Source organism: Sulfurirhabdus autotrophica (assembly GCF_004346685.1).
Lineage (GTDB): Bacteria > Pseudomonadota > Gammaproteobacteria > Burkholderiales > SMCO01 > Sulfurirhabdus > Sulfurirhabdus autotrophica.
In genome coordinates this window covers 57,078-114,748 of sequence record NZ_SMCO01000011.1, presented here as the reverse complement: position 1 = coordinate 114,748, position 57,671 = coordinate 57,078, and the positions used below count along the sequence as shown (strand labels likewise).

Below are 57,671 nucleotides of genomic sequence, written 5' to 3'. Positions count from 1 at the left end.
GAACTCAGGTAACTATGTATCAAAAGCATTTCGGCATACATGAATTACCTTTTTCGATTACACCGGATACAGCGTTTTTTTTCGCTGGCTCCCATTGCCAGGAAGCGCTTAATACCCTCTTAGTTGCCACAAAGAATGGTGAAGGGTTTATCAAGATTACCGGGGAAGTGGGCACTGGTAAAACCATGTTGTGTCGCAAATTTCTGGCAACACTGGATAAAAGCTTTGTCACAGCCTATATTCCCAATCCCTATCTCGAACCGCGCACGTTGATGTTTGCGCTGGCGGACGAACTGGAAATAACGCTCGAAAAAGACGTTGATCAACACCATCTTCTGAAATCAATTAATCTTCGGTTATTAGCACTTGCCCGGGAAGGGAAGCGCGTAGTGTTATGCCTGGACGAAGCGCAAGCAATGCCTTTGGAAAGCCTGGAAGCATTGCGTTTATTAAGCAATCTGGAAACCGAGAAGCGCAAGTTGTTGCAGATAGTATTGTTCGGGCAGCCTGAACTGGATGAAAAGCTACAGCTGGATTCGCTTCGACAGTTAGCGCAACGTATTACATTTCATTATAAACTCAGACAGTTATCAAAAGCCGAACTGGAGTTTTATATTGCACACAGATTGAGTGTGGCTGGATTTGCAGGTAGCAGGCTTTTTAGCCACGGGGCTTTACAGAAACTATTTGCAGCGAGTAATGGCGTACCCAGGCTGGTAAATATATTGGCGCATAAGTCACTCATGCTGACATATGGAGAAGGAAAGTATCAGGTATTAAAACGGCATGTAAAGATAGCCGCGCAAGATACGATAGCGGCTAAAAAGGATTTTAGAGATTATTGGTGGTTATTGTTGTTGGGGTCTTTAGCAAGTGTCGCTGGCATTGGATGGGTGTATTTAAAATGAGTTTAATCAACCAAATGCTGCAAGATCTGGATAAACGTCACTCTGCTGATAGTGAAAATGATCCGTTGTCTTCCCAGATCAAGGCTGTACCTTCAAGCGGCAGGCGGCAAGGAATTGTGCTGTTGGGTTTGGGGCTGCTGATAGTTACGGTTGCTGTATTGGTTTGGGTGTTTTTTCTCAAGCAACAGCCAACTGCAATGCCTAAAGTGGAACAAAACCCATTAGTTGTAACGAATACCCAAAATCAGCCATCAGAAACGATGGGGAATTTGAAGCAATCGCAGAGCTTGCACTTAGACCGTATTTCCACTCAAAGCGAAGTGCCTGTGGTTCAACCAGTTGTACCCAAAGCCCAGTCAGAAAAAGTGATTCCTTTGCAGCCCCCGGTAAAGAAAGTGGTTGAGTTTCATGCCCCTGCATCTAAAGAATCGGTAAAAGTACCTGTGCCAGAAGAGCCCATCAAGCCGCCAGTATTATTAAGCGAAAATGAAATTCCTGTGCAAGCAGAAGCGCAGGTTGCTCAGCCAACGGAAATCAAGCCTAAAGCTCTGCCCGCTCCTCAGCGTGGGCCAGTTGTCGTTAATAAACAAGTAAAGGAATTAACCCCGCAGCAACGCGCAGAGAGCGAATACCGTAAGGCGATAGCCTTGATTCAGCAGGGCAGGGTCATAGAAGCAATGAGTGCTTTGGATCAAACGCTGCTGGATAATCCAAACCATGCTTCAGCACGACAAACGCTGGTAGGCTTGTTGCTTGAAAAGAAACGGCAACCGGATGCTGAACACAGCTTACAGGATGGGTTGAATAAAGATCCGGGCCAATCTGGCTTTGCAATGCTGCTGGCACGGTTGCAGGTGGAAAGAGGCGATGTGCATGGTGGCGCGGTCACATTGCTGAATTATTTACCTCAAGCAGCCGGCAGGGCGGACTATGTGGCTTTTCTTGCGGCTCTGCTGCAACGGGAAGGACGTAATAAAGAAGCTATTGATCATTATATGCAAGCGGTTCGCCTTTCTCCTCAATCTGGTGTCTGGTGGATGGGCCTGGGCATTTCGCTTCAAGCTGAAAACCGCACGGCCGAGGCGCAGGATGCATTTAGTCGGGCAAAAGCATCGGGCAGTCTTTCGCCGGAATTATTATCGTTTGTAGAGCAGAAACTGAAGCAGTTACAGCGTTAATCACTTATAAAATTCATAAAGCCCTGGCAACAATCCACGCCGAGACTTCGGCAGCACCTTGGTCGCGCAGAATGCGGCTAAGTTCATTGATGGTAGTGCCAGTAGTCATTACGTCATCAACAATAGCAATATGGCTTCCTTGTATTTGCTCTCCTGTGCAATCAAACGCACCTTTGACGTTGCCGTGTCTTTGTTTGATCGTTAGGGAAGCTTGAGGAGCCGTTTCACGAATACGCGTGCAGAGGTTAATCGCGAGGGGTATATGCAGTTTTTTGGAAATGATACGTGCTATTTCCAATGATTGATTAAAGCCACGCTCTCTTTGACGTGCAGGATGCAGAGGCATAGGAATAATGAGATCCGGTTTGGGCTGAGAGCTAGTCGCGGTAATGAGATAATCAGCAAGTAACTCAGATAAAGCAAGATTGCCCCCGTACTTAAATGCATGAATCAGGCTGTCCACAGGGAACTGGTATGTAAATGCGGCATGCGTATTATTGAAAGCAGGCGCTTTTTTCAGGCAACGTCCACAGATATCGCTGTTAAAAGTAGGGAGGGCGCAAATAGGGCAACATGCCGTCGAATGATGCGGTAAATGAGTATGGCAGGCCGTGCAAAGTCCACTATTTTGCGTGCCGGCACCACACAAAATGCAATTTTGTGGCATGATGTGCTGTACAAATTTTGCACAGTTGTTTAAAATTTTCAACGTAAAATTTGACAATGTGGTTGAGTAGTTTATGATTTCGGCCATTCTAGCGTGATATGCCTCATTTTTGAAAGTGTCCAGCATATTGTTCCATTCGGTTTTCTTGTAGAGATAAAACGGTGAAAGCAAGTAAATTAATCACTGCTGGCAATTCGCGCTCATCTGCTCAGATGTTCACAATCGCCAGTCTGGTGGCAACCATCATTCCTCCGTTGTTGATGATCTGGATTGCTGCGTCGATATTTGTCTATGCATCGATTGCCCATCATCCTAATCCAAAGGTCGCGTATTACAACAGAATTGCGGGATATCGGTTTTATAGTGTTGCGGGTGCAATGGTTGTTTTTGGTCAGCCAATTTACATGATATTTAACAATTGGCATGGATTGCTGGCAGTGTGGGCCGTAATGGCAATAGTGATTATTCCGTGGGGAATCTGGGACCTGATTAAGGCCCAGAAAGATGAATGGCAAGATATGGTAATTGAGGTTCCAGTAAATGAATGACATGGTTATGCAAGAGACAATTCCTTCGGCACAAGATGCTAAGTCAGGTTCATGGACGGTTGACCGGGTAGCAGCATTGTTTGAGTTGCCCTTTAGTGATCTGTTGTATCAGGCGCAGACAGTTCACCGGCAGAATTTTGATCCCAATGCCGTTCAGTTAAGCACGCTGCTATCTATTAAAACGGGAGGCTGTTCTGAAGATTGCAGTTATTGTCCCCAGTCGGCGCGTCATGAAGGTAGCGTTGAAAGTGAAGACTTGCTTAAACTGGAAGAGGTTGTGACAGCAGCCAAAGCCGCTAAGGATAATGGTGCAAGCCGATTTTGTATGGGTGCAGCCTGGCGCGGCCCTAAACAGCGTGATTTGGACCCGGTGATTGAAATGGTGAAAGCCGTGAAAGCGCTGGGGCTGGAAACTTGCGCCACGTTGGGCATGCTGCGTGATGGGCAGGCGGAGCAATTGGCTGAAGCCGGTTTGGACTACTATAACCATAATCTGGATACGGCTCCGGAATTCTATGGTGAAATTATTACCACCCGTACTTACCAAGACCGTTTGGATACCTTGGGTAAGGTTCGCCAGGCAGGGATACATGTATGCTGTGGTGGTATTGTCGGTTTGGGCGAAAGCCGTGGGCAGCGCGCAGGGTTGATTGCGCAATTAGCTAATCTGGACCCGGCTCCTGAATCAGTGCCGATCAATATGCTGGTGCAAGTGGAAGGCACTCCGGCACACGGTAATGAAGCATTGGATCAGCTGGAGTTTGTTCGCACCATTGCAATAGCACGTATCACCATGCCAAAAAGTTTTGTACGGCTTTCTGCGGGCCGGGAAGAAATGTCAGAAGCCATTCAGACCTTGTGTTTTCTGGGTGGAGCTAACTCCATTTTCTATGGCGAAAAATTGCTGACTACCAGCAACCCCGGAGAAGACAAAGACAGAGCGCTCATGGATAAGCTGGGCATGCACCCGCTGTAGCCAAAAGCGCTACCTGAGAATGCCGTTTTCTTATTTAAATGATGATCTGCTGACTCTGGAAGAGCAGGGTCTGTTTCGTCGTCGTCGTATCGTTGAGAGTGCTCAGGGTGCGGTCATACGTGTTGATGGCAGGGATTACCTGTCATTTTGCAGTAACGATTATCTCGGACTCGCAAACCATCCTGCACTGATTGATGCCGCGTGCAGGGGGGCAGCGCAATATGGTGTAGGTTCAGGCGCGTCTCACCTGATTACAGGTCACAGTGAAGCCCATCACAAGCTGGAGCTGGCACTGGCTGAATTGGTTGGGTTTCCTGATGCGTTACTGTTCTCCACAGGCTATATGGCGAATATGGGGGTTGTTTCGGCTCTGTTAAGCAGAAACGACGTGGTATTTGCCGACAAGCTCAATCATGCCTCCCTGAATGATGCCGTGCTGGTTTCCCGCGCAACTATGCAGCGTTATTCCCACCTTGATCTGGTGCAACTGGAAAAGCAGTTGATTGCTTCAAAGCACCGTCGCAAATTGGTGGTAACGGATGCTGTGTTCAGTATGGATGGCGATATCGCACCCGTGCCTGAATTGTTGAAGTTGTGCGAGCGTTATGATGCCTGGCTGTTGTTGGATGATGCCCATGGGTTTGGTGTATTGGGCAGAGAAGGTAAAGGGGTGCTGGAATATTTTGCAACACAATCTCCTCGCATCATCTACATGGCAACATTGGGCAAGGCTGCAGGCGTGTTTGGCGCCTATGTGGCGGGATCACCGGAATTGATCCAGATGCTGATCCAGCGTGCGCGTACTTATATATATACGACAGCATTTCCGCCCATGCTGGCGAATGCATTGTTAGCCAGTGTGCATCTGATTCAGGAAGAGGGCTGGCGCAGGCAAAGACTGCAGGATTTGGCGGGTTATCTGAAAGATCATCTCAAACTGGCGCGCTGGAAGCTCATGCCTTCTATAACGCCAATCCAGCCGATTGTGATTGGTTCAAATAAAGAAACGCTGGCAGTCAGCGCTGCGCTGATGGAAAAGGGGATATTGGTACCTGCAATTCGGCCCCCTACTGTCCCGAAAGGGGAAGCGCGTTTACGGATTTCTTTTTCAGCGGCACACAGTTTAGAAGATGCACGCAAGCTAGTGGAAGCGCTGAATGAGTTGGAAAAAGTGATTTAACTTCATGACGCAAAAAAGAAGGTTTTATGTGGCTGGTTTTCACGCTGTACTGATTGTACCAGCATGAAATTGCACATAGAAACGCACGGTGCCGGCAAAGAACTGGTGCTGTTACACGGTTGGGGGATGCACGGTGGTATCTGGGAAGGTGTGCAGGAGCAGCTGGCACAGCACTTCCGGTTACACGTTGTGGATTTGCCTGGTTATGGTGCCAGTTCAGCCTGTGAGCCCTATACGTTAACCCGGCTTGCAGAGATACTCGCGGGTAGTTTTCCTGGCAGGGTCAATGTGTGTGGCTGGTCGTTGGGAGGGCAAGTTGCACTGACATGGGCGCAACAATCACCAGCGCAAGTAGAACGCCTGGTACTGGTTGGCGCGACCCCCTGTTTTACCAAACGTGTATGTTGGGAAAACGGGATTGACCCTGAAGTGTTCGATATTTTTGCACGCAATTTGCAACAGGCTTACGAAGCAACCCTGAAACGATTTTTATCGCTGCAGGCGCGCGCAGGTGAAGACGCAAGGCAAGTGATGGCGCAATTGCGTGCAAACCTGTTTACCAGGGGGCGGCCATCAATAGAAGTGCTGCGCGCAGGGTTGCGAATTTTGCAGGAAAGCGATCTGAGGGATGAGATTGGCTTGATTACACAACCTGTGCTCTTGATTCATGGTGAGTACGATACGCTTGCCCCTGTTGCAGTCGCGTACTGGTTAAAAGATCACCTGCTGAAGGCGAGACTGGAAGTAGTGCCGGGAAGTGCGCATGCGCCTTTTCTGTCACATCGACAGGATTTTATAAAATTACTGGTGGGTTTTCTGCGTGGCTGAAAATTTTCAGGTGGATAAAAAAGGCGTCAGGCAGGCTTTTGATCGTGCGGCTAAATCCTATGACGCAGCTGCAGCATTACAGCGCGAAATAAACAACCGCATGATGGAGCGTTTGCAGTATATCAAGCATGACCCCAAAACGATTCTGGATTTAGGTTCGGGGACAGGGTACGGTACGCGTGCGTTACGAACGGAATATTCCAAGGCGCATATTGTCGCGCTGGACTTGGCATTGGGTATGTTGATGTCGGCCAGAGTGCAGACGCCCTGGTGGAAGCGTAACTTGCCATTGCTGCAATCCCGACTGGACAACTATGTATGTGGCGATGCGGATCGTTTGCCACTCAAAACCTCCAGTGTGGATATGATCTGGTCTAACGTAACGTTGCAGTGGTGTAATGATCTTAACGTGACGTTTGCAGAGCTGCATCGTGTTTTGGCCCCGGAAGGGCTATTAATGTTCAGCACTTTTGGACCTGATACCCTTAAAGAACTGCGCCAGGCATTCAGTGGGCTGGATGGACATACTCATGTCAATCGCTTTACAGATATGCACGATATAGGCGACGTAATGATGCATGCAGGTTTTTCGGCGCCAGTCATGGATATGGAATATATCACCTTGACGTATTTGGATTTGATGAGCTTGCTGAAGGAAATCAAGGCGATGGGTGCGCACAATGTCACGATGGGCAGACGTCATGGCATGATGGGTAAATCTGAGTGGGCGAAGTTGCAAAGCATCTATGAACAGTTTCGCCGAGAAGGTCGATTACCAGCAACGTTTGAGGTGGTATATGGCCACGCCTGGGTCAATCAAAAAAATCTGAAAACGTCAGATGGCAGCCAGATTATACAGATGCATATCCAGCGAAAAAAAGGCGCGCTGTAATCCGGATGAAAAAAAACTATTTTGTTACCGGTACGGATACCGGTGTTGGGAAAACGTTGATCACTAGCGCGCTACTCCATGCATTGGCCCATCAGGGAAAAAAAGTGGTGGGGATGAAACCGATTGCAGCAGGTTGTGAACCAGCGCTGGCAGGCATGACTTGTGGTGATGTGGAAATGCTTCAGGCTCATAGTAATGTAGCTGCACCATTGAATCTGGTTAATCCCTATTCGTTTCTTCCCCCCGTTGCCCCCCACATTGCGGCTGCCCAGGCAAATGTAGAAATTGATCTTGCCGTGATTGTCTCACGCTATCAGGCGCTGCAAGAAATGGCGGAAGTGGTCATGGTGGAAGGTGTAGGAGGATTTGTTGTGCCGTTAACTGCCAGCAAAACAACTGCCGATCTTGCCGTAATGCTTAACTTGCCTGTGATTTTGGTGGTTGGTATGCGGCTGGGTTGTATAAATCATGCATTGTTGACTGTACAGGCAATTCGTCAGGCGGGGCTGGAACTGGTGGCATGGGTGGCCAATCAGGTAGGACCGGAAATGCAATTTGTTGATGAAAATATACGTGCTTTAGAAAACAGAATCGATGCGCCCTTAATGGGTATATGTCCATATCAAGATCAAGCGACTCCTATCGCCGCAAGTAAATATTTAGATATAAAGAGCTTTATATAGTTATATTCCGTATAAATCTTCATATATTTCAAGTTTTATTTACTATCTAACTAAAATCACAACAGAAATATTGTTAATGGGGATAAGATTCATTAAATGGTAATATAATTATCAGTTAATAGAATGCTATTATAAAACAATATGTTGTGTTTATATTTTGCTTGTCATGCGGCTGTCGTATGTGTTAACTTTGCATTCAATTGTATGAGTGAGCAAAGTGACATATTTAAAATAAAAATATGCGCTTCTTTTACCCCGTTAGTGATTGCATAGATAGTTTTTAATCTGACTGCCGGGGACAAAATGTTAGCTGGTTATTTGCCAGCTTCAAATCGGGGACTGGTAACGGCATGGAATGCAGCAGCATCACCTTGTTGGCTGAACACAGTTTAACTATAAGACTGAATTTCTTTATTAATTCGGCTTTCCGAATTGTATCCATTCTTTTTTTCATCACTCCCCATACTTTAATCGCTCAATTATCTAATTCGTTTCGGTGGTTGCGCACGCGGCCAGATGGAAATGGCGTATATCTCAGCCATTATTTTCTTCATTCATTTTACGGAACCCGGTTTAAGGGAGACAGCACTTATCGCTTTGATTGAATCGCCCTATGGCGACTAAATTGGAAGGGGTCGGCAGTAGGTGTTGTATCTTGAAATTGTAAGGCTAATATGAAAAAAGTAATAACAGAAGTGCAGTAACAGTTCAGATTCAAGCAAGACCTCAGTTGGGAAATAGTATGTTTTAAAACATCAAAGTTAATCTAAAGAGGGGGAATATGGAATGATGGCTAAGCTGATAAGAAATACAGGGGGGGGCGCCGCACTATTTTTGTATTCTATGCTGGCGCGTGCAGAATACGCTATCAACCTCCAGCAGCCAGAATCACCCATCGCTTATCAGATATTCCATCTACATACGCTGATTCTCTGGGTGTGTGTGGGGATTTTTGTCGTAGTGTTTGGTGCCATGTTTTACTCTATTTTTAAGCATCGAAAGTCAGTTGGTCATAAAGCAGCACACTTCCACGAAAACACCACAGTTGAAATTATCTGGACAATTGTCCCATTTTTTATCCTGATGGGCATGGCCTTCCCGGCAACACAAACCGTATTGGCCATGCGCGATACTTCTGTCCCGGATATGACGGTAAAGGTCACAGGCTACCAATGGAAGTGGGAATATGACTACCAGAAAGAAGGCATAAAGTTCATCAGTAGTCTGGCTACACCAAAAGATCAAATTGATAACAAGGCCGAAAAGGGCGAGCATTATCTGTTGGAGGTTGATAATCCAATGGTCGTTCCTACTGGCAAGAAGATTCGCGTATTGCTGGCGGCTAACGACGTGATTCATGCATGGTGGGTTCCTGCGTTTGGTGTAAAGCAGGATGCCATCCCCGGATTTATTAAAGACACCTGGTTTAAAGTGGATAAGCCTGGAACCTACCGGGGGCAGTGCGCAGAGTTGTGCGGTAAGGATCATGGTTTTATGCCTATTGTTGTAGAGGCAAAAGAACCAGCCGAATACGCTAAATGGGTAGCTGATCAACAGGCAAAAGTCGCAGCAGCTGCACAAAACGCCGATAAGGTATTTACCCTTGCTGAACTGAAAGCGATGGGTGAAAAAGTGTATGCGACCAATTGCGTGGCATGTCACCAAGCGAACGGCGCAGGTATTCCAAATGTATTCAAGGCCCTGGATGGCTCTGCTACTGTGAAGGGTCCAAAACAAGGGCATGCAGAGGTTGTTCTGAATGGACGTACAGGTACAGCCATGCAGGCATTTGGAAAACAGCTTTCTGATACAGACATCGCTGCGGTTGTCACCTATGAGCGCAACTCATGGAGCAACAATACAGGTGATGCTATTCAACCAAGCGAAGTTAAAGCTTTAAGAAAATAACAGGAGGAGGGGATATGGAAGCAGCACACGAGCATGGTCATGATCACCATCCTAGCGGCATCATGCGCTGGGTAACCACCACCAATCATAAAGATATCGGCACGCTTTATTTATGGTTCAGCTTCTTCATGTTTCTTTTTGCCGGCTCGCTGGCCATGATGATCCGTGCTGAATTATTCCAGCCAGGGCTACAGTTATTTCAGCCGCAAGTCTTTAACCAGCTAACTACTATGCATGGCTTGATCATGGTGTTTGGCGCGATCATGCCAGCCTTTGTCGGTTTTGCAAACTGGCAGGTGCCGCTGATGATCGGCGCGCCAGACATGGCTTTCCCCCGTATGAATAACTGGAGTTTCTGGTTATTGCCTGTAGCAGGTATTTTACTGCTTTCGTCATTTTTTATGCCTGGTGGAGCGGTAGCAGGGGGATGGACCATGTATCCACCCTTGTTCATTCAAGGTGGCATCTCTTATGATATGACGATCCTGGCTGTGCACATTCTGGGTATATCTTCCATCATGGGCTCAATCAATATCATTACCACGATTTTGAACATGCGCGCACCCGGCATGACCATGATGAAAATGCCGTTGTTTGTCTGGACCTGGTTTATCACTGCTTACCTGTTAATTGCGGTTATGCCAGTTCTGGCGGGAGCGGTAACCATGTTGCTAACCGATCGTCACTTTGACACCCATTTCTTCAGTGCAGCAGGTGGTGGTGATCCAGTCATGTTCCAGCATGTTTTCTGGTTCTTTGGTCATCCCGAAGTGTATATCATGATATTGCCGGCATTTGGTATCATCTCGCAGATCATTCCAACTTTCGCTCGCAAGCCATTGTTTGGTTATGCCTCCATGGTTTATGCGACTGCTTCCATCGCAATACTGTCTTTCGTTGTATGGGCGCACCACATGTATTCCGTAGGTTTGCCAACGCCAGCACAGTTATTCTTCATGTACTCTACGATGCTGATTTCAGTTCCGACCGGAGTAAAGGTGTTTAACTGGATAGCCACCATGTGGCGGGGTTCCATGACCTTTGAAACCCCGATGCTGTTCGCTATCGGATTTGTTTGCCTGTTCACCCTGGGGGGGTTCAGCGGATTGGTATTGGCTATTACGCCGGTGGATATCCAGTTGCAGGATACTTATTATGTGGTGGCGCATTTCCACTACGTTCTGGTATCCGGATCATTGTTCTCGATTTTTGCCGGAGTGTATTACTGGTTGCCTAAGTGGACAGGACACATGTATGACGAAACCCTGGGTAAATGGCATTTCTGGTTGTCAGTCATTGGTTTTAACATCACATTCTTCCCGCAACATTTCCTGGGCTTAGCTGGAATGCCACGCAGAATTCCAGACTATGCGCTACAGTTTGCCAACTTCAACATGATTTCAAGTATTGGTGGTTTCATGTTTGGAGCAACACAACTGCTGTTCCTGTATATAGTGATCAAATGTATTCGGGGTGGCGTTAAAGCTGCAGATAAACCATGGGAAGGTGCGGACTCTCTGGAGTGGACAGTCCCTTCTCCAGCGCCTTATCACACTTTTGAAACAGCGCCCGTCGTTAAGTAATTTCCATCATTAAGACAGGGGTTATATCCTCTGTCTTACAAAGGAAAATAAAATATGGATGAGGAATCAGGTAAACAGTCCAAAAAATATGTAACCGCTTTCATTTTGGCGGGCATAGCAGTATTCCTTTTTGCCTGGACTTTTATCAGTCAGTGGAAATAGCATGAGTCTTGAGTCCACAAATAAGGCTGTTTTAAAAAAGCTGATGGTTGTTACTCTGAGTATGTTTGGGTTCGCCTATGCTTTGGTACCCATGTACAACATTGCGTGCAATCAGGGTTGGTTTATACAAGAGCGTATAGATGCATCGGAATTCAACACGCAGGTAGATACTACTCGCTGGATTACGGTGGAGTTTTTAGCCAACGTAAATGAAAAAATGCCCTGGAAATTCGAGCCGCAACAAAAGAGCATCAGAATTCATCCGGGCGCTTTAACTCACATAGTGTATGACGTCGCCAATACGACAGACCGTCAGATAGTGGGGCAGGCGGTACCAAGTTACGGGCCAGCACTTGCAGGAAAATATTTTAAAAAAATTCAGTGTTTTTGTTTTTCACAGCAAACGATGAAACCGGGAGAGTTCAGAGCGATGCCGGTAGTTTTTGTGGTAGAACCTACGCTGCCTAAAGATGTAAACACAATCACACTTTCCTATACCTTTTTTGAGTTGGAAAAAGAAGCTAAGTCGGCAGGAAAAGATGTGTAAGGCTTACTGAGGGAAGTGATGGGGAATGAAACAAAAAAGTCTGAAGAACTTTCAGCCATGCGGGCAATGAAAGCCGTATTCTGGAGTTTTTTTGGGGTGCGACGAGGTAAGGATTATCAAGCGGATGTCACGCATCTTACACCGACTCAATTGATCATTGCCGGCATTGTAAGTGCTATTTTGTTTGTTGCCGCCATAGTGGTACTGGTTTATTTTGTCACTCGATAACAAGAATTTAAATATTAAGTTTGTCAGAGAATTATCTAAAGCAATCAACATCCTAAATGGAGGTGAAACATGAGTGAAAGTCACGATAGGTATTATTTGGCACCACCCTCATACTGGCCAATTGTTGGCTCGGCTGCTCTATTTTTGATGGCGGTTGGTTTTGTGATGACCTTAAATCACCGAGGTGGTGGGGGCGCAATTCTGTCGGCCGGATTTGTGGTTTTTGCGATTATGTTGTTTGGCTGGTTTGGTACAGTCATACGGGAAAGTGAAGGTGGCTTATTTAACAAGCAAGTAGATAAATCTTTCCGCATGGGAATGAGCTGGTTTATTTTTTCCGAAGTCATGTTTTTTGCAGCCTTTTTCGGTGCCCTCTTCTACGCGCGGGTATTATCTGTGCCATGGCTGGGAACAGGCGATACCATGCGTGAGCTATGGCCTGCATTCCAGGCGACATGGCCAACCAGTGGGCCAGGAGGCAAACCATTCACTCCGATGGGTGCCTGGGGAATTCCAGCAATTAATACATTGTTGTTACTCACCTCCGGCGCTACCGTCACATGGGCACACTGGGGACTGCTTAAAAACAAGCGTTCTCAACTGATTCTTGGATTGTTTCTCACAGTTGCCTTGGGTGCAACGTTTATAACCTTGCAAGCGGTTGAATACCATCATGCCTATACCGAACTTGGTTTGACTATGGGTGCGGGTGTGTATGGCGCGACATTCTTTATATTGACAGGTTTTCACGGCTTCCATGTCACCATGGGAACCATCATGTTAATCGTGATTATGTTACGTTCAATGAAAGGTCATTTTAAGCCAGACCACCATTTCGGATTTGAAGCTGTAGCCTGGTACTGGCACTTTGTGGATGTGGTCTGGTTACTCTTGTTTGTATTTGTTTACTGGCTATAACGCTTTAGCAGTAAAGCAAATTTCGAGGGGGCATGTAAGCGACTTTATATGCCTTTCTCAGGAATAAGACCAAAATAGTAACCAAGCATTAACAAAATAAATAATAAAAGGGACAGGGAAATACGGAATGTGAGTGCTTTGGCAGTTCGCTCACCTTTTCCCTGGTCTTTATAAAGAAAAGTTAAGGCACTAAACAGGCTGCCGATGATCAAGATGAGCATCAAGATGATCACAGTTTTGATAAGCATAGGAATCCTCCAGTTTTGTTACGTGGAATTATGCGACCAGGTGCTGAATTATGCAAATAAGTGACTATCGTTTTCGTCCGAAATTAATCCCGACGATTGCGACCCTGATAGTACTTCCGATCTTGATTAATCTGGGAATGTGGCAAGCAGGGAAGGCAGAAAAAAAACAAGCATTGCAAACAATGTATGACCAGCGTGGAAAAGGCCCGGTTATTCAAATAGGCTCGCAACCTTTGGATCCTGACACGATACGCTTCAGCAAGGTTATAGCTCGGGGAAATTACGAACCAGCTTATCAGATCTTACTGGATAACCAGATTTATCAGGGTAGAGCAGGGTATCAAGTGATAACGCCATTGCGTATCGAAGGCAGTGGCATGCATGTTCTGGTGTATCGGGGTTGGGTGCCAACAGGGAATGACAGGCGAGATCTGCCCCAGATCAAAACGCCGCAGGGTATTGTTGAAGTTACAGGCTATGCGCATATCCCTTCCAATAAGTTTTTTGAATTGGAGCAACCAGAAAATTCGATCACTGGATGGCAAAATGTTTGGCAAAATCTGGATATGGGGCGATACGAAAAAGCGGTATCGTTTGCTGTGCAACCAATAGCAATTTTGATGGAAACATCCAAACCTGAAAGTAGCTATGTGCAAGACTGGCCAAGACCAGATGCTCGTATAGGTGTGAATCGTGGCTATGCTATACAGTGGTATGCCATGTCAGTCGCATTGGTTGTTATTTATCTGGTGACGAATATCAAAAAATTGTCACAAGAGGAAAAAAATGAATCAGCAAACTAACAGTGTTAATGTGAAATCAAACAGACGTACCCTGATATTCGTGATGGCAATATTTGCCTTGCCGGTAATGGCATCCATGTTGCTTTACCTGACGGGGTGGAAGCCTTCTGCCACAGTCAATTATGGGCAGTTGATTCAGCCGGCACGCCAGATTGGAAATGAAACACTGACAACTCTGGATGGAGAATCTGTTCAGTTAAAAGCATTACATGGAAAATGGACGATGATGTATTTTGGCTCCTCGTCGTGCTCTGAAGCATGCATGAAAAATTTGTATTACATGCGCCAGGTGCATGCAGCACAAGGCAAAGAAGTGGACCGGTTACAACGCGTGTTCATTGTTACAGATACCCAGGCGGCAACAACGCTAAAAGGCAAGCTGGTTGAATACCCGGACATGTTGGTATGGAAAGCAGAAAATACCGTTATGGCAGACCTGGCAAAGCGATTTGGCGTCAAATATGAGCAATTAGCAGAGAATCATGGTATCTATTTAGTGGATCCTCAAGGCAATCTGATGATGCACTACGCACCTGGTTCTGACCCTGCAGGCATGCGCAAGGATATGGTGCGTTTGTTGAAATACTCATAGCACTGCGGGTTTAATTGATTTATCGAAACGGTAAAATTTTAATACGGTAATATAAGGGGAAGAACATGAATATGAGCGCTACATTGGTTCTGCAACAAACTGCTTGCAGCTGCCGAAGCTTTTATTTGCTGTGCAAGCCCAGAGTCACTTCCCTGATTGTTTTTACAGCTGTGATAGGCATGTTTCTGGCGTCGCCTGGCATGGTGTCGTTACCTTTATTGCTGGCGGCAACGCTGGGTATTGCCATGGTGTCCGGTGCAGCTGCAGCATTTAATTGTCTGATTGAGCAAAAGATTGATGCGCGAATGGCGCGTACCCGTGCCCGCCCATTACCAACCGGTCAAGTGACATCCTCTCAGACCGTATTATTTGCTTCCATTCTGGGGCTAATGGGGTTGAGCATGCTGTACCTGTTCGTCAATCCCTTGACCATGTGGTTAACACTGGCGACTTTTTTCGGCTATGCAGTGATTTATACAATCTTTTTGAAGCCTTCAACACCACTGAATATTGTAATTGGGGGCGCGTCGGGCGCTATGCCCCCGATATTGGGGTGGGCTGCCGTCACAAACGCCGTTCCTGCTGAATCACTTCTGCTCTTCCTGATCATCTTCGCCTGGACTCCTCCGCATTTTTGGGCACTGGCTCTGTATCGCAGAAAAGAGTACGCAAAATCTGGCCTGCCTATGCTGCCTGTAACGCATGGAGAGGAATTTACTCGGCTACATATCCTGCTTTACACCATTATTCTAGTGGCAGTGACGTTGATGCCGTTCAGTGTAGGTATGAGCGGTACGCTCTATCTGATTGGAGCCGCAGCGCTGGATGCAGGGTTTCTTTATTATGCAGTCAAACTTTATCGCGAATACAGCGATCAACTGGCGCAAAAAACATTTCGATTCTCGATCATTTATCTGACGGCTTTGTTTGCAGTGCTGCTGGCAGATCATTTTCTTCAGATGACATAATCTTGACCATGTATAAAAAGTTGGTATTTTTTACAGCTTTGCTTGCGCTTTGTGTTGTGGTGCTGGGTGCTTACGTCAGGCTGTCGGATGCAGGATTAGGCTGTCCGGACTGGCCTGGTTGCTATGGCAAGATTTCACCCCATCATGCAGCAGAAGACATCGCGCAAGCACAAGAAATTCAACCAGGTGGTCCGGTTTCCACGCATAAAGCCTGGAAAGAAATGGTACATCGATACTTTGCGGGTACGTTAGGATTGCTGATTGGCTTAATTGCATTGCTGGCCTGGCTGAAACGCAAAGAACTGGATCAGTCTCCAATTCTGCCTACACTGTTGGTGGGATTGGTCGTGTTTCAGGCGCTACTGGGAATGTGGACTGTAACGGAAAGGCTCAAACCTTTTATTGTAACCAGCCACCTCCTGGGTGGGTTGGCTACGTTAGCATTGCTAGTATGGCTGGCACTGAAGCAGCAGGGAGTTAACCGTTATGCAAAGCAGAATAAAGTATACAAGCTGAAAATTTGGGGGTTGATTGGTCTTTTGCTGGTATCTTTGCAAATTATTTTGGGTGGGTGGGTAAGCACCAATTATGCAGCTCTAGCCTGTTCAGGATTTCCTCAATGCAATGGACTTTGGTGGCCGAACATGGATTATTCCCATGCATTCCGGGTTGTCAGGGAACTCGGGATGACAGTAGACGGAGACTTTCTTTCGCGTGAAGGTCTGGTAGCGATTCACTGGACTCACCGGCTGGGTGCGTATGTTGTATTTTTATATCTGGTCTGGCTTGGATTGAAGTTGTTAAAAATGCCTTCTATGCGGGGTATCGCACAGGTAATGCTGCTGCTATTGTTTGTACAGGTTGGCTTGGGAATTTCCAATGTATTAATGAGCTTACCCTTGCCGGTCGCAGTAAGTCATAATTTGGGCGCGGCACTATTGTTGATAGTCATGGTTAATTTGAATTTTCGCTTAAATAAAGCAACTTAATCTGATTTTAATAATAAGAACTTCCTTTCAAACGCCAATTTTATTCTCAGAAAACCAGGCTATATAGAAACTTTAATTACGATATTCAGACCAAAAAGTTATATAATCGGGTAAAAATCAAATTCAATATTTGGGGTTTTTACCATGATTCTGTCACGCACAAGCCAGTACGCCGTTCAGGCGTTGATCTATATCGCAACCCAACCAAAGAACGAACCAGTCCTGAACCGTGATATCGCGGATCATCTTCATGTCCCTCCCGCTTACCTTGCAAAAATCATGCAAAGTCTTTGTAAAGGCAATCTGTTGTATTCGTTCCGTGGGCGATTAGGTGGGTTTTGCTTGAGAGAAGAAATGGAAAAAACCGATCTCATGCATATATTAACCTTGACTGAAGGAATCGGATTTACTCAGGATTGCTTATTAGGACTGAAGGTTTGCAAAGATGAAACAGCATGTCCCATGCACTTCAAATGGAAACCGATCAAGGAAAAAATAGTTGCCCTGTTAAAAGAGCAAACCCTGGAAAAACTTGCTAAAGCGGTACTGACTGGCAAATACAGGTTAGCAGATTTACCCGGCGCTGCAATCAGCCAGGAATGATCTATTATGAAAGTTTAAACTGCTGTGTTTAAAAAGGAGAAATGCTTGACGCGGAGCAACATCCCATTGCGTAACTGGTTGATCGGGTTGTTAACAGTCGTTCTGTTAACGGCATGTGGAGGAAAGCAGACTGCGGAATTCAAATCTACGGATATCACAGGAGCCGATTTTGGTCAGGATTTTCATCTAACCGATCATAACGGCAAACCACGAAAGCTCGCTGATTTTCGCGGCAAAGTTGTGATGATGTTTTTTGGCTATACTCACTGCCCGGATGTTTGTCCTACAACGTTGACAGAAATGGCTTTGCTGATTAAACAACTTGGAAAGGCTGGCGAGAAGGTGCAAGTGCTTTTTGTGACAGTAGACCCAGCGCGTGATACCCCGGAATTGCTGGCGCAGTATATGCCCGCATTTAATCCCGGATTTTTAGGTTTGTACGGTGATGAAGCGGCTACTGCAAAAGTAGCCAAAGATTTTCATATTTTTTATCAAAAGCAGCCGAGTGCTGATGGTAAACGATACACGATAGACCATTCTGCGGGCACGTATGTTTTTGATAAAAACGGACGCTTACGTCTTTTTATGCGCTATGGACAAAATTTGGATGATATAGAACATGATGTAAAAATTCTTTTATCTTCTTGAATTATAAATGATATTGGCTATTAGAATATTCTGATAGTTGAAAAAACAGATTGCGGGAGACCCTGCACTCAGTATATTATCCCGGGTTGACTGAATCTGTAACGTCAGTAGGGTAGAGTTTTGGAACTTAGGAGAAAATCATGTCGGCGGTAGGGATGACCAACACCGAGCAATATAACTATGATATTGTGAAGAAATTTGCAATCATGACCCTGGTTTGGGGTGTGATTGGGATGAGTGTGGGTGTGTATATAGCTTCAGAACTGGCGTTTCCATTTCTGAACTTTGATAGCGCATACTTCAGTTTTGGCCGGTTCCGTCCGGTGCATACCAGTGCTGTGATTTTTGGTTTTGGCGGTAGCGCGTTGTTTGCTACTTCCTACTACGTCGTTCAGCGCACCTGTCAGACTCGCTTATTCAGCGATGGCTTGGCAAGTTTCACTTTCTGGGGTTGGCAGGCAATTATTGCCTTGGCTGGTATCAGTTATGTGATGGGTTACTCTCAAGGGCGTGAATACGCTGAGATGGAGTGGCCAATTGATTTGCTGATCGAAGTGGTTTGGGTAGCGTATCTGGTTCTGTTTGTTGGTACCATCATGCGCCGCAAGCAACCACATATCTATGTAGCCAACTGGTTCTACCTTGCCTTTATTCTGGCAACCGCGCTGCTGCATACATTTAACAACCTTGCCGTGCCAGTTGGACTTTTCAGCATGAAGTCCTATAGCCTGTTCTCAGGCGTGCAGGATGCCATGACCCAATGGTGGTATGGACATAATGCAGTAGGTTTCTTTCTGACTGCAGCGTTCCTGGGAATGATGTACTACTTTGTGCCAAAGCAGGCTGGACGTCCGATATATTCCTATCGTCTGTCGATTGTTCACTTTTGGGCTCTAGGCTTTCTTTATATGTGGGTTGGTGCTCATCACTTGCACTGGACTGCATTGCCTGACTGGACCTCAACGCTGGCTGCAACATTCTCAGTGATGCTGCTGTTGCCTTCATGGGGCGGCATGATCAACGGTATCATGACATTATCTGGTGCCTGGGATAAGCTGCGTACCGATCCAATCATGCGCTTCCTGATCGTGGCATTGTCCTTCTACGGTATGTCCACTTTCGAAGGCCCGATGATGGCACTGAAAGATGTAAATGCACTGTCACACTACACTGACTGGACTGTTGGTCACGTTCATTCTGGTGCGCTGGGCTGGGTTGCCATGATTACATTCGGCTCCATGTATCACATGATCCCTAAATTGTGGGATACCAAGATGTATAGCATCAAGTTGATTTCCATCCATTTCTGGCTGGCTACAATCGGCGTGTTGCTTTATATCACCGCAATGTGGATTTCCGGGATCATGCAGGGTTTGATGTGGCGCGCGTTCGACGACTTTGGCAATCTGCAATATTCTTTTGCTGAGTCCGTTGCCGCAATGCACCCATTCTATGCAATGCGTGCTCTAGGTGGTGCGTTCTTCCTGACAGGTATGGTATTAATGGCATTTAATTGCTACATGACCATACGCCAAGGAAAGCGTGAAACCGAAGCACTTGAGGCAAAGCTGGCTGCTAAAATGGCAAAAGCTGGCGCTTAAGTAATTATCAAGTTACCCAGCCGATAGGGTTGGGTAACTGTTTGAAGGTTAGTGCAGAACGTAACGGATGATTGAAACGAAATAATTCAATGTTTCGTATTCAAGCTTCTGACAAGTGATGTGAGAGGACATATGTTTAACTTTAAACACGAATGGATTGAAACAAATATTGGACTGATGCTGGTGTTAACCATGCTTGCAATCAGTATTGGTGGTTTAGTGGAAATAGCGCCGCTATTCTTTATTAAAAGCACTGTTGAAAAAGTGGAAGGCGTACGGCCCTACACCGCTTTGGAAAGTCGCGGTCGTGACATTTTTGTACGTGAAGGGTGTTACCTTTGCCATTCGCAAATGATTCGTCCATTCCGTGACGAGGCATTGCGCTATGGTCATTACTCTTTGGCGGCTGAGTCAAAATATGACCATCCTTTCCAATGGGGTTCCAAGCGTACAGGTCCTGATCTGGCTCGTGTAGGTAAAAAATACTCTAATGAATGGCATGTGGCGCATTTGCTTGATCCAAAATCAATGGTACCTGAATCAGTGATGCCGCGTTACCCATGGCTACTTGCAACACCACTGGATACTTCAGACGTGTCCGAGCGTTTGATGGCTTTACGTGCAGTAGGTGTACCGTATTCCGCTAATCAAGCAGAAATGGATAACAACGTGAAGGAATTCGGCCCTGAAGTTGCCAAGCAGTTGCATATCCCTGATGCTCAGAAGAATCTGATTGCTCAGGCTCAGGAAGGTAACTATGACGGTGATCGCAGTAATGTGACCGAAATGGATGCTTTGGTTGCGTATTTGCAGGTATTGGGAACGATGGTTGATTTCAGCAAGTACGATAACGATCACTTCGTACAATATCGTTAAGGACGACAGTACTATGGGATGGATCGAATGGTTTGCGCACCCGGAAAACACCAAACCGGTTGCGTTATTAATATTATTTACCACGTTTGTATTGATCGTATTCTACGTATACGGGAGCAAATCGCGGGGGAATCGTCTGGAATCCTATAAAAATATGCCATTCCAAGATGAAGAAGAATCAGAAGTTAAGGAAGCCAAAAAATGAGTCAGGAAAAGTTGCAATCACAAACTGTGCAAACAACCGGCCACGCATGGGACGGTGACCTGCAGGAATATAATAACCCATTGCCAAACTGGTGGGTTTGGACGTTCTATGCAACCATTTTAGTATCAATTATTTACTGGTTGACCTACCCTGCTTGGCCTGTTGGAAAGGGATTCACAACCGGATTTGGCACAATCAGCTACGTCAATGACAAAGGGGTTGAGAAAACCACCCATTGGAATACACGTGCCTTGTTGCTGAAAGAAATGAACGAAGCGGAACTGAAGCAAAAGCCATTTGTTGATAAGATTATGGCTGCACCTTTCGATAAAATTGCAAAGGACCCCGAGCTGAACAACTTTGTGGTTTCCTCAGGTAAAGTGCTTTTTGCAGACAACTGTGCTGCTTGCCATCAAAGCGGTGGACAAGGGAAAGTGGGCTTCTTTCCCAATCTGGCTGATGATGATTGGCTGTATGGTGGGACTTTTGACAAAATTCAGGAAACCATTACGAATGGTCGTCACGGTTACATGCCCGCATTTAACGAAGTGCTGAACGGTGAGCAGATTGATAACCTGGCTAATTACGTATTGAGTCTCTCCGGTGAGAAAACAGATGCTGCTAAAGTGAAGGCAGGGGATACCCTGTTTCATAGCCAAACAGCTGCATGTTTCTACTGTCATGGTGATGATGCAAAAGGTCGTCAGATAATCGGTTCAGCCAATCTGACAGATAAAATCTGGCTGTGGGCGAATGTGCCAGCAGCAGAGACTGCTGAACTTAAATTAGATGCCGTTAAAAAAGTAATTGGTGAAGGTCTGAATAAAGGTGTGATGCCAGTATGGAAAGAACGCCTCAAGCCGGAACAAATCAAGATTTTAACCGTCTATGTACATGAGTTGGGCGGCGGTAAATAATGATACGTTCTCTCCACAATATGTGTGAGAGAGCTGGATAAAAGGTGAATACGTTTATCCAATAAATCATCTAAGACCTCGCCTGAAAGGGCGAGGTCTTTTGCTTCTGAGGTGTTTAAACTCGAAGCGGCAAGTTTTCTGGAGTACATGGTGCAAGCAGGTAGTGAAGAACAACGGTCGTTGTATCAAAAGCATATCCCAATCATTCCCCGATCAGTCAAAGGTAAATTCAGGAGTTTTAAATGGGGGGTGCTGGCATTTGCCTATGCCATCTATTTTGGCTTGCCTTGGTTGCCGTGGGCCAGACACGATGGTCCAAGTCAGGCGGTATTATTTGATATGGTCGGGCGCCGTTTCTTCTTATTCGATCTGGTGGTTTATCCACAAGACGTTTTCTGGCTGGCCTTGTTGCTGTTTTTAGCTGCAGTGCTACTGTTTTTTGTAACAGGATTGGTTGGCCGGGCTTTTTGTGGTTACTTCTGCTTTCAAACATTGTGGACAGAAGCTTTCATATTGGTTGAGCGCCTTGTGCAAGGTGAAAGGCCCGCGCGAATTCGGTTGTACAAACAGCCCTGGAATGCAGAAAAAGTCGGTAAATTTGCGCTAACGCATAGCGTATGGTTGCTGTTGTCTTTCTGGACGGCACTCACTTTCATACTGTATTACGGCTATGCACCTGCTTTGACTGTTGATTTTTTTACGGGAAATGCAGCGCAAGTAGCCTATTTTACCGTCATGATTTTAACTGCAACTACTTACGTCGCGGCCGGGTTGGCGCGTGAGCAAGTTTGCATGTATATGTGTCCTTATGCGCGCTTCCAGAGTGTCATGTATGACCCTGAAACGCTGGCGGTAGCTTATGACAAAAAACGAGGTGAAGGCACACTGGGCCGCATCATAGCCAGAAGTAGCATGAAATCTCGTGAAGATCGTCTGGCAAAAGGATACGGCGATTGCATTGATTGTGGTTTATGTGTGCAAGTTTGCCCAGTTGGAATTGATATCCGGGAAGGGATGCAATTTCCCTGTATTTCATGCGGGCTTTGCATTGATGCTTGCAACGGCATAATGGACTCTATGGGATACCCTAGAGGTCTGATTCGCTATGATTCAGAAGCTAATATGGAATCTCCCGCACCAGTTAAACCTAAATTACACTGGAAGCGGCTAAAAATCATCGGTAATGGGGCAGCCGTGTTGTTAATGGCAACTTATTTGTTGTATAGCATAGGTCATCGAACAAACTACGAAGAAACGGTTCAGCAAATTCGTCAGCCATTATTTGTCGTATTGTCAGACGGCCAGATTCGTAATCGTTACCAAATCAGAGTTACCAATAAATCCAGTACCGACGAGATATACCATATCGGTGTAAGTGGTATACCTGAAACTGCGCTCGATCTGGGTGAGATTGGCGAATTGAATGTACATGCGGGTAAAAGCTTGATGGTGCAAGCAAGCGTGAAACTTGAACCTGCCATGGCAAACAAGGTCCAACATTTTGCTTTTATCATTACACCAAAAAGTAAACCCGAAACCGCAACTAAGCGCATGACGCAATTTTATTCAAAGCATACTGAACAATGACATTACTTGAAACGCTATTTGGCGGGCTGATTTTAGTAGCCTTGCTGTATTTTGCACTGAAATTATTTGGTGTCTCCAATTACTGGCGAGGGGTCGTGAGTGGCGTCTTCCCGATAATGGCTTATATCGGATATAGCATGGTGCAGTGGCCCGGTGGAGAAGTTGTATCTATGCATGTTGCGGTTTATACAGCAACGGCAACTGTCCTGACTTTATTGGGCAGCAGAAAATCCAAGGATAATCAGCCTCTGCACTGGATACCCAAACTGATCACGGCTTTCTTTGTTATTTTGTTTATCATCATGGCAAATCTGATGTATATCGCCAGCAGAGGCGTGTCGCCCAGCATCGCAAAATGGCTGTTGCCTCCTGCAAAACATGCTGGAGCAGGATCAAATACCGCTTTTCCTGGCGTAGTAGCGCATGAAGGCGACGCCGCAGCTGCTGTAAACCAGCATTTGAAACAGTTGGAACGGCAACGCAAATTGGGCTGGCAGGTGGAATTGGTCGGGCTTGAGCAACTCAAACAGAACCAGGACCATACAATCGTTGTGCGATTAAAAGATAAGCAGCAGGCGCCGGTAGAAGCTGCAACGGTCAGTTTAAGCCTGTTGCGTCCCGCTACTGCGCTAGAAGACCAAAAGAGTATTGCCATGCCTGCAATCGGTGGCGGTGTGTATCAGGCTGTCGTGAAGTTGCAGAACTTTGGCCGGTGGGTGGCGGTGGTGGATGTGAGTAAAGGTGACGATCAATTTCAGGTACAAAAAAACGTCATTGTTTTGAAGTCTGAATGAAATTCACTTGCTACCATTGTGGGCAGCCAGTTCCTGATGATTTGGACCTGACAGTCAAAATAAGTGGCGAGTCACGCAGTATGTGTTGCCACGGATGTCAGGCTGTAGCAAAGACCATTGTTGATAATGGTCTGCAAGACTATTATCTGCACCGGACTTCAATGCCGGTAAGCGGTCAGGATGTTGTGCCTGATGAGCTTAAAAAGCTTTCCTTGTATGATCATCCGGATATCCAGAAAAGCTTTGTCATTGAAAATGATGCCCATATGAAGGAAGCCGTATTAATCCTTGAAGGCATTACGTGTGCAGCTTGTATATGGCTCAATGAACGGCATCTCAAGCAGCTGTCAGGGGTAAAGTCAGCCCAAGTCAATTATGCGACCCATCGAGCACGTATCAGCTGGGACGAAAACGTCATCAAGTTATCCACCATTCTGGCTGAAATACAGTTATTAGGCTACAACGCACATCCCTATAATGCGCAAACTTCAGATGCGCTACGTCAAAAGAAACGCAAGCTGGATTTAAGGCGTATTGCTATTGCCGGATTATCCGCAGCACAAGTCATGATGCTTGCGGTGGCATTGTATGCTGGCGCTGCATTCGGAATGGAAACCAGTACAGTACAACTTATGCGTTATGTCAGCCTGGGGCTTACCCTTCCTGTGGTGTTCTATGCGGCGTTACCCTTTTACCGTAGTGCCTGGTACGCATTGCGATCGCGTAAACTTTCAATGGATGTCCCCGTCAGTATCGCCATAATCAGTGCTTTTATAGGCAGTACCTGGATCACCTTTCATGGGAAAGGTGTGGTGTATTTTGATGCAATAACCATGTTTGCCTTGTTTTTGCTTGCCGCCCGATTTCTGGAGCAAGGTGCCAAAGAAAAATCTGTTGAGGCTGCTGAAAATCTTTTAAAGCTTGCACCGGCCATGACGATCAGAATTAGGGATGGAAAGCAGGAGGTCGTGCCAGTATTGGATCTGGAAATGGGCGATATGATTCTGGCTAAGCCAGGAGAGGCCATTGCTGCAGATGCAGTGGTGGTGGAAGGGGAAAGTAGTGCAGATGAAGCACTGCTGACGGGAGAAAGTCGGTCTGTTCCCAAAAAACCAGGTGATTCTGTCATCGCGGGTAGCATTAATCTAGATGGACCTTTATTTCTGCAAGTGAGTGGTGTGGGGGAGAATACCGTGCTTGCAGGTATCGTCAGAATGCTTGATCGCGCGCAAGCTGAAAAACCGCGAATTGCACAAATGGCAGACAGAGTAGCGGGTTACTTTACTGGAGTTCTGCTGGTATTGACACTGATTGCAGGCGGTATTTGGTTATGGATAGACCCAAGTAAAACATTTGAGGTGGTGCTTGCTGTGCTGGTTGTGACGTGCCCTTGCGCGTTGTCTATTGCTGCACCAGCTGCTATGGCTGCAGCGGGGTCGCATTTGTTGCAAAGAGGAACCCTGCTAACACGGGGGCATGCATTGGAAACGCTCGCACAAGTGAATCATGTGGTTTTCGATAAAACCGGCACACTTACTTATGGTAAGCCAGTCCTGCAAAAGTCCATAGCGCTTGGTAAAGTTGATGCAGAGCTTTGTCTGCGATTAGCTGCCAGTCTGGAGCAGGCATCAGAACATCCACTTGCTGCGAGTTTTTTGAATGCAGTAGATCAAAGTACATTATTTCTCGTTGAAAAAGCACAGAATATTCCTGGAAAAGGCGTGTCGGGCATGATTGATGGCGTAGCTTATACGCTGGGAAATATAACCGTAGTTGAAAACAGATCAATAACTGAGTTGGGACTCCCTGAAGAAGTTCAGGCGGGGGCTACGGTGGTGTGGTTAGCCAGTGAAAATGAAACTTTGGGCGCATTTGTTTTGTCTGATGAGTTAAGGGCTGATGCTATTGAGCTGGTATCGCAGCTAAAGCAGGCGGGAATCCGCGTGTCAATCTTGAGCGGTGATTCTGAGGGTGCCGTAAAATATTTTGCAGATAAATTGGATATCGACACATATAGTTCGAGTATGCGTCCTGAAGATAAACTTGCTGCGCTTCAAGTGATGCAAAAAGCAGGTGATGTAGTCGCCATGATAGGAGATGGCGTGAATGATGCGCCAGTTCTGGCGGGTGCGCAGGTTTCATTTGCAATGGGTGGCGGTACGCAAGTTGCGCATGCAAGTAGCGATATTGTATTGTTATCAGAAAAGCTGGTTGAAATTTGGCACGCCATTGAACTTGGGCGAGAGTCAATAAAAGTTATCCGACAGAATTTCGTCTGGGCAATTGGTTATAACTTTCTTGCACTGCCTTTTGCAGCTGTTGGGTTTGTTCCGCCTTGGCTGGCTTCGTTAGGTATGTCGACCAGTTCTCTTATTGTGGTGTTAAATGCACTTCGATTAAAGTAAGCATTCGATTTTACAGGGCTAATCTGTGGAGTTTGAAGTGCACCTATAAAAAGCAATTAAATTACAATGTTTGAATTTTTACGTTTGCATGTTTGGATTATATGACAGGTATTCTGGTATTTTTATTGAGCCTTACAGCTGTAATGATTATTGCGGCTGGTGTGGGTATCTTTTGGGCCATCAAAAGTGGGCAGTTTGAGGATATGGAAGGTCCGGCACAACGTATTTTAATGGATGATGATGATCCTCTCATACCGCACAATAGGTTGAAGGATAAAGAAGAATAGATTAGAATGAGAATAAGTTTTAATCAGATTTGGAGTAATTGAAATGGCTGCATTTTTTAGAAAAGAAAATCTTCCCATGACCTTGGTTGTTGGTTTGATTGTATTTGCATGGATGAGCTTTTTGAGCGTGATTCTCGCTTGATAGCAGGAATTCAGGAATAAAAAAACCGCACATTGTGCGGTTTTTTTATTCCTGGTCAAACATTACGCAGTAGCACCAGCGCCCATAATGGTTTTCATTTTTTGTAACGCCTTTTGTTCGATCTGACGGATTCGTTCGGCAGAAACAGAAAACTCCGAAGCAAGATCATGCAAAGTAGCACTGTCTTTTTCCATGAGCCAACGTGCTTCGATAATACGCCGCGAACGATCATCCAGACTGTCGAGCGCCAGTTTCATGCCATCACTGCGCATTCTTTCAGACTCTTCAGCTTCTAACTGCTGATCGGGTTCAGCGTGGGGGTCTGCAAGGAAAGCAATCGGTCCATAGTGGTACTCTTCATCATCACCAACCGGTTCTAGTGAGATGTCCTGACCAGATAGTCTGGTTTCCATTTCAGTCACTTCTTCCGGCTTGACTCCTAACTGCTTCGCCATATTCTGAATTTCTTCATGGCTTAAATGACCATGTCCGGTCTTCATGCTACGCAAGTTGAAGAACAATTTGCGCTGGGCTTTTGTTGTCGCAATCTTTACCAGGCGCCAGTTGCGCAAGACAAATTCATGAATTTCAGCACGAATCCAGTGAACAGCAAATGACACCAGACGCACGCCGCGTTCCGGATCAAAGCGTTTTACCGCTTTCATCAAGCCGATATTACCTTCCTGAATCAGGTCAGCCTGTGGCAACCCATACCCTGTATAGCCACGAGCAATGTTAACAACAACACGCAAATGAGAAAGTACCAAAGTATGCGCAGCCTCAACATCGTTGTCTGCTTTCAGACGACGACCAAGATTAAGTTCTTCGTCTGGCGTCAGCATAGGAAGCGAATTCACTGTGTGAATGTAGCTTTCCAGGCTGGGAACGGAATAAGGTGAGGGAAACGCTAAAGCTTGGGTCATGTATTAATTCCTCCTAGGTGTAATTCTAGCACTCGCAGAGTAAGAGTGCCAATATGAGGAGAAAGTTCCTTTATTTCTTCATTGATTTTGCAATAAAGGGGTGTTCATGGTTAATGCAAATGATGGGGTATTTTAAATATTATAATGAGTTTAAGTACTTAATTAATTGGAGTAAGTGGTTGTTGTTTAGAGTGGGTAGATTGGGTTATATGCTGTACGCACTGCTCGTAATTGGAGCAGTGCGGTGTTACATGATTAGCCAACTGCCAAACCTAACGGGTTTAAGGTGAAGCCGGGGAATACTTGGTCAAGCATGGGATTGCCAAGCCTTTTCAGAACAATTTCGCCTAATACTGTTCTAAAGTCTGTTGTTACGGCCAAGTCCCCTTGGTCCAGAGAAGCAGTAGAAAGGCCTGGCCAGCGACCATATACTTTTCCGCCCAGTATATTGCCGCCCATCGCGATCATTGCACTGCCATGGCCATGATCTGTCCCACCCGATGCATTTTCTTTGACGCGCCGCCCAAATTCGGTCATGACGACCACAGTGACCTGTCCCATAAGGTTGCCAAGATCTGTGTTCAGCGCACCGAGGGAATTTGCCAGTGTTGCAACATTGTTTGCAAACATTCCCGTTGCCCCCCCCTCATTTGAGTGGGTATCCCATCCACCCAGATCTATGTTGGCAGCGGCCAAGCCTATGTTAGCCTTGATCATTTGCGCAATATTTGCCATTTGGCGACCAAATGTATTGGTGGGATATACGGCGCCATTAGCAGGCTGATAGGGGGATGCTGTAAGTCCGGATGCAAGGCTGACTGCGCTCAGGGTTTGAGTGCCTGCTGCTGCAAGCATGTCGGTGCCTGAGTACATACTCCGTAATGCGAGTTCTACACTGGTGCCGCCGGCTACTCGAAAGCCTGCAAGGCTATCAAATCCCAAGGGGGGGATTGTGCCGCGAAGTGATTTTTGGGTATGTGAACTGAGTCCAACTGCGGTAAATGTCTCTGCGGTAATGCCCATGCTTTGAAGGTGGCGAGCAATCCATCCGCTTCCCTGGAAGGGGTTGCCTGGCGTTCCGGATTCAATATAGTCTTGCTGGTCAAAATGAGAACGTGAAGGATCCGGCGAACCGGCCGCATCAATGATTGCTAGCGTTTTTTGTTTGAATAGGGTGTGCAGTGAGGTGGCTGCAGGATGGAAACCAAAAAAACCATCCAAATCCAATGCTGTTCCAGCTTGTCCTATGACTGGCGCAGGAATGGCAATGGTTGTACGGTTGGCATAATAGGCTGGATCGCCATAGGGTACGACCAGATTTAATGTATCTGCACCACCCCGCAGGAAGACTGTTATCAAGGTATCGCCTCTGTAGCTGCCAGGTGCGGCAAAGGCAAGTTGGGGCGTTATTCCGTTTGCAGCGGTTGCAGCGGCAAGCCCACTGCCCATTTTTAAAAACTCACGTCTTGAGATTTTATTCATTTTAAAACTCCTGGTATAAGCGGGCTGGATTATTTCACTTGAAACTCTGGACTGGATAACATTGCGCCTATCGTGGCTGGAAGCAGCCGTGTGAGAGTTGCAGCAGGTATAGGCTGGGTTGTGGATTGTCCGCCCGCCAACAGGGTCACAATGGTGTTATGTGATGTTGACGATAGCGGTTTGCCTAATAATCGCTGTTCAAGTTGTGAGGTAATGCCTTCTGCAGTGAGTGTGGAATCAATCAGACCAGACAGGTTCACACTGATCCCTGTTATACCTTTTGTTAATGCTTGCGCGAAGTTCCAGCGATTGAGTAACCCTGATGCGTTTAACCAGGACGCGGCGCTGTCCGGGTAACCTGTTGGTGGCTGCCATGAGAAGGGGAATTGATCCAATCTATCAAGATATTTACCTATAGCCGTCGGCGTGTCTAAACTTGCACCCAGTACTCTCAAAGCTGCAGCCATATAATCAAATGGACGACGTAATTTTTTTCCTTGCGAAGCGCCAAAATCAGCAGACATCGTGATGGCGCGAATGGTTTGCGCGATATTGCCTTGGTTTGCCATGAATACAGCACTTATTTCTGCGATTAAGCTACTGGAAGGATTATCGCTAACCAGTTTTTGGCACAGTTTTTTTGCAATAAACTGTGCTGTTGAGGGATGGTTGGCGAGTATATCCAGTACCATCTCACCTTCCTGTTGTCCGTTTGAGGGGATGGCATATCCGAGTACGTTTTTGGTTCCGTTGTCGTGTATGGTTGCATCAAACATGAACTCCCCGGTGGTCTGGTTAACTGTCCAGCCGGTAAAGCATCGTGCAACTTCTTTGACGTCCGTCTCTGTGTAGCCGCCTTTTACTCCCAGGGTGTGGAGTTCCATGACTTCCCGAGCGTAGTTTTCATTGGGACTTTTGCCACGATTTACGCGATTATCCAGATAATAGAGCATGGCTGGACTATGAGCGCTGTGCCCTAATAAATTACGAAAACGTCCGAGTGCATTGGTTCTGATCCCTTTATCATCAGCAAATTTGAGAGGTAGTACACCTTCCTTGTTAATGTCGACATTAAAATGGTCACTCCAGAACTCGGTCATGATCTCCAACAGTTGACGTTTGCTCATTACTTTGCGCAACAATGTGGCAGATAGAAGTTCATCCGATAATGAACGCTTTTGTGCGCTGATAGTGGTGGAATCGCGAAGTTGTGCATTGGTTTGGCTCAGGGCGGGAATTGTAGCCAGACGTTGATCCAGGGTGCTATCGTCAATTTGGCTGGGGTTAAGTTGCTGGGTTAGCCAGGTACTGAACTGCATTTTGGTAACATTATTCAAATCCCCTGTTGCTGGGCCATAGCTTAAACGTGTTACTGCTAATAGTGCTAAATCCATTTCACTTGCAGGAGAGGTTGGATTTGCTGGTGTACTTCCTGTGCCAGGTTGCGCAGGTGTCGTATTGTTATTTCCTGGCGCACCGTTAGTGGTGGGTGGTGGTGTGGAGCCTGTGGTGCCGCCACTTTCCAGTTTAGGATCTCTTGGGCAGTATTTTTCGGATTTGACGTTGTGGAAATGTTTGGATTTACGTTTGTGGTCGCGTCGCATTTCTCGCTCAAGTGCTTCTTTTTTTGCGCTTTCGTATTTCTCTTTGAAAATGTGTTTTTCTTTTAAATTGTCAATTGCATTTCGTATTGCTTCCATTGTGATCTCCACCTCATTGGTAATATTGGAATCACACATATCAGAGAAAGTCGCAAAGTAAGCGCCTGGCGTGCTTTGCTCATGACATTGCAAAAATATAGGTGATTATTTTTTGCTAAAAAACAAAAATCAGGGCCAACGAAACATGAAGATACGCTGTAAGTCGTAGCGTGAAACTTTGCGTGACTTGTATGTCATTGACAAAAGAACAATAAAAAATGCTTATTAAAAACCAAATTCGTCGGCATAGTCACAAGTTAAAGCAAGAAATATGCCAAGTAAATTGATGTTACAAGTATATATGCATAATTTCAGCGTATGATTGATGAAAAACCTAAATATTTCCAGATAAACTGAAAAAACAGGTCGAAATTGCGACTAATTACGGCGAGATGTGACAAATTTTGTCACATTGTGGGGAATGTTTTGGTGATGGGAATGATTGTATTGCTTTGTTTTGAAAATGGTATAGACAATAAAGTTTATCGCTACAAAAATTCTAAAAAATTCTCGAACAGGGCTAAATTTTTTTGTCTGTGCGGTTTGAAAGGTGAAGGGCGTGGAGGAATAAAACTAAGTAAAGTCTATTGATGTATGACATAAGGATATTCATGGTTGGGCGAGCCAAGATAGCAAGCTAGGGAGAGCAAGACTTCTCCAGTGGTAGTAAGCAGTTCAATGCATGGCTAAACCCGCCAGGGTAAAAAAAGAGTCTAACTCGGTTCGATATGTCGCAGATAACGCCATACTGCAATATAAGCTCCGAACCAACCAAGTAAAGTAGATAAAAGCAAAATAAGCATGCTTTCCCTGGTTGCCAGCATATGTAATTGAAAATCACTGCTATAAAGCTGGGCCAGTTCGGTCACGTTGGTATTTAGTAGTGAAATGCTGATAGAGACGATTGCAAGTGCGGCCACGCCTCCCGCTAAACCTTGCAAAGCACCATGATATAAAAAAGGGCGTCGAATAAATGCATCCGCAGCACCAATCAGTTTGCTTACTTCAATTTCTTCACGCTGAGTCAAAATTTGCAGGCGGATGGTATTGCCGGTAATGGCTATAAGGGCAATCCCTAGCAAAGCCGCTAGAATCAGAATGACTTGTTGTCCGAGGCGCATGAAAGTAAACAAACGTTTTGCCCAGGCTGAATCCATCTGTGTATGGGCAACATTTGGCATTTGACTGAGTTTTTCCTTAAGTTGGGCAAGCGCTTCCGGGGCGGTTACATTAGGGTGAATAATGAAGGCATCTGGTAGCGGGTTGCGATCAAGGCTGGTAATGATTTGCTCCATACCGGTAGTTTGTTTCATTTCCTGCAATGCCTGATCACGAGAAATATATTGATAAGTTTGAATGTCGTGATTTTGCTTCAATTGCGTTTCTATCAGTTTGGCATCCGCACTGGAGGCGTTCAGTGACAAAAATATACTGATTTGTGGCTCGCCCTGGATGTTCGCCACTACTGTACTCATATTCTGAAGCAAGGCAAACAAGCCAGCCGGCAGACTTAAAGTAATACCAATAACAGATATCGTCAGTAAACTTGAAAATGGCGTCCGTAAGAGGCGTCGAAAGACGAGTAAAAAGTTGTACCAGTGATTGGCTAGCCAGTTGCTCATGATATTAGCTCGCCTTGTTGCAAATGAATCACTCTTCCGCCAATACGTTCAACGGTGTGTTCATCATGAGTGGAGATGAGCATAGTCACGCCCACCTGGTTAAAGGACTGGAACATGTCCATGATGTCATGCGCGTAAGCACTGTCGAGGTTCCCGGTAGGTTCGTCGGCTAGTAAAATGGCAGGACGATTCACAATTGCCCGAGCGATGCATAATCGCTGCTGTTCACCGCCAGAAAGCGTGATGGGTAGCATTTTTTCTTTGCCGAGCAGGCCAACTTTGTCAAGTGCCGCGCGCACCCGTTTAGCCGATTCAGAACGGTCAAAACCGCTTATTTGAAGGGGTAAAAGGACGTTTTCAAAAACGCTACGGTCATAGAGTAATTTATGATCCTGAAAAATCAGGCCGAGATTGCGACGCAGAAACGGAACGGCTGCCTTGCGCATTTTTCCGATGTTTTGCCCGCTGACTACAACACTGCCACTTGTGGGTAATTCGATAGCTGCAACCAGTTTCAATAATGTACTTTTTCCTGCACCGGAATGGCCCGTAAGAAACACCATCTCTCCTTTTTCAACGGAGAAGGAAACAGATTTTAAAGCTTCGTGACCACAGGGAAAACGTTTACTTACCTGACTAAATTCGATCATTCAAACAACGCCTCAACAAATTCCCTGGCTACAAACGGGCGCAAGTCATCCATGGTTTCTCCTACGCCGATAAAGCGGATGGGGATGGGGCGAACCTTGGCAATAGCAGAGATGACACCACCTTTGGCTGTGCCATCAAGTTTAGTAAGTACCAGTCCAGTGACGCCAATGGCGTCATCGAAAGATTTAACCTGAGCAATGGCATTTTGTCCCGTGTTTGCATCCAGAACCAGAATGATTTCATGGGGAGCAGTCGGGTCTGCTTTTGCGATGACTCGTTTGACTTTTTTGAGTTCTTCCATCAGGTGTAATTGTGTGGGCAGGCGGCCTGCGGTATCTGCCAGCACGATGTCAATACCGCGAGCCTTTGCCGCATTAATGGCATCGAAAATTACCGCAGCCGAATCACCGCTTTCCTGTGTAATCACGGTTACATTGTTGCGCTCTCCCCACACAACAAGCTGTTCACGTGCTGCCGCGCGGAAAGTATCGCCGGCAGCAAGTAAAACAGATTTGCCCTGGGACTGAAAATATTTAGCCAGTTTGCCAATCGTAGTAGTTTTGCCCGCACCATTGACGCCAACCATCATAATGATGAAGGGTTTGTTTTGTTCGGTATGCAGTGGCTGTTCAAGGGGTAGTAGCAAATCGTGCATGGCTTGCTGCAATGCGCCTTGCAATTGCTGTGAGTCTGTCAGTTTTTCGCGCTTAACCCGCTTGCGCAAATCATCCAGCAGAAAAGTGGTGGCATCTATGCCAACATCTGCTGACAGTAAAATTGTCTCAAGTTCCTCATACAGCTCTTCGTCAATTTTGACGTTTCTGGTAAAAACGGAAGTGAGTTGTTTGCCTAAATGTTCCCGTGTACGGGTTAAACCCTGTTTCAGTCTGGCAGCCCAGCTTAGAGACTTTGCTGGAAGTGGCTCCGCTTCAGAAGTCGCTTCTGCTACAGTGAGAAGCGGTTCTGCTTCGACATGATCCGCTGCTTCAGGGGTGAATTCAACCTCAGGCTCGGCAATGGGCGCTTCTTCGACGGGTGGTTCGGCGGGGATTTTATCTTTTGCTTTTGATTTAAAGAAACTAAACATGAAGTCTGATTGTCAGAAGGTGAGAAAAAAGAAACTAACAAGCAATTGTAGTTTTCTGTTTTAATCACAGGTTGTAAAACGAATATACCAATTTTATGCTTTTTGATGGATGTTAGGCTACCCATAATGACACGAATTTCTCGAATTACCGGTTTTTCTCTTTTGCTGACTGTCTTGGTGCAACCTTTGGCAACGTTGGCAAACCCTTATGAACACACGTTAAAGAATGGTTTAAAGGTGATTGTCAAAGAAGATCATCGTGCGCCAGTGGTGGTTTCCCAGGTTTGGTATCGGGCTGGCAGTATTGATGAGTTCAACGGCACTACAGGTGTGGCTCATGTGCTGGAGCATATGATGTTTAAGGGTACGCCAAGCGTTCCTACAGGCGAATTTTCAAAACTGATTGCTGCAGCGGGAGGGCGCGATAATGCTTTTACCAGCCGCGATCACACTGCGTATTTCCAGCAGTTGCAAAAATCCAAACTGGAATTGTCATTCAAGCTGGAAGCGGATCGCATGCAGAATCTGCAACTGACTGATAAGGAGTTTGGCAAAGAAATTAAAGTGGTGATGGAAGAGCGCCGCTGGAGAACCGATGACAAACCGCAGGCACTGGTTTATGAGGATTTGAATGCTACCGCGTACCAGGCGCATCCTTATCGTCGCCCCATTATCGGCTGGATGAATGATCTGGAAAACATGACAGGGCAGGATGCCCGTGATTGGTATCATCGCTGGTATGCCCCCAATAATGCTGTATTGGTCGTGGTGGGCGATGTGCAGCCTCAGGCTGTATTCAAGCTGGCAGAAAAATATTTTGGCACTGCCAAAGCCAGGCCGCTACCTGTACGCAAGCCACAGCTAGAGCCAGAGCAGTTGGGCATACGACGTGTTAACGTCAAAGCACCTGCAAAATTACCCTACATAATGATGGGCTACCATGCGCCAGTGTTACACAACCCTGAAAAAGACTGGGAGCCATATGCGCTGGAAATGCTAGCAGGCGTGTTAGATGGCAACGAATCTGCCCGCTTGAACAAGTCTTTGGTAAGAGACGCACGCATCGCCAGCTCGGTTGGTGCGGGTTATGATTCAGTCGCACGCGGGCCTGGCATGTTTGCGCTGGATGGCACACCAAGCGAGGGCAAGAAAATTGAAGACCTTGAGCTTGCGCTACGCGAACAGATTGAGAAAATTAAAAAAGAAGGCGTGACAGAGGACGAATTGCAGCGGGTTAAGGCGCAGGTGATTGCGGGGCAGGTATATCAGCGCGATTCCATGTTTTACCAAGCCATGTTGATTGGTGAGTATGAGATTGCAGGAGTCTCGTATAAGTCACTAGACACACGTCTTGCCAAATTAAAGGCAGTGACACCTGCGCAGGTACAGGAAGTGGCGCGTATGTATCTGGTTGATGACAGTTTGACTGTTGCAACGCTTGATCCTCAGCCATTGGAAGGCAAGAAACCCATGGCGCCGCCAAAAGGATTGCCTCATGAATAATGGCATCGCAAATATTTCGGTGAGGGTCAAAGGATATAACATGGCACAAACAAGTTTGAGTACTACCATAAAAGCAGACAAAAATGCCAAGTCGAAAACATTCGGCATGGTGGTTCGCCGAGTTAGCAGCCTGGCAATTGCTGTTACCTGCGGGGTTGTTTCGGTAATGATGGCATCTGCGGCGCAGGCCACTTTGCCAATTCAACATTGGCAAACCGAGAAAGGGGCAAAAGTTTACTTTGTAGAAAACCATGATTTGCCGCTACTGGATATTAATGTGGATTTTGTTGCTGGTAGCAGTCGCGATGATCCTGCAAAATCAGGCGCAGCAAGTCTGGTTCTGCATATGCTGGATTTGGGTGCGGCGGGACTCTCTGACGATGAAATATCCCGTTCCATAGCAGATGTGGGTGCAGAACTGGGTGGCCATTTTGACAGGGATAGAGCCGGTGTTTCATTGCGGACTTTAAGTGCAGAGCGGGAGCGCAAGCAGTCACTGGGTATTTTAGCCAAAGTGTTACAGCAGCCGGATTTTCCTCAGCCAGTATTGGAGCGCGAAAAGGCACGCATAATTGCAGCACTGAAAGAAGCGGAAACCCAGCCTGCCAGCATTGGTGATAAAGCATTTTATGCTGCGCTGTATGGAAATCATCCCTATGCACTTCAACCTTCAGGCGAAGTGGCTACAGTGAGTTTGCTCACCCGTGATGATCTGACGACATTTTATCGTGCCAACTATACGGCTGGCAGTGCTGTGATAGCATTAATGGGGGACATTAGTCGCGCAGAGGCTGAAGCTATTGCGCGCCAAGTGAGTGATTCCTTGCCACCATCCATAACGGCTAAAGTGTTACCTGATGTGCCTGCTTTGACTGCGGAAGTGGACAAATATATCCCTCATCCTGCTTCGCAAAGTCATATCCTGATGGGGGAGCCCGGCGTGCGTCGGGGAGACCCTGACTACTTCCCGTTGTTAGTGGGAAATTATGTGTTGGGCGGAGGGGGATTTGACTCAAGGCTGACCAATGAAGTCAGGGAAAAGCGAGGACTTGCTTACAGTGCATACAGTTATTTTATGCCTATGAGTCAGGAAGGGCCTTTCCAGATTGGGTTGCAGACCAAAAAAGAGCAAACCGATGAGGCGATAAAAATTGTGCGTAGCGTGCTGAAAGATTTCATTGCCAAAGGCCCTACGGCAGCAGAACTTAAACAGGCTAAAAACAATTTGATGGGCGGATTTCCACTGCGTATCGACAGCAATAAAAAGATACTTGAATATCTGACCGTGATTGGCTTTTATGGATTACCTTTGACATACCTGGATGACTTCGTCGGGAATGTTGAAAAAGTATCGCTGGTAAATATCAAACAGGCTTTTGCGCGTCATGTACACCCCGATCGTATGGTATTGGTTGTGGTAGGTGGGGGTAAGCAGGCGGACAAAGTGGAACAGCCGGTAAAATAGTGAAAGTCAAAACTGGAACATTAAATCGAGTCAGGATAATTGGCGGGGATTGGCGCAGTCGCACGCTCAATTTTCCAAATCAGGCAGGGTTGAGACCCACCCCTGACCGGGTGAGGGAAACACTTTTCAACTGGCTGGGCCAGACGTTATATGGAAAAACCTGTCTGGATTTGTTTGCTGGCAGTGGTGCACTGGGATTTGAAGCCCTTTCACGTGGCGCAAAACAGCTGGTGATGGTGGAACAAAATCGTCCGGTTCTGGATGCGTTGAAAAAAAATTCCGAAATGCTAAAAGCGCAGAACGTGGAAATGAATCACGCAGATGGGGTACAATTTATTTCCCGAGAAACACGTCAATACGATGTGATATTTCTCGACCCCCCTTTCCGTCAGGAATACCTGCCTAAACTTTTGCCACTACTGCCAGAGCGATTGACGCCAGAAGGCGTGGTGTACGTAGAAAGCGAAGGTGCAATTGATCCCGGCGAAGGGTGGGAGGTCTGGCGTTGCAGTCGCGCTGGGCAGGTCCATTTTCATTTATTGAAGCGAACTCATGCTTAAAGTTGTCTATCCAGGTACATTTGACCCTATAACCCGTGGTCACGAAGATTTGATTCGTCGTGCAGCCTTGTTGTTCGACGAAGTGGTGGTGTCCGTCGCAGACAACAGAAATAAACGCTCATATTTTACGCTGGAAGAGCGCGTGGAAATGGCACAGCAGGTGCTGAAACCCTACTCAAACGTAAAAGTGACGGGGTTTACAGGGCTATTAATGGATTTTGTGCGCGAACAGCAGGCCGGTATAGTGCTGCGTGGTTTACGTGCTGTTTCAGATTTTGAATATGAATTTCAATTGGCGGGAATGAACCGGAATCTGAATCCGGATGTCGAAACCTTGTTTTTGACGCCTGCGGAACAATATATGTTTATCTCAGCCAGTATGGTGAGGGAAATTGCATTGTTAGGAGGGGATGTGAGCCAGTTTGTGCATCCTTCGATACAGTCCAGGTTCAATGAAAAACTGCAGGCAAGTAATTCTTGAGCAACCTACCCATCTGGGGGCTACGAAAGAATTGAATTGGCAGTTATAATATACTTGATTAAATTAGTAGAGAATTAGCTATGTCGTTAATGATTACCGATGAGTGCATCAATTGTGATGTGTGTGAACCTGAGTGCCCCAATGGTGCAATTTCTCAAGGTGATGAAATTTATGTAATTGATCATAATCTGTGCACGGAATGTGTGGGGCATTATGATGTGCCGCAGTGCATTGAAGTTTGTCCGGTTGATTGTATTCTGACAGGAATAGAAGAAACGAAAGATCAGTTGCAGGAAAAATATGAACTGATTACAGGCCAGGCCGGCTAGTTAGAACAGATATAAAAATGCCCTACCTGTGAATCCAGAGTAGGGCATCAAGTTTGCCTTCGCAGGCAATGCAGGAAAGCTAGTGGTAACTTTGTTCTAACCTTCCCTTCTTTTTATCCGGCAGAAGCCATCAACTCTTCATTTTGTGCGTTAGCCAGCATATTTTCAACCTGCCGATGCAGAATTTTCAGGTCGGTGAGTTGGGTGTTCACACTTCCGTTCATGTGCTCAAGTTCGCTGATACGATCTTCCAGTGTGTCAGTCGCTTTATGAATGCGCTTGATACTTTCCAGGCGACGACGCAGTTGGAGTTGGTGTTCGCGTACTTGTGTTTCCATAGGAGACATAACGGCTTTTAGCCAGTTTTCCACATCCCGGTTAGCTACTTCATAAACATGTACCACGCGGCTTGCCATGGTTTCAAAAAACTTGGAAGTCAGTGAGTATTGTTCGTTGGTGAGCATGGCCATGGTGCTGAAGTGCTCATTATAGGTTTTTTCCAGGCGCCCGATTTCCTTGACGTATTTCATGGTGGAAAAAGGTGCCGGGGTAATTGAGTTCAGACCATGTTCTTCGCTAAATTTCTGATACATAGCGTTCATCATGGTTTTGATTTCTTCAATCTGCTCGGCAGATTTTCCGAAACTGCCATTTACGTTCTTGAAGAAGTTATTCATTGCTTCGCGAATGCCTTTGGTAAAGCGACTGTTAACCATCGCCATACGCGTGCTTTTAACCTCATCCTTTAATGACTCCATACCGAGATGAGTAAACAGGATGTTGGTCTGTTGAGAAAAAACACTGCGAAGCGCCTGAAAACGCTGCAATCCCTTTTCGAAATATTCTTTATCCTTTTTGACCTTGCTCATCATGTGCTCGATCACGTCTTCATTTTTGCCGCGCAGGGACTTCAATTCTTCCAGTTGTTCATGGATGTTGGCCATGCGGGCTTCAAGAATGGATTGAGTGGAATGAATTAAATCATCCACCTCACTTTGCGTGTTATCCCGAACGATTTCCTGTTTTGACGGAATAAGTTCTTCGCTCAATGCTTTTTCTAGTTCAGGTAAGCGGCTTTTGACAAGGAGTGCCTCATCGTCATTCACTTTTGCAAGCAGCCCTTTTTGAGCTGAAACAGGGAACACCTGGGAAGGGGAAAGCCCCAGTAATTCTGCACTGGTGTTTATTTGCTTGGTGAGTTCAGCATCGATCTGATCTTGATTTTTCAGTTCGTCCCATAGACCGTCAATTTTGTTCAGCACCACCAGGCGGCCTTTTTGGCGGCCCTGGACATTGCCAATATGGTGACGCCATACTTCGATATCTGATTTGGTGACGCCGGTATCTGCCGCCAGAATAAACAACACTGCGTGGGCGTTAGGTAAGAGGTTTAACGTCAGTTCAGGTTCTGTACCAATGGCATTAAGTCCCGGTGTATCCAGGATAACCAGGCCTTGCTTCAGAAGCGGGTGAGGGAAGTTTATGATCGCGTGACGCCAGGCAGGGACATCCACTGTGCCGTCATCATGAACGGACAGCATGCTGTCCTGGTCGTTTTCATCGTAGAGGCCAAAGTTCTTTGCTTCTTCCAATGATACGCGTTTGGTTTCGCTGACTTGCTGGAAAGCAACCAGCATGCCGTCGCTGGATGTGGTATCGAGCGCAACCGTGTGCCATTCTTCAGGGTAGCGCTTATATTCTGTCGTAGTGGTATCTGTGCCCCGAGTTTCAATAGGCAGTAGCTGAATAGATGATTCTCTGCTGGCGTCATAAAGCAGTTCTGTTGGGCACATGGTCGTGCGGCCAGCACTGGAAGGAAGTAGACGCTGTTTGTATCCGGCAAAGAAAATGGCGTTGATCAGTTCAGATTTGCCGCGAGAAAACTCTGCCACAAACGCAACATTCAGCTTGTCTTCACTTAAGCGGTCGAGCAAATGCTGGATGCGCAGGTCTGTCTGGGCATCATTTAATTCTTGTTCGTTAAGCCAGTTCCGATAATCGTTGATGCTGCCCGATAAATTGGTGCGCCAAGCCCCGTAGGCTTCAAATTGGGCGACTAGATTATCGTTGGTCATGTAGTTTCCTCATAGCTAAGGCGTTATTTATTTTGGTTAATGTATCACAAAAAGTACAATACTCAATGCAGGTATCGGTAATTTAATGAAAAACTTTAACCATAATATGAAGTTCTTCAATTAACGCCATGTTATCAATGTGGATCACTCAGTTCATTGCGGTTTTTGGGTGTAAATTGCTTATGCTATTTAAATAGTACATCACGTTTGGCATTTGGGACAGTAGAACGTAGAGCGCTGTCCCTGCCGAAATTGGCGGATTGCCCCCCCGCATTGGTGACAGGGCTCCCCAGTTCGGCCATAAGTAAAATATTGTTGCTGGAAGTAACCGGGTTTTCCTTCCGCGCCAACAAAATCACGCAAGCTGCTGCCACCGGCAGTGATGGCAAGTTGCAGGGTTTGCTTGATGGCGGCGACGAGTTTTTTCAGACGCGCGCGGCTGATACGATTGGCCGCTGTTTTGGGATTAATGCCGGCATGAAATAACGCTTCATTGGCGTAAATGTTTCCTACCCCTACTACAAGATGGCTATCCATGATGACTTGTTTGATACTCGCGCTTCGGTTACGTGTCTGTTGGTAAAGATATTCCGCATCAAACGCATCAGTCAGGGGTTCGACGCCAAGATGGGCAATTAACGGATGTTGCAGAGGATTATCTTTTATCCAGAGTACCGCACCAAATCTTCTTGGGTCACGCAGGCGCATAGCGGCCCCATTATCCAGCAGCAAATCAAAATGATCGTGTTTTTCGGGTGGCGCGGATTGTGGCAAAACTCGCAAACTCCCGGACATGCCAAGGTGGACAATGAGCCACCCTTTTTCACAATGGATCAGCAGGTATTTTCCTCTGCGGGAAATATCAAGAATGCGTTGACCGGGAAGGTGGTGTACCAGATCAGCTGGAATTTCCCAACGTAATTTGCCGTTGCGGATAATGACCTGGGTTATGCGCCTGTTTTCAAGATGGGGTTTCAGGCCGCGGCGCGTGGTTTCGACTTCAGGTAGTTCAGGCATGATAGGAAATAAGCAATTTTAGGGCGTCAACAAGCGCTTGGCTGTATCTTGGGAAAAATGAAACTGAATGTTTTCATCTGTGCGCAACAAAATGAATTCGTGTTGTTGTTGCAGTACCTGAAACTTTACGGATTTGCCATTCTGAAAGTGTAGTGTGTATTCACTTATGGGTTTGCTCTTATCGTATGGCTGGCTATGCAGTGCAGAAGCCATGCGCCAATCATCTGCAAAACGGTTAAATTGATCCTGATCCATGTTTGGATTGGGGGGTGTCATGATCCATTGCCCGTTTTGTCGATCCAGTTTGAATTGTGCAAAACGGAATGAGGTAGGCGTTTCGTCTTCTGCAAGTAATTTTTTACTGATGAAATCGGCAGGTTGAGAAAATGCCGTTGCAAAATAGTTGGTGGGAATTAAAAAAACCTTGTTTCCACTCAGAACATATTGTTGGCGGGTCAAGGGGTTGATCGTTCCAAACTTGAACACTTCCTGATTCAGAGTGAGCGTCAGTAAAGGCTGATCCAGTTCGAATCTGTCCAGTTGTGTAGCTACTATCTGTTGATTGCTGCGAGCACTGAGTATGCTGAGAATTTGTTCAATTTTGTTGTTATCGCCGCGGGCTTGGAAAGGGGTCGCAACAAACCAGGTGTTGCCGCGTTTTTTAAATTCAAGCGTGGGCTGGCCTTTTTTCTCAATTTTTATTTGTTGAATCGCAGTGCTGGATAAATCTGATATTGGCAAAAGGGCTTGGCCGCTTTGTTTGGGTTTCAAATAAATAAACAGGCTGAGTCCCAGCACAAGTGCAAGCAGGATAAGGTTTTGAGCGCTTCGGAATTTCATGGGCAGTTTTACTGTTTGCGGCGTCGCAACCAGATAAACAGTCCTGTGATCAATAGTGCCAACGGTATGATAATCAGGAAGCCCACAGAGAGAATGCCGGCAGACAGTTTGCTCAGGCTGAGGCTGCTATCTATCGTAGCGCGAGGTTGTATGGTGATTAAATTGTCGTCACCTGCCAGCCAGTTAATGGCGTTGATTCCCAGGTCCAGATTGCCGCCATTGCCAAGATAGGTGTTGGATAAAAATGCACCCGAGCCGACTACGACTATACGTTGAAGCTTGTCTTCAACAGCGCGTTCAAACGAGCTGGCAATGTTGATCGGCCCAGCAATATCATGGGTTTTGTCGAACGCGATAGTGTTATCCAGTCGGCCCATTTCTACCCAGCCATTCTGCGCGACTTCGATCAGGGGCGTAACGCGCCAACCTTTGTTTTCGTTGGCACCGATCTGGCGTGCAAATGGGAAAACCGTGATCAGGTTGAATTTTTGGGTAATAGGGTGGTGCGCATAGGTTGTGCCCAGCGCCCAGGTAGGCGGTGCTTTTAATTGCTGCGCGGCAGGGTCGACAATCGTGCCCGGAGTCAGTTCCAGCCCCAGTTTTTCAGCCAGAGGCTGGAGGCCGTGCAATGATTCCTGATCGATTAGCCAAAGCAAATTGCCCCCTTTTTTGAGGTAATTGAGTATTTTGTCGGTCTCTCCCGGCAGCAAATCCACCTGAGGGCTGGCAATCACCAGTAAATGAGTATTGACGGGTACATCCTGAGCTATGGCAAGGTTCAGGCTGGTGATTTTGAACCCCTTGGTTTTTAGCTGGTTGCCAAAATTTCCTAAATCGTGATTGGCAATACCATCCAGTTTGCGTTCGCCATGACCTTCCAGAAAAGTGACGACGCGATCTTTTCTGCGAGCGAGGCGCACCAGCAGATTGGTTAATGCCTGTTCGTTGAGATTAGTGAGGTGCTCACTGCGTTGCTTATATTCCACGACCAATTCGCCATTGGCCTGCACGCCGGCATTGCGTGTCACCTGGGGTTGTTCAGCAGGGTCGATGAAATTTAGCGTTAAATCAGGCTTTGTGCGCTGATAAGGGGCGATAAACTCGCGGATGATCTTCCGGATATCCCCTAACTGTGGGTCTTTCTCTGTAGCATAAGCCGTGATCGTAACGGGGCCGGTGATCTGCTTAAGGAGCGTCTGGCTAGAGCTGGAAAGTGAGTTATGGCTGTTTTGAGTGATATCCCATTGTTGTTGATAATCCCGGGATAAATAAATCAGTAAACCTGCCAAAGTCAGGAATAACAGGACGAAAGCTGCATTTTGCAGAAATAGAGAAAGGCGCATTTTTTTATTCAGGCGCATCGTTAACCTCGCAACCTGTCTTTATCCAGTTGCCGAATGGCCAGCACAAGAAAGACGACAATGAAAATAATATAAAAAGCGATATCGGCCGTATTCAGTAAACCGCGGTTAAATGATTCGAAGTGCTTGATCAACGAAAAGGTATGTAAAAGACTGGCAGGGTCTGTAGCGGATAAATTAATAATCCATAATCCAAGTAACGAACCCAGGCCGCCAATGGCTGCAATCATCGGGTGAGCCGTGAGGCTGGAAATATACAGGCTGAGCGCGGCAAAGCTGGCAACAAGCAATATGATGCCGGTCAGATTGCTGATGATTAAACCTGAATCAAGCGTCCCACCTATATATAACGAAAAAGACATGATTACCAAAAAACCAATCACCAGTAACAGGAAAGCCATCAGGCCAACAAATTTACCCAGTACGATTTCAGTCATGGAAACCGGTGCCGAGATCAGTAAAGTAAGCGTTTGATGTCGTTTTTCTTCGCTTAGTAATCGCATTGAAAGAATGGGAACAACCATCATCAGCACTATGGCGGCGCCGCCAAATAAGGGAGAGATGACAATTTCAGTAACGCCGGGCGGATTGAGAAGTTGTGCCAACTGAGCCTGCAAAGCCAAATAGGCATCAATCTGGCTTAAAAACAGATAGGCAATGATCAGATTCAGAATGGCCAGAATAATCCAGGCCAGGGGCGAACTGAACAGGGTTTTTAAATCTTTTGCGGCGATCACAAAAATCATGGGGCTGTATCCCTGGATTGGGGCGTGACATCTACTGTCGTTAACTGAACGAAAATATCTTCCAGGCTGGCATGGGCAGGGTTGAGCAAATACAATTCCCATCCGCCACTGCTGGCAGCCTGGATGAGCAAATCACTGGGGTTGCTGTCTGCTTCATAATGAATAATAAACTGACCGTCCGGAAGTGCATTGATACTGGATACCCCGGTGATCTTCTGGAGCGTTGTCATTTCAGGCGGATTACGCAAGCCAATGAGCAAACTGTTCCCTTTCATATGGCGTTTCAGCGCTTCGATGCTGTCGCTGAAAACCAGTTGGCCCTGATGCATGATCTGTACCCGGTCGCAAACACTTTCCACTTCCGGGAGAATGTGGGTGGAAATAATCACGCTGTGCTCTCCTCCCAATTCGCGAATCAACGTGCGAATCTCCCGTACCTGTATAGGGTCGAGGCCAACGGTAGGCTCATCCAGAATGACGACGTCCGGGTTATGCACGATTGCTTGTGCAATTCCAACGCGCTGCTGATATCCCTTGGAAAGATTGCCGATCAATCGATTACCCACATCGACTAAACCACAGCGTTGTTTGGCTCGTTCTATAGCAGTAGGAAGCGCTGACTTGGTCATTTGGTGCAAACGTCCGACAAAGCGAAGGTATTCATCCACCGTCAATTCTTTATACAAAGGCGGGATTTCAGGTAAATACCCGATTTTTGCTTTGGCGGCTTTAGGATTTTCCAGCAGATCAATACCGCAGATCTGGATGCTCCCGTCGCTGGGTGCCAGATTGCCTGTCAGCATTCTCATGGTAGTTGATTTGCCAGCACCGTTTGGTCCAAGAAAGCCTAAAACTTCGCCTTTCCTGAGTTCAAAGCTGACATTATTTACGACGATTTTCTGGTCGTAATTGCGCGAAAGTTCCTTGACATGCAAGGTGAGTGGAGAGTTTTGCGATGGCATCCGAAAGTGCTTCTGAGTGGTTGGCCCTTGTTATGGCTGTTAAATATACCCTAATATGTCACAATGAAGAACTAACATAAACAAACTTCCTCTAAATGAGCGGGGTATTCCTGTTTTCTTTTCACTACTGAGAAGTGTACTAAATAATATGAATTTAAGATCTCCCTCATTACTTTTCCTTTCGTTAGTCATGTCTGCCTGCGCACAAGTTCCCGCCAAGGCAACTTCTCCGGTTGAGCAGCCGGTAGTTGCTGCGCCGGAAAAAGCGCTTAACTTGCCTAATCAGGAATTGAACACCCAGTTGCTGTACGAATTTTTACTGGCAGAGATGGCTGGTCAGCGCGGGAACCTCAAATTAGCATCCGATGCTTATCTGGACCTGGCGCAAAAGACCAATGACCCTCGTGTGGCCAAGCGGGCTACTGAAGTGGCGCTGTTTTCAAGGCTGCCGCAGCAAGCCTATCAATCGGCAAAAATCTGGATGAAGCTGGAGCCGGATGCTGATCAACCACGCCAGGCAACGGTTGCGCTATTGATCAATGCGGGGCACCTCGAGGAAGCGCGTCCGCTACTTGAACAGCTGATTGCGGGTGAAGAAGGTAACAGGGGCGCTGCATTTTTGCATTTGAATAGCCTGCTTTCTAAACAGGCCAATAAAAAAGCGGTGTTGGAACTAGTGAAGGATTTGGCCAAACCCTACCCTCAGGTTTCAGAAGCACATTACGCGATTGCTCAGGCTGCCTGGGCTGCTGAGCAAATGGATCTGGCGCTGACAGAAAGCAAAGAAGCCGCAAGGCTGCGTCCTGACTGGGAGTTTGCGGTGTTGCTCCAAGGGCAGTTGCTACAGCGCACAGCCCCGCTTGAAGTACCAGAGTTATATCAGACTTTCCTTAAAGCATACCCCAAAGCACGCGAAGTGCGTCTGGCTTACGCCCGGTTTTTGGTGAATGACAAAAAATATGAAGCAGCCCGGGAAGAGTTCCAGAAGCTGTTGAAAGCGTTTCCTGATAATGCCGAGGTTACCTTGGCTGTTGGTTTGCTATCTTTACAGCTGAATGATTTTGATGCTGCGGAAACTTATTTCAAGCAAGTGCTTGATATGGATTATAAAGATGATGATAGCGTCTATTTTTATCTAGGACAGTTGAATGAAGAACGCAACCAGTTAGATGAAGCTATTCAATCTTATGAAAGAGTGGGTAAAAGCGATTATTTTCTTCCCGCGCAAATAAAGATTGCCAGTATTCTGGTTAAGCAAGGCAAGGTGGAACAGGCGCGCAAGCGTTTGCATCAGGTGCCAGTGCAAAATAATCAGCAGCGTGCACAATTAATACAATACGAAGCCCAGATTTTCCGGGATGCCAAAGACTATAAAGGGGCTTTTGATGTATTGAATCATGGACTGGAAAAGCTGCCAAATTATCCGGATTTACTGTATGACCGTGCAATGATTGCCGAAAAACTGAATAAAATGGATGTGCTGGAAAAAGATTTGCGAAAACTGATTCAGCTTAAGCCTGACTACGCTCATGCCTATAACGCATTGGGTTACACGCTGGCTGATCACACTACGCGTCTTGATGAAGCATTGAAACTGATTGAGAAAGCGCTTCAGCTCTCCCCGGACGATCCTTTTATCATGGATAGCCTCGGTTGGGTGCAGCATCGCATGGGCAAAAATGACAAGGCAGCAGAAACGCTCAAGCGTGCTTTCGCCATTCGGCCCGACCCAGAAATTGCGGCGCATCTTGGAGAGGTATTGTGGGCGCAAAACAAGCACGATGAGGCGTTGGTTATCTGGCAAAGTGCCTTAAAAGATGCACCGCAGAATGAAGTGCTAATTGGTGTGTTAAAAAAATACACTGCTCAGTGACGCTTGCTTCAAAACGGAATTTAATGCGCAACTGGATTGTATTTGTTGGAGTATTGCTGGGTGGTTGTGCGACAGTACCTGAAGTGGCGCTGTCGCCCCCGGCCATTCAATCTTCAATTGAAGCCTCCGCCCGCATTAATGCTTTTCAGCTTAATGGCAGGGTAGGGGTGAAATACGATGAGAAGGGGTTTTTTGGGAATGTGCGCTGGCAGCATGATGTGCAAAACGATGAAATTTTGATTTTGTCGCCCCTTGGTCAAGGGGTTGCCCAGATTTCCCAGAACAGTGCCGGTGTCACGTTAATTACCGCTGATCAGCAAACATACCATGCTCAGGATGCGGAAACGCTGACTGAAGAAGTGCTAGGGTGGCGCTTGCCGCTGAAGGGTTTGCGTGACTGGGTGCTCGGACGTAAAGCAGCAGGAGAGGCAACCATCACCCTGGATCAATCAGGCCGTGTGAGTCGTTTGGTTCAGGACGGCTGGCAGATCGATTATCTGAACTATCAGCTATCTGACGGTGCTTTGTTGCCGCAAAAGTTGACGATGCAGCGCGGCAATTTGGAAATGAAACTGATTGTTGATCATTGGGATGCCAATCAATCCGGTTTTTAAAATACAATGCCAATGTTTCCGGCCCAGTCAGATTTGTTTTCTTAAAAAGTTTATTCGTATCTCATGCACTCCTACCCAGCCCCGGCTAAACTGAATTTATTCCTGCACGTAGTCGGTCGGCGTGCCGATGGTTATCACCTTTTGCAAAGCGTCTTTCGTTTTGTTGATTTTGGGGACAGTCTTGAATACGCAATCCGTCATGATGGTGCAGTGTTACGCACCACCGATGTGGCCGGCATTCCTCCAGAACAAGATTTGTGTGTGCGTGCCGCTCGGCTGTTGCAGCAACATACAGGTTGCCAGCTAGGGGTGGATATCACACTGGATAAGCGCCTGCCAATGGGCGGTGGATTGGGCGGTGGCAGTTCAGATGCCGCGACAACCCTGCTGGTGTTAAACAAATTATGGGAACTGGGTTTGAGCCGGGCAGAATTGCAAATGCTGGGATTGCAGCTAGGGGCCGATGTGCCGGTGTTTATTTTTGGCGAAAGTGCATTTGCAGAGGGAGTGGGGGAAAAATTGCAGCCTGTAACACTGCCCCCAGCATGGTATGTCATCCTCGTTCCGCCGGCTCATGTCCCAACGGCTAAAATTTTTGCCAGTGAGGAATTGACAAGGGACACAAATCCGATCAAAATGTCGGACTTTTCTGCAGGGTATAAACATAACGATCTGGAAACAGTCGTATGTAAAATGTATCCTGCGGTAGCAAATCATCTGGCATGGCTAAAGCAGCGCGGCGATGCTAGAATGACAGGCTCTGGAGCTTGCGTGTTTGCCAGTTATGAAACGGAAGAATTAGCTCGCGCAGTACTTGCGGAAAAACCGCAGGAAATGGTTGGGTTTGTTTCATGTGGTCTGGACCGGCATCCTCTTTGGAGTTTTGCTCAATAAGTTTCTTGGGGAGTCGCCAAGTGGTAAGGCACCGGATTTTGATTCCGGCATTCGTAGGTTCGATCCCTACCTCCCCAGCCATACCCATGCAGCTTGGCTGCAATATCAAAGCGTGCGAGTGTGACACGCTTTTTGTTTTTTTATAAAAGGGAACCGGCGTGGCGTACGACAGTATGATGGTCTTTACAGGCAACGCAAACCCCAAGCTTGCCGAAGCCGTAGTACGACATCTCAATATACATTTGGGTCGTGCAACTGTTGGCCGTTTTAGCGACGGCGAAGTGATGGTTGAAATCCTCGAAAACGTTCGTGGTAAAGACGTTTTCGTGTTGCAATCAACTTGCATGCCAACCAATGATACCCTGATGGAAGTCATGGTCATGGTCGATGCCCTGAAACGTGCTTCTGCCGGCCGCATTACAGCCGCGATTCCTTATCTCGGTTATGCACGCCAGGATCGTCGTCCTCGTTCTGCCCGTGTCGGGATCACGGCAAAAGTAGTCGCAAACATGTTGACTACCGCAGGTGTAGATCGCGTACTTACCATGGATTTGCACTCAGACCAGATTCAGGGATTTTTCGACATCCCGGTAGATAATGTCTACGCGTCACCGATTTTGCTGGGCGACGTGTGGAAGCACGATTATAAAAACCTGATTGTGGTTTCGCCAGATGTGGGCGGAGTAGTGCGTGCAAGAGCGTTGGCAAAACGGCTGGAATCTGATCTTGCCATTATCGACAAGCGTCGCCCTAAGCCTAACGTAGCCAAAGTAATGAATATCATTGGTGATGTTCGTGGTCGTACCTGTGTCATTATGGATGATATGGTGGATACGGCGAACACATTGTGCGAAGCCGCTGCAGCATTGAAAGATCATGGTGCTGAACGCGTTATGGCTTATTGCACACATCCGGTTTTGTCAGGCACAGCAGTTGAACGGATTGAAAATTCAGCACTGGATGAACTGGTAGTAACAGACAGTATTCCTTTGCGGGAAGATGCAAGAAATTGCAAACGCATCAGGCAATTGTCCGTAGCAGAATTAATGGCTGAAACGATGCGTCGTATCAGTAATGAGGACTCTGTCAGTTCGTTATTTATAGAATGAGTTTTGCGAAGATGGCCTTTATTGGCCATCTTCGCTTTGTAACAGCATTATCTGGTCGCGGATAATGCTTATTTTGGAGAAGTAAAATGACAATCGAAGTTATCGCAGTTAAGCGTGAACTGCAGGGCAAGGGTGCGAGCCGCCGCCTGCGTAACACAGGCCGGCTTCCCGGTGTGGTTTATGGTGGCGAGACAGATGCTGTTGCTATCGAAATGGATCACAATGCGCTGTTTTATCAGTTGAAAGCAGAAGCTTTTCACGCTTCTATTCTTTCGTTGGTTCTGGATGGAAAAAAAGAGCAAGTATTATTGCGTGATATCCAGATGCATCCTTTCAAACCATTGGTTCTGCATCTGGATTTCCAGCGTGTAGCCAAGGGTCAGAAAATTCACATGAAAGTGCCATTGCATTTTATCAATGACGAAATTGCTCCTGGCGTGAAACTGTCGGGTGGAAAAGTAACCCACATTCTGAATGAACTGGATGTTGTGTGCTTGCCAAAAGATCTGCCAGAGTTTATTGAAGTGGATCTGGCTAATCTTGCTGCTGGCCACTCCATTCACCTGGGTGAGTTTAAATTACCTAAGGGTGTTGAATTGTCAAAAGCTGGTGATACGCAAGCTGTCGTGACTATCCATATCCCACGCGGTGCGCTTGAAACTGAAGGCGAAGCTGAAGCTAAGGAAGAAGAACCAAAGGCCTAAAAAAATTGGCTGTGGTATAAGCCCGTCATCTATGGTTGCATTAGCAGCGTGGATGACGGGTTTTTTTATTTGTGCGGAAGCGTACAGGGTGGAATGCGATGCTTGGAATCCGATTGATCGTCGGTTTAGGTAATCCGGGACGAGATTATGAAGCTACACGGCACAACGCCGGTTTTTGGTGGGTGGATGCTGTTGCGGCAACTAAGTCTGCTAGCTTCAAGGCTGAAAAGAAGTTCCATGGTTTGGCTGCACGTCTCACTATCGGTAGTCATGAAGTGTGGCTGTTGAAACCGGAAACCTTTATGAATCTCAGTGGACGGTCTGTTGGAGCATTAGCTGGTTTTTACAAAATCACCCCGGAAGAAATACTGGTGGTGCATGACGAACTGGATTTGCCGCCGGGCACGGTGCGCCTGAAAAAAGGGGGCGGACACGGTGGCCATAATGGCCTCAAGGACATTATTGCGCAGTTGGGTACACCGGAATTTTGGCGTCTGCGGCTGGGTATCGGTCATCCGGGTGATCGAAGTGCAGTGGTAAATTTTGTGCTCAATGCGCCGCAGCGTGCTGAACAGGCACTGATTGATGATGCTGTCGACGCCAGTCTTGCCGGGTTGCCGCAATTGCTGTCGGGTGATTTTTCTGCCGCGATGCTCAAACTGCACACCAAACCCAAACCGGAAAGTATTTAAGGCTGCCTTGAGTAAACTGTCGCTGGACCTCATTCTTAAATCACAGGGTTTTGGCACCCGAAAGTGGTGTCGTCAACTGATTAGCGAAGGGGATGTGTCCATCGCAGGCGAAACCGTTACAGACCCTCGCGCCGTTTTTGAAACGACTGGCCTGGCGTTCACGCTATTTGATGAATTGTGGGTTTATCGTGAGCATGTCTATATTGCACTGAACAAACCAGCCAATTATGAGTGTTCCAGGAAACCCAGCCACCATCCTGGCGTGTTGAGCCTGCTACCGGAACAATTCACCTGGCGTGATGTACAGCCAGTGGGACGACTTGATCACGATACAACCGGGATGTTGTTAATGTCGGATGACGGCACCTTCATCCACGCACAGTCATCCCCCAAACGGCACGTCCCGAAGATTTATGTGGCGACGACGTTTGATCCGGTGACACCTGAACTGGTCGAGCAGTTGCTGGCAGGAGTGAAATTACATGATGAACCTGCAAAGCTGGCAGCATTGACTTGTCGTAAGTTGGACGAGCATCAGCTGGAAATTTTGCTGGAGCAGGGGAAATATCATCAAGTAAAGCGCATGCTGGCTGCAGCAGGAAATCATTGCACGGCGCTACGTCGTTCGGCAATGGGTAAATTAACGCTGGATGCACTGGGGCTGAAAGAAGGTGAATGGTGTTATCTGGACGAGGCGCAGCGGGCATTGTTGGTGTCAGATATGTGAGGTGAGAGCAGTCGCTGGTTCAGGCGTTACTGAATGTGACTGGATGTACTTTTGTATAAGTCTATTTCAAAAGATAGTTCGATGATTGTAGGTTGCTTTTTGGATAAAGCGAACTGTAAAGGTTACAATGCTCTTTTTTTACACAGAATTTAGTCAAAATTGCTGATTTCCGTATGGAGTTGGCAATGCTGTAACTCTGAGATTATTTCCATTAGCTTCATAAATTAGGCTGGCGAGCGGCTAGATGACTGCTTTGGATCAGTGGTGTATTGATATTTAAAGGAATGTTATGAGTTTGAAATGCGGAATCGTCGGCTTGCCTAATGTAGGTAAGTCTACGTTGTTCAATGCTTTGACCCGTGCGGGTATTGCAGCGGAAAATTATCCCTTTTGCACGATCGAGCCCAATGTGGGTATCGTTGAAGTGCCTGATCCCAGAATGGCTGCGTTGTCTGATATTGTCAAGCCGCAGAAAATCCAGCCTGCAATTGTCGAGTTTGTGGATATTGCAGGAATTGTTGCGGGTGCCTCAAAAGGGGAAGGCCTGGGTAATAAGTTTCTTGCCAACATCCGCGAAACGGATGCAATAGCTCATGTGGTTCGCTGCTTTGTAGACGAAAACGTTGTGCATGTTGCAGGAAAGGTCAATCCGCTTTCTGATATCGAAACCATCAATACCGAACTGGCGCTGGCAGATCTTGAGACGGTGGAAAAGGCAGTACACCGCAGTAGTAAGTTATCGCGCTCCGGTGATAAGGACGCAGCAAAATTAGCAGCGTTACTGGAGCAGGTGCGCAGTCATCTTGATCAGGGAAAGCCTGTACGTAGTCTGGATCTGGATGATGAGCAAAAAGAGCTATTACAGCCTTTGTGTTTACTGACAGCAAAACCGACAATGTACGTCGCTAACGTCGATGAAAAGGGATTTGAAAACAATCCATTGCTGGACAGTGTGCGGGCATTTGCCGATCAGGAAGGTTCCCCTGTTGTGGCAATTTGCGGTGCGCTTGAGGCTGAAATTGTGGATCTGGAAGACGAAGATAAGCAGGCTTTTCTGGCAGATATGGGGTTGGATGAGCCTGGTTTGAACCGGTTGATCCGTGCTGCGTATAGCTTGCTGGGTCTGCAGACTTATTTTACCGCCGGCGTAAAAGAAGTCCGTGCCTGGACAATTCACAAAGGGGATAGCGCACCGCGCGCTGCTGCTGCGATACACACGGATTTTGAGAAGGGCTTTATTCGTGCAGAAGTTATCAGCTATGAGGATTTCGTCGCTTATAAAGGTGAGCAAGGCTCTAAAGAGGCCGGCAAGATGCGCCTTGAGGGCAAGGAATATATCGTGCAGGATGGCGATGTGATGCACTTCCGTTTTAATGTTTAGCCGTGTGTGCTGACGTGTAAATTTCGCCATTAAATACTGAGTGTTAAAGGGCTAATGTATTTGGGTTGCATAACTCAATGAATTAGCCCTTTTTATTTGTGACGCCATGAAAACGCTTTGGTGTCTTCTCCAAAATGTACAGGAAATTGCTATAATTTGCCTGAAAATTGGTTCATGCGTGGCTTGCCTTTCAATATTTTAGACGCCTCATTCTTCATGCCAGTTATGGTTTGATCATATTCAGCATTGCATTATTTCGGTGTGTTGCGTAGTATTCATTTCGGGCGTTTAAGTAATAATAGACTCTTTCTGCTTAGTACAATTGGCAGTGCCCACATGCTTATATAGCGATCTATTTAAATATTCCATTTGGCTTCACGTATTGCAAAAAATGCTGTTTTCCAGTCTTTTGCAACATCTTCGAAAATTATTTAAAACAATAATGTGAACATTTCGATGATTTTACCGCTGCGTATATTCATTCCCTTATTACTCTTCGTCTTTACCGTCGGAGTGGCTCTGTATAGCCTGACCTATGGTAAAAAACTGGAAATCAAGGAAGTAGAAGAGAGCGCACTGATCAGCCTTTCCGATCAAATGTCGAAGCTTCAGGAGCGTTTTGAGTATCTGCTTCTTAATAACGAGCAGGTTCGGGTAGAAGATGTGCTAGCAAATCTGGTGACCGATCCAAACGTTCAATTTGCGGAGTTGACTGATGAGAATGGAATTGTCATTGCTTCAATTCAGCGTGAGTCGATAGGCAAGACACTGGATGCAGTTTTGCCCGCAGTCACCCCTGCACAGGCGGCAATTCGAAATAAAATCATCTCAAATGTGAAAAATTTTCAGAAGCATTATGTGCATTTAACTCTGGATGCAAATTCAGCAGGCGGGTTTTATCCGATCCGGCTCGATGGGGCTCAGGGTAACGCGGCTGCGCGCACAGGTTTGTTGTATATGCGACGTGATCTGGTTGTCCCGAAAATGAAAGCCATTCAGCGTGTGCATGATCAGGTGTTTCAGTTTAGTGCTTTTACTGCCGGTCTTGCTGTGCTCTTGTGGTTACTGCTTCATTATTTTGTAACGCGCCGAGTTGAAAGGGTTGTGACTGTTGCCCAACGTTTTTCTGCCGGTGATGTACATGCAAGAACAGGGTTAAAAGGTGCGGATGAAATTGCTCATTTTGGTCAGGTATTTGATCAAATGGTGGATCGAATTCTGGAAAATAAGTTACGCATAGAACAAAGTGAAAAACGCTTCCGTGCTTTATTTAATAGTGGGCAGGATGGCATTTTTGTCTATCACCTTACACCGGACGGAAAGCCGGGAAATTTTATTGAGGTCAATGAAATCGCTTGTCAGCGCCTGGGCTATTCAAAAGAGGAACTGCTTGAACGTTCAGTTTTGGATATTTTAGTGTCGGAGGATAATGCAAAAATCCCCTGGCTTGGAAAAAATCCGGCGTCTGGAAATAGTTATATGATGGAGACCACTCATGTAACCCGCCTGGGGGAGAAAATACCCATGGAGGTGAATATACATTTCTTTGAGTTTGATGGGCGATTAACCGTGTTATCTATCGCACGAAATATAACGGAACGCAAAAAAGCCGAAGAGAAAATGCGTAAATCGGAGCAGCGATTCAACCGCGCATTCCACTCCAGTCCGGATGCAACGTGTATCAGTCGATTAAACGATGGACGTATTCTGGATATTAACGATAATTTTTTGAAGGAATATGGGTATACGCGTGAAGAAATAATTGGCAAGACAACCATTGAACTGGGTATATGGGATGTGGAAAGTCGCGCTAAAATGTCGCAGGCGTTGATGGCGCAAGGGTTTATTCGTGACCATGAAATTCCAGTGACAAATAAAGAAGGGCAGAAAAAGTGGCTGCTTTTTTCTGCTGAGTTGGGGGAAATTGATGGCGAGCCATGCGTGATTTCTGTGGCTAAGGATATTACAGAGCGTAAACAGATGGAAGCGCAGTTGTTCCAGGCAAAAGAGCGTGCACAAGTCACATTGCATTCGATTGGTGATGCAGTGATTACGACAGATGCAGATGGCAGAGTGGATTATGTGAATCCGGCTGCACAACTGTTAACTGGCTGGGCGCACGAAGAAGCGCAGGGAAAATCCCTTGAACAGGTGTTTCATATAGTCAACGAAGTTAATGGAGAGCCTATTGAAAATCCGGTTCAGCGCTGTATCAACGAAGGGGGGGTGATTGGGATTTCACCGCATACCTTGTTGATCAACCGCCAAGGGAAGGAAATTGCCATTGAGGATACTGCAGCGCCTATCCGCGACAGAGATGGCGGAATAGTGGGAGTAGTTCTGGTCTTTCATGATGTAAGCCACGCGCGCAAGATGGCAAGACAATTATCCTGGCAGGCCAGCCATGACGCGCTAACTGGGCTTTTAAACCGCAGAGAATTTGAAAAGCACCTGTCTCAGGCGTTATTTACAGCAAAAGAAGGGACAGGAAGCCATGTTCTACTGTACCTGGATCTGGACCAATTCAAGATCGTGAATGATACATGCGGTCATGTGGCAGGTGACGAGTTGCTCCGACAGTTAAGTTTGATCATTCATGAAAGAATGCGTGAAAGTGACACCTTGGCCCGCTTGGGAGGCGATGAATTTGGCGTATTGCTGGAATATTGCCCGGTAGAAAAGGCATTGCGCATCGCTGACAGTTTGCGCCAGGTCATTAAAGACTGGCGCTTTGTCTGGGAAGATAAAACCTTTGAAATTGGCGCCAGCATTGGTTTGGTTGTTGTGGACGAGGAAAGCGGAGATCTGGGAAGTATACTCAGTGCGGCAGATATGGCTTGTTATGCTGCAAAAGACAGCGGGCGTAATCGTGTGCATGTTTTTGAGAAGGACGATATCGGATTAGCTCAACGACACGGGGAAATGCAATGGGTATCAAGAATTACCAGTGCTTTTGAGGAAAAACGATTTTGCCTGTACCGGCAGCCCATTGTACCAATTACACCTGAGGGCGGGATCGCTGAGCATTATGAAGTACTTATCCGGATGAAGGATGAGACCGACAATATTGTACTTCCCGGTGCTTTTATGCCCGCTGCAGAAAGATACGGCATCATGCCGAACATCGATCGATGGGTTGTTCGTACATTGTTTGCTTTTCTGGACAGGCATTTTACAGAAAGACGCAAACAGAATGGTCAGCCTCAGACGAAAAAAGTGGATTGCATGTACGCCATTAATCTGTCTGGAGCGACGCTGAACGATGAAACTTTCCTGGATTTTGTTACGGATCAGTTTTACATATCCGGGATACCGCCAGGGGCGGTTTGTTTTGAAATTACAGAAACCGTGGCTATTTCCAATCTGCAACAGGCCAGCCAGTTTATCAAGGAATTGAAGTCTATCGGCTGTCGTTTTTCTCTGGATGATTTCGGGAGTGGCGTTTCTTCATTCTCCTATCTTAAAAATTTGCCGGTGGATTATTTAAAAATTGATGGCGGTTTTGTCAAAGACATGGTGATGGATCCAATAGACATGGCAATGGTAGAAGCTATTAATAAAATTGGGCATGTGATGGGAATTTCCACGATCGCAGAATTTGTGGAAACAGAGGCGATTCTGGAAAAATTGCGGGAGATCGGCGTAGATTACGCGCAAGGGTGGGCTACTGGTATGCCTCATGAAATAGAGACGGAGAAATAACTACCTAAAGCTTGACAATAAAACCATTTATTGGCAATATTCTATCCCCTTGCAGGGTCGGTTTGGTTTGGCGGTCAGGTTGGTTGGTTAATCCTCTCTTCGTTCACCGTATATTAATAGCGTATAGCTGGTTTTAATATGCCCGGTTAAGTTTTTAGCGGTTTTATTTTTATTGGCAAGTAGCCGAAAACAGTAAGACAGTAGTACAGGTTTCTGGTGATATAGCTCAGTTGGTTAGAGCACAGCACTCATAACGCTGGGGTCGGTGGTTCAAGTCCACTTATCACCACCAATACAAGC

56 protein-coding genes and 2 tRNA genes (1 of these 58 only partly in view) are annotated in these 57,671 nt (G+C 46.5%); 44 read left to right on the top strand and 14 right to left on the bottom strand.

From position 1 onward, the window contains the following. The 3 genes in view from mshL to EDC63_RS11695 are tightly spaced (at most 2 nt apart) and all read left to right on the top strand, a layout consistent with a single transcriptional unit that may run on beyond the window. A protein-coding gene (gene mshL / locus EDC63_RS11705) for a pilus (MSHA type) biogenesis protein MshL (RefSeq protein ID WP_124946245.1) crosses the window boundary here: on the top strand, positions 1-12 show its final stretch. Its footprint begins 1,719 nt before the window's first position; the window shows 12 of its 1,731 coding nt (coding positions 1,720-1,731); its start codon lies beyond the left edge, outside the window; its stop codon occupies positions 10-12. Between the two features lie 2 nt (positions 13-14). Continuing rightward, positions 15-908, top strand: coding sequence for an ExeA family protein (locus EDC63_RS11700; protein WP_124946244.1), 894 nt, complete (start codon positions 15-17; stop codon positions 906-908). After that, positions 905-2,086 (top strand): tetratricopeptide repeat protein, encoded by a 1,182-nt coding sequence (locus tag EDC63_RS11695; RefSeq protein WP_165922987.1) that lies wholly within the window; start codon positions 905-907, stop codon positions 2,084-2,086. The genes EDC63_RS11700 and EDC63_RS11695 overlap by 4 nt, the downstream gene beginning before the upstream one ends. Before the next feature lie 13 nt (positions 2,087-2,099). Here EDC63_RS11695 and EDC63_RS11690 read toward each other — a convergent pair whose 3' ends face one another. Next, positions 2,100-2,753 (bottom strand): ComF family protein, encoded by a 654-nt coding sequence (locus EDC63_RS11690; protein WP_124946240.1) that lies wholly within the window; start codon positions 2,751-2,753, stop codon positions 2,100-2,102. Between the two features lie 161 nt (positions 2,754-2,914). Between EDC63_RS11690 and EDC63_RS11685 the strand changes: the two genes are divergently transcribed. From EDC63_RS11685 to EDC63_RS11635, 11 genes are all read left to right on the top strand, one after another. Continuing rightward, positions 2,915-3,301: a hypothetical protein gene (locus tag EDC63_RS11685; RefSeq protein WP_124946239.1), complete on the top strand. Its 387-nt coding sequence runs from the start codon at positions 2,915-2,917 to the stop codon at positions 3,299-3,301. Between the two features lie 7 nt (positions 3,302-3,308). Next, complete coding sequence (bioB, locus tag EDC63_RS11680; protein ID WP_370685877.1) at positions 3,309-4,277, top strand: biotin synthase BioB; 969 nt, start codon at positions 3,309-3,311, stop codon at positions 4,275-4,277. Between the two features lie 19 nt (positions 4,278-4,296). Next, entirely contained in the window at positions 4,297-5,457 is a 1,161-nt protein-coding gene (gene bioF, locus EDC63_RS11675) for an 8-amino-7-oxononanoate synthase (RefSeq protein WP_124946235.1), read from the top strand. A gap of 63 nt (positions 5,458-5,520) precedes the next feature. Further along, the gene (gene bioH, locus EDC63_RS11670) at positions 5,521-6,285 is read left to right on the top strand and encodes a pimeloyl-ACP methyl ester esterase BioH (RefSeq protein WP_124946233.1); all 765 of its coding nucleotides are present in this window, start codon (positions 5,521-5,523) and stop codon (positions 6,283-6,285) included. Then, positions 6,278-7,177 carry a malonyl-ACP O-methyltransferase BioC gene (gene bioC, locus EDC63_RS11665; RefSeq protein WP_124946232.1) on the top strand — a complete coding sequence of 300 codons (900 nt, stop codon included), beginning with the start codon at positions 6,278-6,280 and terminating at the stop codon, positions 7,175-7,177. Before bioH ends, bioC begins: the two co-directional genes overlap by 8 nt. A 5-nt stretch (positions 7,178-7,182) precedes the next feature. Then, positions 7,183-7,860 carry a dethiobiotin synthase gene (bioD, locus tag EDC63_RS11660; RefSeq protein ID WP_124946231.1) on the top strand — a complete coding sequence of 226 codons (678 nt, stop codon included), beginning with the start codon at positions 7,183-7,185 and terminating at the stop codon, positions 7,858-7,860. A 786-nt stretch (positions 7,861-8,646) separates the two neighbouring features. After that, positions 8,647-9,768 carry a cytochrome c oxidase subunit II gene (gene coxB, locus EDC63_RS11655; protein ID WP_370685874.1) on the top strand — a complete coding sequence of 374 codons (1,122 nt, stop codon included), beginning with the start codon at positions 8,647-8,649 and terminating at the stop codon, positions 9,766-9,768. Between the two features lie 14 nt (positions 9,769-9,782). Further along, positions 9,783-11,351 (top strand): cytochrome c oxidase subunit I, encoded by a 1,569-nt coding sequence (gene ctaD, locus EDC63_RS11650; protein ID WP_124946230.1) that lies wholly within the window; start codon positions 9,783-9,785, stop codon positions 11,349-11,351. A gap of 163 nt (positions 11,352-11,514) precedes the next feature. Continuing rightward, complete coding sequence (locus EDC63_RS11645) at positions 11,515-12,060, top strand: cytochrome c oxidase assembly protein (protein ID WP_124946229.1); 546 nt, start codon at positions 11,515-11,517, stop codon at positions 12,058-12,060. 18 nt (positions 12,061-12,078) lie between these two features. After that, positions 12,079-12,288: a DUF2970 domain-containing protein gene (locus EDC63_RS11640; RefSeq protein ID WP_124946228.1), complete on the top strand. Its 210-nt coding sequence runs from the start codon at positions 12,079-12,081 to the stop codon at positions 12,286-12,288. Positions 12,289-12,357: 69 nt separating this feature from the next. Next, entirely contained in the window at positions 12,358-13,206 is an 849-nt protein-coding gene (locus EDC63_RS11635) for a cytochrome c oxidase subunit 3 (RefSeq protein WP_124946227.1), read from the top strand. Positions 13,207-13,250: 44 nt separating this feature from the next. On the opposite strand, the gene EDC63_RS11630 is transcribed toward EDC63_RS11635, so the two are convergent. Continuing rightward, positions 13,251-13,454: a twin transmembrane helix small protein gene (locus EDC63_RS11630; protein ID WP_124946226.1), complete on the bottom strand. Its 204-nt coding sequence runs from the start codon at positions 13,452-13,454 to the stop codon at positions 13,251-13,253. Between the two features lie 50 nt (positions 13,455-13,504). On the opposite strand from EDC63_RS11630, the gene EDC63_RS11625 reads away from it, so the two are divergent. The 14 genes from EDC63_RS11625 (at position 13,505) to ccoS (ending at position 26,729) form a co-directional block, all read left to right on the top strand. Continuing rightward, positions 13,505-14,257 (top strand): SURF1 family protein, encoded by a 753-nt coding sequence (locus tag EDC63_RS11625; RefSeq protein ID WP_223248261.1) that lies wholly within the window; start codon positions 13,505-13,507, stop codon positions 14,255-14,257. Continuing rightward, on the top strand, positions 14,241-14,849 hold the full coding sequence (locus tag EDC63_RS11620) for an SCO family protein (RefSeq protein ID WP_124946225.1): 609 nt from the start codon (positions 14,241-14,243) through the stop codon (positions 14,847-14,849). Before EDC63_RS11625 ends, EDC63_RS11620 begins: the two co-directional genes overlap by 17 nt. Before the next feature lie 65 nt (positions 14,850-14,914). Next, positions 14,915-15,817: a heme o synthase gene (cyoE, locus tag EDC63_RS11615; RefSeq protein WP_124946224.1), complete on the top strand. Its 903-nt coding sequence runs from the start codon at positions 14,915-14,917 to the stop codon at positions 15,815-15,817. 8 nt (positions 15,818-15,825) lie between these two features. Then, positions 15,826-16,806, top strand: coding sequence for a COX15/CtaA family protein (locus tag EDC63_RS11610; protein WP_124946223.1), 981 nt, complete (start codon positions 15,826-15,828; stop codon positions 16,804-16,806). Positions 16,807-16,950: 144 nt separating this feature from the next. Next, positions 16,951-17,409 carry an RrF2 family transcriptional regulator gene (locus EDC63_RS11605; RefSeq protein WP_124946222.1) on the top strand — a complete coding sequence of 153 codons (459 nt, stop codon included), beginning with the start codon at positions 16,951-16,953 and terminating at the stop codon, positions 17,407-17,409. 45 nt (positions 17,410-17,454) lie between these two features. Beyond that, complete coding sequence (locus EDC63_RS11600; protein ID WP_223248260.1) at positions 17,455-18,057, top strand: SCO family protein; 603 nt, start codon at positions 17,455-17,457, stop codon at positions 18,055-18,057. A 140-nt stretch (positions 18,058-18,197) separates the two neighbouring features. After that, complete coding sequence (gene ccoN, locus EDC63_RS11595; RefSeq protein WP_124946220.1) at positions 18,198-19,658, top strand: cytochrome-c oxidase, cbb3-type subunit I; 1,461 nt, start codon at positions 18,198-18,200, stop codon at positions 19,656-19,658. A 132-nt stretch (positions 19,659-19,790) separates the two neighbouring features. Then, positions 19,791-20,534 carry a cytochrome-c oxidase, cbb3-type subunit II gene (gene ccoO, locus EDC63_RS11590; protein WP_124946218.1) on the top strand — a complete coding sequence of 248 codons (744 nt, stop codon included), beginning with the start codon at positions 19,791-19,793 and terminating at the stop codon, positions 20,532-20,534. Positions 20,535-20,547: 13 nt separating this feature from the next. Further along, the gene (locus EDC63_RS11585) at positions 20,548-20,739 is read left to right on the top strand and encodes a cbb3-type cytochrome oxidase subunit 3 (protein ID WP_124946216.1); all 192 of its coding nucleotides are present in this window, start codon (positions 20,548-20,550) and stop codon (positions 20,737-20,739) included. Beyond that, positions 20,736-21,656 carry a cytochrome-c oxidase, cbb3-type subunit III gene (ccoP, locus tag EDC63_RS11580; RefSeq protein WP_124946214.1) on the top strand — a complete coding sequence of 307 codons (921 nt, stop codon included), beginning with the start codon at positions 20,736-20,738 and terminating at the stop codon, positions 21,654-21,656. Before EDC63_RS11585 ends, ccoP begins: the two co-directional genes overlap by 4 nt. A gap of 111 nt (positions 21,657-21,767) precedes the next feature. After that, on the top strand, positions 21,768-23,243 hold the full coding sequence (gene ccoG, locus EDC63_RS11575; protein ID WP_306307885.1) for a cytochrome c oxidase accessory protein CcoG: 1,476 nt from the start codon (positions 21,768-21,770) through the stop codon (positions 23,241-23,243). Then, the gene (locus EDC63_RS11570; RefSeq protein WP_124946213.1) at positions 23,240-24,037 is read left to right on the top strand and encodes a FixH family protein; all 798 of its coding nucleotides are present in this window, start codon (positions 23,240-23,242) and stop codon (positions 24,035-24,037) included. The genes ccoG and EDC63_RS11570 overlap by 4 nt, the downstream gene beginning before the upstream one ends. Further along, positions 24,034-26,442 carry a heavy metal translocating P-type ATPase gene (locus EDC63_RS11565; protein ID WP_124946211.1) on the top strand — a complete coding sequence of 803 codons (2,409 nt, stop codon included), beginning with the start codon at positions 24,034-24,036 and terminating at the stop codon, positions 26,440-26,442. Before EDC63_RS11570 ends, EDC63_RS11565 begins: the two co-directional genes overlap by 4 nt. A gap of 101 nt (positions 26,443-26,543) precedes the next feature. Further along, on the top strand, positions 26,544-26,729 hold the full coding sequence (gene ccoS, locus EDC63_RS11560; protein ID WP_124946209.1) for a cbb3-type cytochrome oxidase assembly protein CcoS: 186 nt from the start codon (positions 26,544-26,546) through the stop codon (positions 26,727-26,729). 204 nt (positions 26,730-26,933) lie between these two features. Here the strand turns inward: ccoS and rpoH are convergent, their stop codons facing one another. The 6 genes from rpoH to ftsY form a co-directional block, all read right to left on the bottom strand. After that, positions 26,934-27,794, bottom strand: a complete 861-nt coding sequence (rpoH, locus tag EDC63_RS11555; RefSeq protein WP_124946207.1) for an RNA polymerase sigma factor RpoH — start codon at positions 27,792-27,794, stop codon at positions 26,934-26,936. 255 nt (positions 27,795-28,049) lie between these two features. After that, on the bottom strand, positions 28,050-29,276 hold the full coding sequence (locus tag EDC63_RS11550; RefSeq protein ID WP_124946205.1) for a DUF1501 domain-containing protein: 1,227 nt from the start codon (positions 29,274-29,276) through the stop codon (positions 28,050-28,052). Between the two features lie 29 nt (positions 29,277-29,305). Next, the gene (locus EDC63_RS11545) at positions 29,306-30,976 is read right to left on the bottom strand and encodes a DUF1800 domain-containing protein (protein WP_165922986.1); all 1,671 of its coding nucleotides are present in this window, start codon (positions 30,974-30,976) and stop codon (positions 29,306-29,308) included. A 713-nt stretch (positions 30,977-31,689) separates the two neighbouring features. Beyond that, on the bottom strand, positions 31,690-32,598 hold the full coding sequence (ftsX, locus tag EDC63_RS11540; protein ID WP_124946203.1) for a permease-like cell division protein FtsX: 909 nt from the start codon (positions 32,596-32,598) through the stop codon (positions 31,690-31,692). Then, positions 32,595-33,248, bottom strand: a complete 654-nt coding sequence (gene ftsE, locus EDC63_RS11535; protein WP_124946202.1) for a cell division ATP-binding protein FtsE — start codon at positions 33,246-33,248, stop codon at positions 32,595-32,597. The genes ftsX and ftsE overlap by 4 nt, the downstream gene beginning before the upstream one ends. Then, on the bottom strand, positions 33,245-34,336 hold the full coding sequence (gene ftsY, locus EDC63_RS11530) for a signal recognition particle-docking protein FtsY (protein ID WP_124946201.1): 1,092 nt from the start codon (positions 34,334-34,336) through the stop codon (positions 33,245-33,247). Before ftsY ends, ftsE begins: the two co-directional genes overlap by 4 nt. A gap of 126 nt (positions 34,337-34,462) precedes the next feature. Here ftsY and EDC63_RS11525 point away from each other — a divergent pair, with 126 nt between their 5' ends. The 5 genes from EDC63_RS11525 (at position 34,463) to EDC63_RS11505 (ending at position 38,674) form a co-directional block, all read left to right on the top strand. Beyond that, positions 34,463-35,839, top strand: a complete 1,377-nt coding sequence (locus tag EDC63_RS11525; RefSeq protein WP_124946200.1) for a M16 family metallopeptidase — start codon at positions 34,463-34,465, stop codon at positions 35,837-35,839. A 106-nt stretch (positions 35,840-35,945) separates the two neighbouring features. Further along, a complete protein-coding gene (locus EDC63_RS11520) occupies positions 35,946-37,304 on the top strand; it encodes a M16 family metallopeptidase (protein ID WP_124946257.1) in 1,359 nt (452 codons plus the stop codon). Next, the gene (gene rsmD, locus EDC63_RS11515) at positions 37,304-37,864 is read left to right on the top strand and encodes a 16S rRNA (guanine(966)-N(2))-methyltransferase RsmD (RefSeq protein ID WP_124946199.1); all 561 of its coding nucleotides are present in this window, start codon (positions 37,304-37,306) and stop codon (positions 37,862-37,864) included. Before EDC63_RS11520 ends, rsmD begins: the two co-directional genes overlap by 1 nt. Then, positions 37,857-38,345 carry a pantetheine-phosphate adenylyltransferase gene (gene coaD / locus EDC63_RS11510; RefSeq protein ID WP_124946198.1) on the top strand — a complete coding sequence of 163 codons (489 nt, stop codon included), beginning with the start codon at positions 37,857-37,859 and terminating at the stop codon, positions 38,343-38,345. Before rsmD ends, coaD begins: the two co-directional genes overlap by 8 nt. A gap of 80 nt (positions 38,346-38,425) precedes the next feature. Beyond that, positions 38,426-38,674, top strand: coding sequence for a YfhL family 4Fe-4S dicluster ferredoxin (locus EDC63_RS11505; RefSeq protein WP_124946197.1), 249 nt, complete (start codon positions 38,426-38,428; stop codon positions 38,672-38,674). 113 nt (positions 38,675-38,787) lie between these two features. Here the strand turns inward: EDC63_RS11505 and EDC63_RS11500 are convergent, their stop codons facing one another. From EDC63_RS11500 to EDC63_RS11475, 6 genes are all read right to left on the bottom strand, one after another. Next, positions 38,788-40,749 (bottom strand): dynamin family protein, encoded by a 1,962-nt coding sequence (locus EDC63_RS11500; RefSeq protein ID WP_124946196.1) that lies wholly within the window; start codon positions 40,747-40,749, stop codon positions 38,788-38,790. A 201-nt stretch (positions 40,750-40,950) separates the two neighbouring features. Beyond that, positions 40,951-41,766 carry a bifunctional DNA-formamidopyrimidine glycosylase/DNA-(apurinic or apyrimidinic site) lyase gene (gene mutM, locus EDC63_RS11495; RefSeq protein ID WP_124946195.1) on the bottom strand — a complete coding sequence of 272 codons (816 nt, stop codon included), beginning with the start codon at positions 41,764-41,766 and terminating at the stop codon, positions 40,951-40,953. An 18-nt stretch (positions 41,767-41,784) separates the two neighbouring features. Further along, the gene (locus EDC63_RS11490) at positions 41,785-42,606 is read right to left on the bottom strand and encodes a DUF4340 domain-containing protein (RefSeq protein WP_124946194.1); all 822 of its coding nucleotides are present in this window, start codon (positions 42,604-42,606) and stop codon (positions 41,785-41,787) included. An 8-nt stretch (positions 42,607-42,614) separates the two neighbouring features. After that, on the bottom strand, positions 42,615-43,949 hold the full coding sequence (locus EDC63_RS11485) for a GldG family protein (RefSeq protein WP_223248259.1): 1,335 nt from the start codon (positions 43,947-43,949) through the stop codon (positions 42,615-42,617). Positions 43,950-43,969: 20 nt separating this feature from the next. Continuing rightward, positions 43,970-44,713, bottom strand: coding sequence for an ABC transporter permease (locus EDC63_RS11480; RefSeq protein WP_124946192.1), 744 nt, complete (start codon positions 44,711-44,713; stop codon positions 43,970-43,972). Further along, complete coding sequence (locus EDC63_RS11475; protein ID WP_124946191.1) at positions 44,710-45,675, bottom strand: ABC transporter ATP-binding protein; 966 nt, start codon at positions 45,673-45,675, stop codon at positions 44,710-44,712. Before EDC63_RS11475 ends, EDC63_RS11480 begins: the two co-directional genes overlap by 4 nt. A 148-nt stretch (positions 45,676-45,823) precedes the next feature. Here EDC63_RS11475 and EDC63_RS11470 point away from each other — a divergent pair, with 148 nt between their 5' ends. The 11 genes from EDC63_RS11470 to EDC63_RS11420 all read left to right on the top strand — a co-directional run bounded on the left by EDC63_RS11470 (position 45,824) and on the right by EDC63_RS11420 (position 57,663). Then, a complete protein-coding gene (locus EDC63_RS11470) occupies positions 45,824-47,548 on the top strand; it encodes a tetratricopeptide repeat protein (protein ID WP_124946190.1) in 1,725 nt (574 codons plus the stop codon). Positions 47,549-47,571: 23 nt separating this feature from the next. Further along, positions 47,572-48,162 (top strand): lipoprotein insertase outer membrane protein LolB, encoded by a 591-nt coding sequence (lolB, locus tag EDC63_RS11465; protein ID WP_124946189.1) that lies wholly within the window; start codon positions 47,572-47,574, stop codon positions 48,160-48,162. Between the two features lie 63 nt (positions 48,163-48,225). Continuing rightward, entirely contained in the window at positions 48,226-49,056 is an 831-nt protein-coding gene (gene ispE / locus EDC63_RS11460; RefSeq protein ID WP_124946188.1) for a 4-(cytidine 5'-diphospho)-2-C-methyl-D-erythritol kinase, read from the top strand. A gap of 6 nt (positions 49,057-49,062) precedes the next feature. Continuing rightward, positions 49,063-49,137 (top strand) — tRNA-Gln (locus tag EDC63_RS11455). A 77-nt stretch (positions 49,138-49,214) separates the two neighbouring features. Next, the gene (locus EDC63_RS11450) at positions 49,215-50,165 is read left to right on the top strand and encodes a ribose-phosphate pyrophosphokinase (protein ID WP_124946187.1); all 951 of its coding nucleotides are present in this window, start codon (positions 49,215-49,217) and stop codon (positions 50,163-50,165) included. Between the two features lie 86 nt (positions 50,166-50,251). Then, positions 50,252-50,869 carry a 50S ribosomal protein L25/general stress protein Ctc gene (locus EDC63_RS11445; RefSeq protein WP_124946186.1) on the top strand — a complete coding sequence of 206 codons (618 nt, stop codon included), beginning with the start codon at positions 50,252-50,254 and terminating at the stop codon, positions 50,867-50,869. A gap of 98 nt (positions 50,870-50,967) precedes the next feature. Next, positions 50,968-51,561: an aminoacyl-tRNA hydrolase gene (pth, locus tag EDC63_RS11440; RefSeq protein ID WP_124946185.1), complete on the top strand. Its 594-nt coding sequence runs from the start codon at positions 50,968-50,970 to the stop codon at positions 51,559-51,561. A 7-nt stretch (positions 51,562-51,568) separates the two neighbouring features. Then, complete coding sequence (locus EDC63_RS11435; RefSeq protein ID WP_124946184.1) at positions 51,569-52,288, top strand: pseudouridine synthase; 720 nt, start codon at positions 51,569-51,571, stop codon at positions 52,286-52,288. A 289-nt stretch (positions 52,289-52,577) separates the two neighbouring features. Beyond that, positions 52,578-53,669: a redox-regulated ATPase YchF gene (gene ychF / locus EDC63_RS11430; RefSeq protein ID WP_124946183.1), complete on the top strand. Its 1,092-nt coding sequence runs from the start codon at positions 52,578-52,580 to the stop codon at positions 53,667-53,669. A gap of 456 nt (positions 53,670-54,125) precedes the next feature. Next, the gene (locus EDC63_RS11425; RefSeq protein ID WP_132920934.1) at positions 54,126-57,371 is read left to right on the top strand and encodes an EAL domain-containing protein; all 3,246 of its coding nucleotides are present in this window, start codon (positions 54,126-54,128) and stop codon (positions 57,369-57,371) included. Positions 57,372-57,586: 215 nt separating this feature from the next. Next, positions 57,587-57,663: transfer RNA gene (locus tag EDC63_RS11420), tRNA-Met, on the top strand. Positions 57,664-57,671: the final 8 nt, after the last annotated feature.

Bases quoted from the DNA above. Each gene is read 5' to 3' on its own strand.
- EDC63_RS11700 (WP_124946244.1), top strand. From the start codon at position 15: ATGTATCAAAAGCATTTCGGCATACATGAATTACCTTTTTCGATTACA.
- EDC63_RS11695 (WP_165922987.1), top strand. From the start codon at position 905: ATGAGTTTAATCAACCAAATGCTGCAAGATCTGGATAAACGTCACTCT.
- EDC63_RS11690 (WP_124946240.1), bottom strand. From the start codon at position 2,753: ATGCCACAAAATTGCATTTTGTGTGGTGCCGGCACGCAAAATAGTGGA.
- bioB (WP_370685877.1), top strand. From the start codon at position 3,309: ATGCAAGAGACAATTCCTTCGGCACAAGATGCTAAGTCAGGTTCATGG.
- bioF (WP_124946235.1), top strand. From the start codon at position 4,297: ATGCCGTTTTCTTATTTAAATGATGATCTGCTGACTCTGGAAGAGCAG.
- bioH (WP_124946233.1), top strand. From the start codon at position 5,521: ATGAAATTGCACATAGAAACGCACGGTGCCGGCAAAGAACTGGTGCTG.
- bioD (WP_124946231.1), top strand. From the start codon at position 7,183: ATGAAAAAAAACTATTTTGTTACCGGTACGGATACCGGTGTTGGGAAA.
- coxB (WP_370685874.1), top strand. From the start codon at position 8,647: ATGATGGCTAAGCTGATAAGAAATACAGGGGGGGGCGCCGCACTATTT.
- ctaD (WP_124946230.1), top strand. From the start codon at position 9,783: ATGGAAGCAGCACACGAGCATGGTCATGATCACCATCCTAGCGGCATC.
- EDC63_RS11645 (WP_124946229.1), top strand. From the start codon at position 11,515: ATGAGTCTTGAGTCCACAAATAAGGCTGTTTTAAAAAAGCTGATGGTT.
- EDC63_RS11640 (WP_124946228.1), top strand. From the start codon at position 12,079: ATGGGGAATGAAACAAAAAAGTCTGAAGAACTTTCAGCCATGCGGGCA.
- EDC63_RS11635 (WP_124946227.1), top strand. From the start codon at position 12,358: ATGAGTGAAAGTCACGATAGGTATTATTTGGCACCACCCTCATACTGG.
- EDC63_RS11630 (WP_124946226.1), bottom strand. From the start codon at position 13,454: ATGCTTATCAAAACTGTGATCATCTTGATGCTCATCTTGATCATCGGC.
- EDC63_RS11625 (WP_223248261.1), top strand. From the start codon at position 13,505: ATGCAAATAAGTGACTATCGTTTTCGTCCGAAATTAATCCCGACGATT.
- EDC63_RS11620 (WP_124946225.1), top strand. From the start codon at position 14,241: ATGAATCAGCAAACTAACAGTGTTAATGTGAAATCAAACAGACGTACC.
- cyoE (WP_124946224.1), top strand. From the start codon at position 14,915: ATGAATATGAGCGCTACATTGGTTCTGCAACAAACTGCTTGCAGCTGC.
- EDC63_RS11610 (WP_124946223.1), top strand. From the start codon at position 15,826: ATGTATAAAAAGTTGGTATTTTTTACAGCTTTGCTTGCGCTTTGTGTT.
- EDC63_RS11605 (WP_124946222.1), top strand. From the start codon at position 16,951: ATGATTCTGTCACGCACAAGCCAGTACGCCGTTCAGGCGTTGATCTAT.
- ccoN (WP_124946220.1), top strand. From the start codon at position 18,198: ATGTCGGCGGTAGGGATGACCAACACCGAGCAATATAACTATGATATT.
- ccoO (WP_124946218.1), top strand. From the start codon at position 19,791: ATGTTTAACTTTAAACACGAATGGATTGAAACAAATATTGGACTGATG.
- EDC63_RS11585 (WP_124946216.1), top strand. From the start codon at position 20,548: ATGGGATGGATCGAATGGTTTGCGCACCCGGAAAACACCAAACCGGTT.
- ccoP (WP_124946214.1), top strand. From the start codon at position 20,736: ATGAGTCAGGAAAAGTTGCAATCACAAACTGTGCAAACAACCGGCCAC.
- EDC63_RS11570 (WP_124946213.1), top strand. From the start codon at position 23,240: ATGACATTACTTGAAACGCTATTTGGCGGGCTGATTTTAGTAGCCTTG.
- EDC63_RS11565 (WP_124946211.1), top strand. From the start codon at position 24,034: ATGAAATTCACTTGCTACCATTGTGGGCAGCCAGTTCCTGATGATTTG.
- ccoS (WP_124946209.1), top strand. From the start codon at position 26,544: ATGACAGGTATTCTGGTATTTTTATTGAGCCTTACAGCTGTAATGATT.
- rpoH (WP_124946207.1), bottom strand. From the start codon at position 27,794: ATGACCCAAGCTTTAGCGTTTCCCTCACCTTATTCCGTTCCCAGCCTG.
- EDC63_RS11550 (WP_124946205.1), bottom strand. From the start codon at position 29,276: ATGAATAAAATCTCAAGACGTGAGTTTTTAAAAATGGGCAGTGGGCTT.
- EDC63_RS11545 (WP_165922986.1), bottom strand. From the start codon at position 30,976: ATGGAAGCAATACGAAATGCAATTGACAATTTAAAAGAAAAACACATT.
- ftsX (WP_124946203.1), bottom strand. From the start codon at position 32,598: ATGAGCAACTGGCTAGCCAATCACTGGTACAACTTTTTACTCGTCTTT.
- ftsE (WP_124946202.1), bottom strand. From the start codon at position 33,248: ATGATCGAATTTAGTCAGGTAAGTAAACGTTTTCCCTGTGGTCACGAA.
- ftsY (WP_124946201.1), bottom strand. From the start codon at position 34,336: ATGTTTAGTTTCTTTAAATCAAAAGCAAAAGATAAAATCCCCGCCGAA.
- EDC63_RS11525 (WP_124946200.1), top strand. From the start codon at position 34,463: ATGACACGAATTTCTCGAATTACCGGTTTTTCTCTTTTGCTGACTGTC.
- EDC63_RS11520 (WP_124946257.1), top strand. From the start codon at position 35,946: ATGGTGGTTCGCCGAGTTAGCAGCCTGGCAATTGCTGTTACCTGCGGG.
- coaD (WP_124946198.1), top strand. From the start codon at position 37,857: ATGCTTAAAGTTGTCTATCCAGGTACATTTGACCCTATAACCCGTGGT.
- EDC63_RS11505 (WP_124946197.1), top strand. From the start codon at position 38,426: ATGTCGTTAATGATTACCGATGAGTGCATCAATTGTGATGTGTGTGAA.
- EDC63_RS11500 (WP_124946196.1), bottom strand. From the start codon at position 40,749: ATGACCAACGATAATCTAGTCGCCCAATTTGAAGCCTACGGGGCTTGG.
- mutM (WP_124946195.1), bottom strand. From the start codon at position 41,766: ATGCCTGAACTACCTGAAGTCGAAACCACGCGCCGCGGCCTGAAACCC.
- EDC63_RS11490 (WP_124946194.1), bottom strand. From the start codon at position 42,606: ATGAAATTCCGAAGCGCTCAAAACCTTATCCTGCTTGCACTTGTGCTG.
- EDC63_RS11485 (WP_223248259.1), bottom strand. From the start codon at position 43,949: ATGCGCCTTTCTCTATTTCTGCAAAATGCAGCTTTCGTCCTGTTATTC.
- EDC63_RS11480 (WP_124946192.1), bottom strand. From the start codon at position 44,713: ATGATTTTTGTGATCGCCGCAAAAGATTTAAAAACCCTGTTCAGTTCG.
- EDC63_RS11475 (WP_124946191.1), bottom strand. From the start codon at position 45,675: ATGCCATCGCAAAACTCTCCACTCACCTTGCATGTCAAGGAACTTTCG.
- EDC63_RS11470 (WP_124946190.1), top strand. From the start codon at position 45,824: ATGAATTTAAGATCTCCCTCATTACTTTTCCTTTCGTTAGTCATGTCT.
- lolB (WP_124946189.1), top strand. From the start codon at position 47,572: ATGCGCAACTGGATTGTATTTGTTGGAGTATTGCTGGGTGGTTGTGCG.
- ispE (WP_124946188.1), top strand. From the start codon at position 48,226: ATGCACTCCTACCCAGCCCCGGCTAAACTGAATTTATTCCTGCACGTA.
- EDC63_RS11445 (WP_124946186.1), top strand. From the start codon at position 50,252: ATGACAATCGAAGTTATCGCAGTTAAGCGTGAACTGCAGGGCAAGGGT.
- pth (WP_124946185.1), top strand. From the start codon at position 50,968: ATGCTTGGAATCCGATTGATCGTCGGTTTAGGTAATCCGGGACGAGAT.
- ychF (WP_124946183.1), top strand. From the start codon at position 52,578: ATGAGTTTGAAATGCGGAATCGTCGGCTTGCCTAATGTAGGTAAGTCT.
- EDC63_RS11425 (WP_132920934.1), top strand. From the start codon at position 54,126: ATGATTTTACCGCTGCGTATATTCATTCCCTTATTACTCTTCGTCTTT.